This is a genomic window from Pseudomonas sp. R38(2017) (assembly GCF_002112395.1).
Classification (GTDB): domain Bacteria; phylum Pseudomonadota; class Gammaproteobacteria; order Pseudomonadales; family Pseudomonadaceae; genus Aquipseudomonas.
The window spans coordinates 628,009-685,047 of sequence record NZ_NEHN01000002.1 but is presented as its reverse complement, the minus strand read 5'-3'; the positions used below and the strand labels follow the sequence as shown (position 1 = coordinate 685,047).

Below are 57,039 nucleotides of genomic sequence, written 5' to 3'. Positions count from 1 at the left end.
CGGAGACGAACATCCTATAAATGATTCGAGGGGATTCAACCATGTTGCGTGCAGCAATCGCCGGTCTGGTACTGGCTTCGTTCACCTTGTCTGCTTCGGCCGAAACCATCCGCATCGCCATCGGAACCCAGGACACCACCATCAACTGCGCCGCCGGCGGGCTGTTGATTCGCGAGCTGGGCCTGCTCGACAAATACCTGCCTCACGACGGCGCCTACAAGGACGCCAAGTACGACGTACAGTGGAAGAACTTCACCAGCGGCGCACCACTTACCAACGAGATGGTCGCCGGCAAACTCGACTTCGGCGCCATGGCCGATTTCCCCGGTGCGTTCAACGGCGTGGCGTTCGAAACCGCCGGCAAACACAGCCTGTTCATCAGCGTGTTGTCGGGCAGCATCAAGGGCAGCGGCAACGGCATCGTGGTGCCGAGCGCGTCGGGCGTTCAGTCTTTGAGCGAACTCAAGAGCAAGACCATTTCCGTACCGTTCGCCTCCACCGCCCACGGCATGTTGCTGCGCGCTGTGGCGGAGCAGGGTTGGGATCCGCTCAAGGATGTGAACATCATCGCCCAGCCGCCGGAGGTCGCAGGTTCCGCGTTGCAGGCCGGCAAGATCGACGCCCACGCTGACTTTGTGCCGTTCGCCGAACTGTTCCCGAGCCGTGGTTTCGCCCGCAAGATCTACGACGGCGCCCAGGCCAATGCGCCGACCTTCCACGGTGCGCTGGTGGATCAGGCCTACGCGAAAAAGTACCCGGAAATCGTTGTCGCCTATTTGCGCGCAAGCATCGAAGCCAATCAGCTGCTGGCCGCCGAACCGGAGAAGTACAGCGAACTGATCGCCAAGGTCACCGGTGTCGATGCCGAGGTCAATTACCTGTTCCACGGCCCGCTCGGCGTGCAGACCCGTGACCTGAGCTGGAAACCGGAATATCGCCAGGCCGTGGGCACCGCCATCGACACGCTGAAGCTGCTGAAGAAGGCCGATCGCGGGCTCGATCTGAATACCTTTATCGACGATCAGTACATCCGCGCGGCGTTCAAGGCCTCGAATCTGGATTACACCGCGCAACTGGCCAATTACGCGCAGACGCCGTTGAAGTCTGTCGATGCGGTGACCGGAAAGGCCATTTCGGATTTCAGCCATGTCGCCGAAATCTGGGTGCGCGGTGAGGACAAGGTCCGGCGTTATTCCTCGGCTGAAGAGGCGTTCACGGCGTTGGCCGGCCTGAAGTCGGAAGGCAAGAACATCCGGGCGGTGTATGCCCAGGCGAGTGACAGCGGGATCAAGTTGCTGGCGGAGCAGGCGTGGTTTGCCAGTGATGGGAAGGGGCACCTCAGCGCGTTTTTGTTGAAGGGGCAGGCGCAGCAATTTGCGTCGGAACAGGGAGGCAAGGTGTTTGATTTCACCGATGCCACCGCGCAGGCCGTGGCCAGTCGCTAATCATGAAAATCTCAAAAAAACGCTGGATATCAAGAGCAGCCTCGCTGCTGCTCTGCCTGCTCTTCTGGCAACTAGCCGCCAGCCACCACTGGAACCTCGGCCTGGTCACCTTCGCCAACGTTCCGACCCCATTGGCCGTGATCGAAGCCGCATTGGGCCTGGGCGACTCCGGCAAGCTCATCCAGCACCTTAGCGCGAGCCTCGGCCGGGTCTTCGCCGGTTACCTCGCAGCGCTGATCATAGGCATCGCCCTGGGCCTGGCCATCGGCCGTTCAAAATGGGCTGAAGACCTGCTGCTGCCGCCACTGGAAGTGCTGCGTCCAATCCCGGCCGTGGCGTGGATTCCACTGGCCATTCTGATGTTCCCGTCGTCGGAATTGTCGATGGTGTTCATCACCTTCACCGGTGCGCTGTTCCCGATCCTGCTCAACACCGTGCACGGTGTCGAAGGCGTCGACCCGCGCCTGATTGCCTCGGCCAAAAGCCTCGGGGCCGGGCGCCGGGCGATCCTGCTGGAAGTGATCCTGCCGGGCGCCGCGCCCAGCATCATCACGGGCCTCGCCATCGGCATGGGCACGTCGTGGTTCTGTCTGGTGACCGCCGAAATGATCTCCGGCCAGTTCGGCATCGGTTACTACACCTGGGAGTCCTACACGATTCAGAACTACGCCGACATCGTGGTCGGCATGTTGCTGATCGGCGTGTTGGGCATGGGCAGCAGCCTGCTGATCAAACGCCTTGGCGGTCTGTTCACGCCCTGGCACCGACCACGAGGAAAAGCCTGATGAGCGTGATGCAAGCCCCGGAAGGGCGGATCGACATCCGCCAGTTATCCATCGTCCTCGGCGAGGGCCGGCACGCGTTCGAAGCGGTGCAGGGGCTGGATTGCCAGATCGAGCCGGGCCAGTTCGTGTGCATTCTCGGGCCGTCCGGTTGCGGCAAATCGACTTTGCTCGGCGCGCTGGCCGGGCATCTGCAACCTCACGGCGGGCAGTTGAAAGTCGACGGCGCCGAAGTGTCCGGCCCGTCACCGCAGCGCGGCATGGTGTTCCAGCATCACACCCTGTTCCCGTGGCGCACGGTGCGTGACAACGTCGCTTTCGGCCTGAAGATGCGTGGCATCGGTAAAAGCGAACGCCATCGTGCCGCCGATGACATCCTCAAACTGGTTGGCCTCGAAGGATTCGCCGAACGCTGGCCGGATCAGCTCTCCGGCGGCATGCAGCAACGGGTAGAAATCGCCCGGGTGCTGGTCAACCGGCCACGGCTGTTGCTGATGGACGAACCCTTCGGTGCGCTGGACGCGTTGACCCGCCTGAACATGCAGGAACTGTTGCTGGACATCTGGACGCGGATTCGCACCACCGTGGTGTTCGTCACCCATGACATCGACGAAGCGCTGTTCCTCGCCGACCGCTTGCTGGTGATGAGCGCACGGCCGGGGCGGATCATCGAAGACCTGCGCCTGGACTTCCCACGGCCACGCACCACCGAACTGGTGACCAGCCACGCGTTCTCGCGCCTCAAGCGCCACTGCCTCGATCTGCTGCGCCATGACAACGACCGACCGCTGCCGCGCCTGAACCCGCTCGGTTTGCCTCCTGAAAACGCCTTGCCGAGATTTGCCCTGTGACCTCATTTTTTGCTGTGACCGATAACGAAGACATTCTCGCCCTGCAACCGCGACTGACCGCTGATGACGCCGGAGTGCGCCGGATTGCCCTGATCGATCTGGCCGACCTTGAAGAGCCGGATGGCTTGCTCTGGCTGGTTGAGCGGTTGGCCGAAGACCCTGCCGAAGAGGTGCGTGCCGAAGCAGCGCGTCTATTGGAAGCCTGGGAAGACGAACCGGTGGTTGAAGCGCTGTGTCAGGCGCTGACGGATCCGTCGCCGGCGGTGCAGGCTGCTGCGGCGCAGAGCCTGAGCCTGCTCAAGACCGAAGCGGCGGGAAGGGTGATTTTGCCGTGGACCGCTCATGCCGAAACCAGCGTGCGAATTGCCGCGTTTCGGGCCTTGCGCGAATTGCGTTTCCCCGGCGCCGCGCCTGCCGCGATTCAGGCGTTGAACGATGCTGATGCGAGTGTGCGTCGCGAAGCCGTTGGTGTGCTCGGCTGGCTCAAACAGCTGGATGCCTTGCCGGCGCTGGCACGCTTGGCCAGTGCTGACCCAGACACCGAAGTACGCCGCGCCGCTACCGGCGCCTTGGGCCTGGCGAGTGGCGCAGATGTGCTGCCCGCCTTGAGTCAGGCCTTGCAGGACGACGCCTGGCAAGTGCGCGAAGAAGCCGCGACAACGCTCGGCAAGGTCGGCCACACCGACGCCGGGCCGGCTCTGATCGAAGCCTTAAGCGACGATTACTGGCAGGTTCGTCTGCGCGCAACCCGCAGCCTTGGCCGTTTGCGTTACGTGCCGGCACTCGACGCCCTGATCGACACCCTCGGTCATCGCATCAGCAACCTGCGCAAGGAAGCTGCGCTGGCGCTGGGCGAGTTGAATGATCGCGGCGCCGTGGCCGCGTTGCAGGCCGCGCAGGACGACGGCGACCCGGAAGTGCGCAAAGCGGTGCGAATTGCCTTGAGTCAGTTGCAATGAATCCGCTGGCGATCGGCAACTCCCAAAGTGAGCACCGGTTGCGGCTGAGCTGGCCGGATGGCCGCGAGCAGCTGCTTGACCATGCCGAACTGCGCCGCCAGTGCCCGTGCTCGCAATGCCGGGCGTTCCGCCTGCGGGGCTCGGCTCCGCTAGTGGATGATCGAGTGCGTGTAATCGAACTCAACCCGCAGGGTTACGGCCTGCAACTGGTGTTCAGCGACGGCCATCAACGCGGGATCTATCCATGGCAGTTCCTGGCGCAACTGACACCGTAGGTTCGCCGCATTCAACCGTGGCTCAGAAGGATTTGCTGATGCTGGCCACCACCGTCGCCGTGCACACATCCTTGAAGCCCCAGTTGCTCAGGCACTGGCTCTGCGACAGGTCGGTGTCGATGTAGCTCAGGCCCAGCACCATGCCGGCCAGGTTGTGGGTCAGTTTGACTTCCCACTCCCGGTAGGATTCTTCGCCATGTCCGGACGCCGAGTACAGATGCGGGTCCTTGAAGTCCATGTTGCCGTAGCGCAGCTTCAGCCCGGAATCCAACGGCAATTCGGTTTCATAGCCGATGTAGCTGTAGAGCGAACTCTGTTTGCTGTCGATGCCTGGCGCATCACTGGAGTAGTACGCCGCGAGTTTCACGCCGTAGGCGCTGAGAATCGAGTACACCTCGCTCTGGTTGAACTGGCTCTCCTTGGGATACGCGTATTTGATGTAGCCCAGATCCAGACTCACGGCTTCGGTCGCCTGCCACAGCCAGCCGGCGTAGTAATCAACTTCCTGACGGGTTTTCAGGCCACCGCCGAAATCAACGTTCGAACTCCACGCGCCGAGGTACAGGCCGCTGCTGTGGGCCAGGGTCAAACCGGCCTGCACCGCCGGATCGTTCTGGGTCTGGGAGATGCCGCGGGTGCGGTAGTCGCTGGCCAGAGTCAGGTCGACCAGCACCGCAAAATCATCGTTCAAGGGAATCGCGTGGCTGCTTAAAGGCAGCAGGCTCAAGGATGTGAGGGCGAGCAGGGGCATGGCTTTCATGTGAAGTCCCGATGTTGTGATTGTTATGGGCAGGAAGCGGGCAAGGCTGCGCCGAACCCCGGCGGCTGGCGCGGGGGCGGGCAGGGGATACAGCGATTGTTATTAGAGGGTAGGGGCGTAGACCTGACGGCCGGCGAACCAGGTTTGCAGGACCTGGGTGTCATGCAGGGCCTTGTCGTCGACGCTGAACACGTCGCGATCGAGCACGATGAAATCGGCCTGCTTGCCCGGGCTCAGCGAGCCGATTTGTTGCTCCAGGCCGATGGTGCGCGCGGCGTTGACGGTGTAGGCGTAGAACATGGTTTCGCGGTCCAGGCGTTCGTCGGCGTTGAGCACGCCCAACGGCCCGGTGCGGGTGATGGCCTGGGCCATGGCGTTCCACGGATTCGGCGAGGACACCGGCCAGTCGCTGGCGCCAGCAATCGTCGCGCCCTGCTTGAGCAGCGAATGTGCCGGGTATTGATAGCGGAAGGCGAGGGCGCTGACGTAAGGCTTGATCATGTCGGTGGTGTAGTCGTCGGCGCTGGCCCACAGCAGTTGCATCGAGGCAATCACGTTCAGCGGCTTGAAGCGGGCGAATTCCTTGGGATTGACCATTTGCAGGTGGGTGATCGAGTGCGTCACGCCGCTTTGTCGATCCTTGCGTGCCTGGGCGATGCCGTTCAGTGATTCACGCACGGCGCGGTCACCGATGGCGTGGATGTGCACCAGCCAACCGCGCTGGTCGATGGCGCTGACCAGTTCGCCGAAGTGCTGTGGATCGATCAGCAGTTCGCCCTGTTTGTGCGAGTTGCTGTAGGGATCGATCATCGCCGCGCTCTGGGCCGGGTATTCGATCACACCGTCAGCGAAGATCTTGATCCCCGGCAGGGTCAGGTTGGGGATGCCCTGAAACTGCCGGCGAACCTTGTCGAGGGTATCGAGATCGGCCGGCACGCTTTTCGGGTTGGCCACCAGCAGTGCGGCGACGTGGGCGGTCATGCCGCCGCGTTCCGACAGGGCCTTGTAGGCCGGCAACACGCCGACGGTTTTCTCGGTGGGCTTGAGGGCGAACACCGGTTCGCCAGGCGCGGCGTTGGCGGCGGGGTCCATCCACGCGGTGATGCCGAGGCTGTTGTTGAAACGCACCGCCGATTGCGCAGCCTTGAGCAGGTCGGCCGGGCTCGGCACCGGCATTTTCGAGGCGACGCGATCCCAACCGGCATCGACCACAAAGCCGTTCGGCTCACCGCTGGGCAGTTTGCCGATGGTGTCTTTTTCCGCTTCCGGCAGGTTTTTGAGCAGCGCGGCGTCGATGCCCGCACGCTTGAGCATCACGTTGTTGGCCCATGCGGTGTGATGATCGCTGCCGGTGAACACCACCGGCACGTCGGCCCATTCGCCGTGGTTGAAGATCTTGCCTAGGGCCTCAGCCTTGGCCCAGTACGCCGAACTCATTCCGGCCACGCTCAACACATCGCCATGCCGGGCCTTGCCGTCGTCACGCCAGTCGCGCAGGCGTTTTTCCAGTTCATCCAGACCGATCACATCGTCTTCCATGTTGGCCGAGACCATTTCCAGCCCGCCGAAAATCGCGTGGGAATGGCTGTCGATCAAGCCGGGCATCATGGCCTTGCCTTGAAGGTCGATCACTTGGGTGCCGGGTTCGATCATGGCTTTGATCTGTGCATCGGTGCCGACTTTCAACACCTTGCCGTTCTCCACGGCCAGCGCCTGAACCTGCGGTTGAGCGCGGTCGGCGGTGAAAATCTTGCCATTGAGCAGCACCAGATCGGTAGCGGCCATGGCTTCCATCGAGGCAAAACTCACAGCGGCGATCAGCACATTTTTTGCGAAATGCGGGATGAATCTTTTCATTGAACATTTCCTTGTTATTGCGTCTGATGGCCAGATTAGTGGCTGCCAACGCCCGACAGAACGCCTCCCTCACGAAAAACGTTTTTGCCTGAATGGAAAAAGCATGGACAAGCTGGGTGCACTGAAAATGTTTGTGGTCACCGCGCAGCTCGGCAGTTTCAGCCGCGCTGCCGAGCAACTGGGCAAGACCCCGTCGGCCCTGACCAAAGCGGTCAACCATCTGGAATCCGAGCTCGGCGCGCGGCTGTTCGAGCGCAGCACGCGGCGGATACTGCTGACTGAAATCGGCCGGCTCTATCTGGAAACCGCACGCCAGGTGCTGCAACGGCTGGACGAGGCCGGCGAGGAAATCGAGCAGTTGCAGCACGGCCTGCGCGGCAGCCTGAAAATCACTGCGCCGCTGGCTTACGGGCGGGCGTTTCTCGATCAGGTGTGCGACGGCTTTTTGCAGCAATACCCGCAGATCAGCCTGCAAGTGGATTTGTGCGATGAATTCGTCAATCTGCTGGAAAGCGGCTACGACCTGGCGCTGCGCGAAGGGCACGATGATTTGCCGGGGCTGATTGCCCGGGTGGTTGGCAGCAATCGTCTGGCACTTTGCGGAAGCCCCGAATACCTGGCGCGCAAGGGCTTGCCGGTGACGCCTCAAACCCTCGACCAGCATGAGTGGCTGCTGTACCGGCATCCGTTGCTCAGCCGCGAATTCTGGTGGGCCGAACGCGACGGCCAGCGCCTGAGCCTGGCGCAACCGGCGGCGCCGCTGTTGCGCAGTGACAATTACGATTTGCTGCTGGCCAGCGCTTTGGCCGGGCGCGGCTTGTTGCACACGCCGCTGTGGAGCGCCGCGCCGTACATCGCCGACGGGCGACTGGTGCGGGTCATGGCCGATTACGAGATCGACCCGGACAGCTTTGGCCCGCACATTCTGGCGGTGTACCCGAGCCATCGGCGGGCGACGGCCAAGGTTATGGCGTTTATCGACTACATCGCAGAGTTTCTGGCGGAGCGTGGTTTGAGCTGACTGGCGGTGCTTGTCAGGAAATTCCCGCAAGAGTACAAATGTACTCCATGACAAATCTGACTCCCCGCCGTACCGCCATCCTGACCTTTATCCGCGAACGTATCGCCGAACACGGTCAGCCCCCAAGCCTCGCTGAAATCAGCGAGGCTTTTGGTTTTGCCTCCCGCAGCGTGGCGCGCAAGCATGTGCTGGCGCTCACCGAAGCCGGGTTTATCGAGGTCAACCCGCATCAGGCCCGGGGCATTCGCCTGCTCGGGCAGCCGGCGCGGCCGGAACTGCTCGAAGTCCCGGTACTCGGCCGGGTAGCTGCCGGTGCGCCCATCGGCGCCGATGCCGACCTGCACAATCGGCTGATGCTCGACCCCGCACTGTTCTCCCGCACGCCCGACTACATGCTGCGGGTGCAGGGCGACTCGATGATCGAGGACGGCATTCTCGACGGCGATCTGGTCGGCGTACGCCGCAACTCCGAGGCGCTCAACGGCCAGATCGTGGTGGCGCGGCTCGACGGCGAGGTCACCATCAAACGCTTCGAGCGGGTCGGCGATGAGGTTCGCCTGTTGCCCCGCAACCCGGCGTACCAGCCGATTGTGGTGCGTGACGATCAGGACCTGGCCATCGAAGGGGTGTTCTGCGGTCTGGTGAGGCAAGGCTGATGGGTGCCGTCGTTGCGCTGGATACGCTGTTCAATGGCGGCCAGATCTGGAAGGGCCGGCCTGCGCCACCCACCACCAGCCCGCAACCCACCGGGCACGCGGCGCTGGATGCGGCCTTGCCCAGTGGCGGCTGGCCGGAAGCGGCGCTGAGTGAAATCCTCCTGGCCGGGCCCGGCGTTGGCGAACTGCAACTGGTGTGGCCGACGTTGGCGCGTCTGTCGGCGGCGGGCGAGCGCATCGTGCTGGTGGCGCCGCCATTCGTGCCGTACCCGCAGGCGTGGGCCAATGCCGGAGTCGATCTGCGCCAGTTGTCGGTGATCCAGGCCAGCGAACGTGATGCCTTGTGGGCGGCGGAACAATGCCTGCGTTCGGGCAGTTGTGGCGCGGTGCTGTGCTGGCCGCACAAGGCCGATGACCGCGCCTTGCGCCGTTTGCAGGTGGCGGCGGAAACCGGCCAGACCCTGGCGTTCGCGTGGCGGCCATTGAGCGAAGCGGTCAACCCGTCGCCGGCCGCGCTGCGCATTGCCATCGATGCCCGCCCGGCGCAATTGCGCGTGCTCAAGTGCCGGGGCGGTCTGGCGCGCAGCGCACCGATCGCCTTCGCCGTGGGGCATTGAGGTCGCCATGCGCTGGGTTTGCATTCTGTTCCCGCAATTGGCCCTCGATGCCGTGCTGCGTCAGCGCCCCGATCCCGAACAACCGTTGGCGCTGCTCAGCGGCCCGGCCCAGCGCCGGGTGCTGCAAGCGGTCAACCCGGCGGCGCGGGCACTGGGCTTGCGTCCCGGGCAATCGATGACCGCCGCGCAGGCCATGAGCAAAGGGTTCACCACCGTCGATTACGACGCGGCTGAGGTCGAGCACTGGCAGCAGTTTCTCGCCGCCTGGGCCTATCGTTTCAGCGCCCAGGTCAGCGTGCATTACCCGCGCACCGTGGTGTTCGAAATCGAATCGAGCCTCGGGCTGTTCGGTTCCTGGACGCAGTTCGAGGCGCGATTACGCACGGAACTGACGGAGCTGGGTTTTCGTCACCGCATCGTCGCCGCGCCCAACCCGGTAGCGGCGCGAATACTGGCCAACGCCTACGACGGATTGGTGGTGCCCGACGGTGAAGCCTTGCGCCATCACCTCGGGCAACTGCCGGTCGATCGTATTGGGCTTGAACCGAGCGTGGCCACGGCGCTGTCGCGCATGGGCCTGCGCAACCTTCATCAGGTGCAGAACCTGCCGCGTCAGGCCCTGGCCCGGCGTTTCGAGGCGCCGATGCTCAAGCATCTGGACACGCTGTTCGGCGCACGGCCGCTGGCGCTGGCGTTCTACCTGCCGCCGGACCGTTTCGATGTGCGCATCGAACTCAATTTCGACGTGCAATCCCATCAGGCGCTGCTGTTTCCATTGCGCCGCCTGACGTCCGATCTGTCGGCGTTCTTGTGCGGGCGCGACAGCGGCGTGCAGCGCTTCGATCTGCACCTGGAACACGCCGGGTTGCCGGACACATTGATCAAGGTCGGTCTGCTCAGCGCCGAACGCGACCCGGCGATGCTCTTCGAACTGGCCCGTGGCCGACTGGAGCAGGTGCAGGTCGAGGCCCCGGTGCGCGGTTTTCGTCTGCGCGCCGAGGATCTGCCGAGTTTCGTGCCGCAGTTTCAGGAACTGTTCGACGACCGTCCGCAGCAGACCTTGCCCTGGGAGCAACTGCGTGAACGCTTGCGCGCACGGCTGGGGGATGAGGCGGTCCAGGGCCTGCGCTTCCAGGCCGATCACCGACCTGAGTGCGCGTGGCAGAACGCCGATGACAAGCAGCCTTGTGCTGCATTACCCGGCGTGCAGCGTCCGGGCTGGTTGCTGAGTGAGCCGCAGTCAGTACCCGAAGGTTCGGCGCGCATCCTCATGGGCCCGGAACGGATCGAGTCCGGCTGGTGGGACGGTGACGACGTGCGCCGCGACTATTACCTGATCCAGAACCGCGCCGGCCAGCAAGGCTGGGCGTACCGGGCAGTGGGTGAGGGCGGTCCGTTGTGGCTGCAGGGCTGGTTCGCGTGAACCAGGGTTATGCCGAGCTGCACTGCCTGTCGAATTTCAGTTTTCAGCGCGGTGCGTCCAGTGCGCTGGAGCTGTTTCAGCGCGCGAAAAAACACGGCTATCAGGCGTTGGCGATCACCGATGAGTGCACCCTCGCCGGGATCGTCCGTGCCTGGCAGGCGGCAAAATCCGTGGAGCTGCCGCTGATCATCGGTAGCGAAATCCGTATCGAAAACGGCCCGAAACTGGTGCTGCTGGTAGAAAGCATCGAGGGTTATCAGGCGCTGTGCGGCTTGATCACTCAGGCCCGAAGGCGCACGCAGAAAGGCCAGTATCAAGTGCTGCGCGAGGACTTCAGCGAGCCATTGCCGGGATTGCTGGTGCTGTGGGTGCCGGATACGGTCGATGACGTGGAAGAGGGCCGCTGGCTGAAGCAGACCTTCGGTGAACGGCTGTGGCTGGCCGTGCAGTTGCATCGCGGGCAGAACGATCAGCAACGGCTGGCCGCACTGCTGAGTCTGGCGGATGAACTGCAAATTCCAGCCGTGGCCAGCGGCGATGTGCACATGCACGCCCGTGGCCGCCGGGCCTTGCAGGACACCATGACCGCGATCCGCCATCACGTTCCGGTGGCCGAAGCGGGGATGCGCCTGCACCCCAATGGCGAGCGGCACTTGCGCAGCCTTGATGTGTTGAGCGAGTTGTATCCGCAGGCCTTGCTGGACGAATCGGTGAAACTGGCCCGGCGCTGCACGTTCGATTTAAGCCAATTGCGTTATCAGTATCCGAAAGAGCTGGTGCCCGATGGACACTCGGGTCGTTCCTGGCTGCGACAGTTGACTAAACAGGGCATCGCCTGGCGCTGGGAAAACGGCGCGCCCTTCAAGGTGCTGAGGCAGATCAACAAGGAACTGAAGCTGATCGCCGAACTTGGCTACGAAAGCTACTTCCTCACCGTGCACGACGTGGTGCGCTTCGCCCGGCAGCAGAAAATCCTTTGCCAGGGCCGGGGTTCGGCGGCCAACTCGGCGGTTTGTTTTGCTCTGGGCATCACCGAGATCGACCCGGATCGCACCACGCTGCTGTTCGAGCGCTTCATGTCGAGGGAGCGCAACGAGCCGCCGGACATCGACGTGGATTTCGAGCACGAACGCCGAGAAGAAGTCCTGCAATACGTGTTTCGTCGTTATGGCCGCCGTCGTGCGGCGCTGACGGCGGTGGTCAGCACCTATCACGCTGCCGGTGCGGTACGCGATGTGGCCAAGGCCCTCGGTTTGCCGCCAGACCAGATCAACGCGCTGGCCGATTGCTGCGGCCACTGGAGCGATGAAACACCGCCCGTGGAACGCCTGCGCGAAAACGGCTTCGACCCGGACAGCCCGATCCTGCACCGGGTGCTGAGCCTGACCGGGCAACTGATCGGCTTCCCCCGGCACCTGTCGCAGCACCCCGGTGGTTTCGTGATTTCCGAGCAACCGCTGGACACCCTGGTGCCGGTGGAAAACGCCGCGATGGCAGACCGCACCATCATTCAGTGGGACAAGGATGACCTCGATGCGGTCGGGCTGCTCAAGGTGGATATCCTTGCCCTCGGCATGCTCAGTGCGATTCGCCGCTGTTTCGACCTGCTGCGCCGTCATCGCAACCAGAATCTGAGCCTGGCCACGATCCCGCCTGACGACCGCCCGACCTACGACATGATCAGCCGCGCCGACACCATCGGCGTGTTCCAGATTGAATCCCGGGCGCAGATGTCGATGCTGCCGCGTCTGCGCCCGCAAAACTTCTACGATCTGGTGATTGAAGTGGCCATCGTCCGGCCGGGGCCGATCCAGGGCGGGATGGTGCATCCATACCTGCGCCGGCGAAACAAGGAGGAAAAGGAAACCTATCCGTCACCGGAATTGGAAGTGGTGCTCAAACGCACCCTTGGCGTGCCGCTGTTTCAGGAACAGGTGATGCAGATCGCCATCGTCGCCGCCGATTACAGCCCCGGCGAGGCCGACCAGTTGCGCCGCTCCATGGCCGCGTGGAAACGCCACGGCGGGCTGGAACCGCACAAGGAACGGCTGGCCGCCGGCATGAAGAAAAACGGCTACAGCCCGGAATTCGCCGCGCAGATTTTCGAGCAGATCAAGGGTTTCGGCAGTTACGGTTTCCCCGAGTCCCACGCCGCCAGTTTTGCCTTGCTGACCTATGCCAGTTGCTGGCTCAAATGCCATGAACCGGCGGCGTTCGCCTGTGCGCTGATCAACAGCTGGCCGATGGGTTTCTACAGCCCGGATCAGATTCTCCAGGATGCACGCCGCCATCATTTGCAAATCCGCCCGGTAGACGTGCGCGCCAGTGACTGGGATTGCAGCCTGGAGCCGATCACCGGCGAGCAACCGGCCATTCGTATGGGGTTGCGGATGATCAAAGGCTTTCGCGAGGAAGATGCCCGGTGCATTGAAAAGGCTCGGGCGAGGGGCGCGTTTGCCGATGTCGCCGATCTGGGCGAACGCGCCGGCCTCGACAGCCGGGCCCAGGCGTTGCTGGCGGATTCTGGAGCGTTACGTGGGCTGGCCGGCCACCGCCATCGGGCGCGCTGGGAGGTGGCCGGGGTGCAGAAACAGCTCGGGTTGTTTGCCGGGTTGCCGAGTCAGGAGGAGCCGGATGTGCTGCTGCCGACGCCGAGTGTCAGCGAGGACCTGTTCACCGACTACGCCACCCTGGGCACCACACTGGGGCCGCATCCGCTGACGCTGTTGCGCGATGAGTTGCGTGCGCGGCGCTGTCGCAGCTCCCGGGAGTTGCTGGAGGTCGAACACGGCCGGCCGGTCAGCGTCGCAGGGCTGGTGACCGGACGCCAGCGCCCGGCCACTGCCAGCGGCGTGACCTTCGTGACCCTGGAAGACGAGTTCGGCAACGTCAACGTGGTGGTCTGGCGTGATCTGGCCGAGCGCCAGCGTCAGGTGCTGGTGGGCTCACAATTACTCAAGGTCGATGGTCGCTGGGAGCGCGAAGGCGAGGTGCGGCACTTGATTGCCGGACGCTTGAGCGATCTCAGCCCGTTGCTCAACGGGATTCGGGTGCAAAGCCGCGATTTCCACTGACAAAACTGCTGATTCGAAAGCCAATTCACTGGCGTCAAAAAAACCTGTCCTCACTGATGGCACTTTGGCATAATGCCGGCCCTTTCCCGATCCCCCACGATTTTTGCCGTGCCGGGACACATCATTTTTCAGAAGGAATGCACAGTGAGAATGATCTCCCGGATGTTGGTCTCGGGCGTTGCGATTGCCGTCCTCGGCACCCTGGCCGGCTCGCTTTCCGGCTGCGCCACCGAAAGCTCCCGCGCACTGCCGGTGGCCAAGGTGGAAAGCGCCACTCAGGCCTGGACCGGTGTCCGTATCCCGATGGCCGTGGGCAAATTCGACAACCGTTCGAGCTACATGCGCGGGATCTTCTCCGACGGCGTCGACCGTCTCGGCGGCCAGGCCAAGACCATCCTGATCACTCACCTGCAGCAGACCAACCGTTTTTCCGTGCTCGACCGCGACAACATGGGCGAGATCCAGCAGGAGGCGGCGATCAAGGGCCAGGCCCAGCGTCTGAAAGGCGCCGATTACGTGGTCACCGGTGACGTCACCGAGTTCGGCCGCAAAGAGACCGGCGATCATCAGCTGTTCGGTATTCTCGGCCGTGGCAAGACCCAGGTCGCCTACGCCAAGGTCAACCTGAACATCGTCAACATCAGCACTTCCGAAGTGGTGTATTCGACCCAGGGCGCCGGCGAATACGCCTTGTCCAACCGCGAAATCATCGGCTTTGGCGGCACTGCTGCCTACGACTCCACCCTCAACGGCAAAGTCCTCGATCTTGCCATGCGCGAGGCGATCAATCGCCTGGTCGATGCCATGAACGCCGGCGCCTGGAAACCGGGCAACTGATAGACGCCCATCGCAAGGAGCAACACACCATGAATCTGTCCCTGTCTCGGTCGCTGATGGCCCTGACCGCCAGCGCCTTGCTGGCCGGTTGCAGCAGCCCGCAAACCCTGTACCAGTGGGAAGGCTACCAGCCACAAGTCTACGAATACTTCAAAAGCGAAACGCCGAAAGAGGCCCAGGCCGAAGCGCTGGAAGCCGATCTGCAAAAAATCCGCGCCAGTGGCAAGCCCGTACCGCCGGGTTACCACGCACACCTCGGTCTGCTGTACCTGAGCATGGGCAAGGACGATCAGATGGTGCAGCAATTGCGCACCGAGAAGACTCTGTTCCCCGAGTCCGGCACCTACATGGACTTCTTGCTCAAGAACGCCAAGACCGGAGACGCCAAATGATCTCCCGTGCCTTGAAACTGCTGGCCGCCGGCCTGGCGCTGACCGTTCTGGGTGGCTGCGTCGCACCGAAAACCGTGGACTATTCGGCGTACAAGCAAGCGCGTCCGAAGTCCATTCTGGTGCTGCCGCCGCTGAACACCTCGCCGGACGTCAAGGCGTCCTACAGCCTGTTGTCGCAAGTGACGTTCCCGCTGGCCGAGGCCGGTTACTACGTGCTGCCGATTACCCTGGTCGACGAGACGTTCCGCCAGAACGGCCTGACCACGCCGGATGACATCCATCAGGCGCCGGTCAACAAACTGCACGAAATCTTCGGTGCCGACGCGGCGCTGTACATCACCGTCAGCGAGTACGGCACGCGCTACATGGTGATCAGCAGCGAAACCGCAGTGACCGCCAGCGCCAAACTGGTGGACCTGAAAACCGGCGCCACTTTGTGGACCGGTGCAGCCCGGGCGTCGAGCGAAGAGGGCGGCAACAACAGTGGCGGCGGCCTGATCGGCGCGCTGATCACTGCTGCGGTAAAACAGATCGTCAACAGCTCCACCGATGCCGGCTACCCGATTGCCGGTGTGGCCAGCAATCGACTGCTGTCGGCCGGACATCCGGCAGGCCTGCTGTATGGGCCACGGTCGCCGAAGTACGGCACTGACTGATTGACCTGTCACGGCAGCCCACCTCGGTGGGCTGCTTTTTATTTGGCAGGCCAGAACCGCTCGCCACCCCCCGGCGCCTCCGTCCACGCTTGCAACGAGCGGGTCGGCAAATCGAAGTAATCCCGGGTCCGCGCATAACCATGCCCACCCATGCGCCCAATCGCATCCAGCCCCAATTGATCGATGTACAGGGTTTTCGGGTCGATCAACTCGTCGCGCACATGCGCCATCAACACCTCGCCAAAGATGATTTCACGCGACTGGCCGATGTTCAGCGCCATCATCCGCCGACACTCCAGTGCCACCGGTGCCTCGCCGATTCGCGGACATTTGACCGAAGTGCCGGGGATCGCCGTCAGGCCGGCAGCCGTCAACTCATCGAAGCCCGGCGCGAACGGCACGGCGCAGACGTTCATGGCTTCCACCAGTGCATCGTTGACGATGTTGACGGTGAATTCCTGGTTCATCTGGATATTGCGGGTGGTGTCCTTGGGGCTCTGGTCGCCGTAGTTCTCGACACCGAGCGCGAGAATGGGCGGGTCCGCCGACAGTGCATTGAAGAAGCTGAACGGCGCCGCGTTGACCCGGCCTTCGCCGTCGATGGTGGTGACCAGGGCAATCGGGCGCGGCACCACGCTGCCGATCAGGATCTTGTATTTTTCCCGTGGGCTCAGTTGGCTGAAGTCGAAGCTGTGCATGGCAGTGTTCTCTAAGGAAGTGGATCGATGGCGCTCAACGGCGCCTCGGCGCTGTAGTCATCGGCGAATGGAATGGCTGGCCGGAACAGGGTTTTCCAGTCCGGTCGGCCAGGGGCGCGGTCGCTGTGGCTGCGCATCAGTTTTTCGTATTGGCGTTGGGCCTGGCGTTGCAGGGCCGGGTAGTCGACGCCGTTGACCTGACCGTCGTGCATCACGCAGCGACCGTCGATGTAACTGGCGATGCAGTCGTCGCCGCGCCCGGCCAGCAGCAGGTTTTTAAGTGGGTCGAACAGCGGGCCCAGATGCAGGCCGCGCAGGCTGAATATGGTGATGTCGGCTTTGGCGCCGGGTGCCAGGCGACCGAGGTCGTCACGACCCAGCGCCTTGGCACCGCCGAGGGTGGCGGCGTTGTACAGATCGAGGCTGCTGGTCAGCGCCGAGCCGCCCTCCTTCAATCGAGCGATGTTCAGACCGTGGCGCATGTTTGCCAGCAAGTCCGCCGGCCAGGTGTCGGTGCCGAGGGCGAAGTTGATGCCTTGGGCGCGATAGCGGCCGAATGAATTCAGCGCCTCGCCGTCGCGGGCAAACACCAGCGGGCAGTGCACCAGACTGGCGCCACCGTCGATGACCCGTTGCAGATCATCTTCCCCCGAGGTGTAGATGCCGTGGGGCAACAGGCTGTGCGGGGTGAGCAGGTCGAGTTGCTGCAACCAGCCCAGCGGCGAGGTGCCGCGCAACTGTTCGACCATCGCCACTTCGCCAAGCGCCTGACAGCAGTGCAGACGCATCGGTGCATTCAGCTCGCGGCTCAATGCAGACGTACGCTGAAGCAGCGCCGGGGTGCAGGTCTGGATGCGATCCGGCAGCAGCGCACCGCGAATCAGCCCCGCGTGTGCGCCATCGAAATCCTTGAAAAACCGTTCGGCCGCATCCAGTCCATCCAGACCGCGCGCCTCATCCCAGTGATGGGCGAGGGTGCCGTCGGCGCGCCAGTAACTCATGCCGCTCATGTAGCAAGGGCCGAGATACGTGCGCAGCCCCAGTTCGCCCGCCACATTGGCCACAGCGGCGAACTCGTCGTAGGTCTCCGCCCATTCGCGGTAATACATCGAGGTGATCGGCATCGCCGTGGTGATGCCGTTGCGGATCAACTGGGTAAAGGCGTAGCGGTACTTGAAGACCTCTTCTTCCCGGCTGAACGACTCACGCGGGCCGCTCGCCAGATACTCCGCCGACCACATGCGGCCCATGGCGCGTTCGTCGCCGTTGTCCAGGGTCAGCACGGTGGAATCGAGATCGCCGAGGGCGTCGAGGTCTATGAAGCCGGGACCGATCAGCGCGTTGCCATAGTCGATCCACTGATCCACCGGCCCCGGATAACCACGCCCGACAAACTCGATGTGCGAGCCGGAAAACACCACTTCGCCGTCACGCCACAGCACATGCTGCGTGCCGTCGAAACCGACCACGCAACTGGCCTTCAGGCCGATCCGTTTCACAGACGACTGCCCAGCAAACGACCGCCACTGGCAATCAGTTCACCGCCGCGATAGACCTGACGCATCGGCCGCGCGACCACGGCTTCGCCAAGGGTTTCGACCGGCATCAGCAGAAAGTCCGCCGGCCGGCCGATGTCGAAGCCGTAATCCTTGATCCCCAATGCGCGCGCACCGTTGACCGTTGCCGCGTCGAACGCCGCCGCCAGTTCATCGTCCTTGCCCAGGTCAAAACGGAACGCCAGCAACATCGCTCGTTCGAGCATGTCGCCATTGCCCATTGGCGACCACGCATCGCGGATGCCGTCGGAGCCGAGGCACACGTTGACGCCCGTCTCGCGCAGCGACAGAAACGGCGGCACCGCGCAGTCGGCCGGTGCCGAACTCATCAGCGAAATCCCCAGCGCGGCAAGGCGTTCGGCGACCGGCTTGACCTGGCTCCACGGCAACATGCCGAGGCAATAGGCATGGCTGATCATCACCCGGTTTTGCAGGTTGAAGCGCTCGGTGTAATCGGCGATCCGGGCGATCTGCCACAGGCCCAGTTCACCTTTGTCGTGCAGGTGAATATCGACGCCACGCTGAAAGTCGCGGGCCAGGTTGAACACGAAATCCAGTTGCGCAATCGGGTCGTTGTCGATGCCGCAGGGATCGAGTCCGCCGACGTTTTCCACGCCCAGGGCCATGGCTTCGCGCATCAGTTCGGCGGTGCCGGGGCGACTGATCAGGCCGGTTTGCGGGAACACCACCAGTTGCAGGTCGATCAGGTCGTTGTAGCGTTCGCGCAGCTGTTGCATGGCTTCGACGTGACGCAGGCCGAATTCCGGATCGATGTCGACGTGGCAACGCATCGTCAGTGAACCTCGGGCGATGCAGTTTTCCAACAGCGCACCGGCCCGTTCGGCGATCGGCGCTTTGACTTCGCGCAGGACGCGGCGCTCGTTGCTGATGTAATCCTTGAGCGTCGGGCCCGCGCTGTTCGGGCGCCAGGGCTGGCCGTACAGGGTCTTGTCGAGGTGGACGTGGCTTTCCACCAGCGGGGCGGTCAGGAGCTGGTTCTGGCCGTCGATGTCGGTGGCGGCCAGTGGAGCATTGGAGGCCGGGCGGCGTTGGGTGAACTTGCCGTTTTCGATCAGCAGGTCTTCGGCGGGGGCGCCGTAGGCGCGGATGTTTCTGAGCCAGCGGGGGTGGGACATTTCATACCTCTGTTTCCATGTTGTCTGGGCGGGCCTCATCGCTGGCAAGCCAGCGATGGCCGCGACGCGGTCTCAAGTCAGGCGATCAACCTTTGAGCTTCGACCAGATCCGATCCTGCAGCTCCCGCGCCTTGTTGCTGCATTCCTTTTCCGGCCGCAGCCGGGAGGCGTATTCCTCGGGCATGTTGATCGCGTCCATGACCTTCCATTTCGCATCCAGCAACTGATCACTCTGAATCCCGTTGGCATAGGCAATCGCGTTGGACACGGCCGCCGCGTTCTCGGGTTTCATCATCCAGTCGATAAAGATCTTCGCGTTACCCGGATGCGGGGCGCTTTTCGGTACGGCGAAGTTGTCCTGGAACATCGCCAGGCCTTCTTTCGGGTACACGTATTTGATCGTGCTCTTCTGCAAGGTGGCGCGGGCTGTCGAGCCGTTCCAGTTCTGCATCATGATCACTTCGCCCGAAGCCATACGGTCGACGGTGTTGTCGGAGCTGTACATCTTCAAAAACGGTTTCTGCTTTTGCAGCAGTTCGAGGATGCGCTTGGCGTCCTGCGGGTTTTCCGTGCATTCGTCGACGTTCAGGTAATGGCTGGCGGCATTGATCACGCTGCTGGAGGTGTCGAGGGCGGCGAGCTGGCCTTGCAGTTCCTTGCGCGGCTCGAAGAATTCTTTCCACGAGTCGTCGAGCTTGCCGCCCGGCACCCGGGCGCTGTCATAGGAGAAACCGGTGGTGCCCCACAGGTACGGCGCCGAATATTTGCGGCCCGGATCGAAGCTCGGATCGCGGAACGGCCCTTTGACGTACTGGAAGTTGTTCAGGGTCGGAGCGTCGATTTCCAGCAGCAGGTCCTGTTTGATCAGCGTCTGCATGATCGACTGCGACGGCACGATCACGTCATACGCCGCGCCGCCGGCCTGCAACTTGGCCAGCAGGGTTTCGTTGCTGTCATAGCCGTCCATGGTGACCTTGATCCCGGTCTCCTTTTCGAACTTGGCTAGCAGGTCTACCGGGTAGTAATCGGTCCAGTTGTAGAAGAACAATTCCTTGGGCTCGGCGGCATGGGCGCTGAACGCGGTGAAACAACTCAAGGCCAGACCGGATACTGCCAGACGCATGTTTTTCACTTTCATGAGAACGCTCCAGGTTTATTGTTGTTTGCCGCGTTGGCCGAGCCAGAAGGCCAGCACCACGAGAACGATGGAGATCACCAGCATCAGGGTTGAGATCGCGTTGATCTCGGGCGTCACGCCGGCCTTGATCGCCGAAAAGATGTACACCGGCAACGTGGTCGAACCAGGGCCGGCGACGAAGAAGGTCATGATGAAATCGTCGAGGCTGACCACGAACGCCAGCACCGAACCGGACAACACCGCCGGCCACAACAGCGGCAGCGTCACGCGGCGGAACACTTGCCATGGGTTGGCGTACAGGTCGTTGGCGGCCTCCAGCAGGCTCTTGTCCAGATCGTTCAGGCGTGCGCGAATTGGCAGGTAGGCGAACGGAATGCAGAAGCCGATGTGCGCGACAATCACCGTCATCAGGCCGAGCTTGATCCCCAGCGCCATGAACAGCAGCAGGGTGGCCACGGCGGTGACGATCTCCGGCAGGATCAGCGGCAGGTTGATCCCGCCTTCGACCATTTTCTGCCCGTAGAACGGCCGGTACGTCGCCAGCGCTGCGAGCAGCGCAATCGCCGTGGCGCACACGGTGGCGATGGTCGCGACGATGATCGAGTTCAGCGCGGCGGTCTGGATCGAAGGGTTGGCCAGGATCCGTCCGTACCAGGCGAACGAGAACTCGGTCCACACCGTCGCCGAGCGGTTGGCGTTGAAGCTGTAGACGATCAACACCAGGATCGGCACGTACAGATAGGCGAGGATCAGCAGGCTGATTTCCCGGGTCGCCGGGAGTTTTTTCAGGTGCAGAGAGATCATGCTTTCGCTCCCCGGTTCAGGGTTTTCACCGCGCTGCGGCTATAGAGGGCGTAGAGCACCAATGACAACAGCAGAATCCCCAGCAGCAGGAACGAAAGCGAACTGCCCAGCGGCCAGTTGCGCGCAGTGCCGAATTGCTGCTGGATCAGGTTGCCGATCATCAGGGTCTTGCCGCCGCCGAGAATCGCCGGAGTGATGAAAGCGCCGAGGCTCGGTACGAACACCAGCAACGCGCCGGCAATCACCCCGGGCATCGACAGCGGCAGGATGATCCGGCGCAGCGCGTGCCAGCGGTTGGCGCCCAGGTCATAGGCGGCTTCGACCAGACGCCAGTCGAGTTTTTCCAGGGTCGAGTAGATCGGCAGAATCATGAACGGCAGGAAGCTGTAGACCAGACCGACGCTGACCGCGAAGTCGTTGTAGAGCAGGGTGATGCCGCCGGCGCTCGGGAACAGCGCGTTGAGGCTCTGGGCGACCCAGCCCTGTTCGCGCAGGATGATCAGCCACGCGTAGTTGCGGATCAGCAGGTTGGTCCAGAACGGAATAGTGATGAGCAACACCATCAGGTTGCGCCGGCCCGGGGTCAGGCTCGACATCCACAATGCCACCGGAAACCCGAACACAAAGCACAGCACCGTGGTGCCACCGGCCTGGAATACCGAGCGCAACAGGGCCTGGGCGTAGACCCAGTTCAGCTCCAGTTCACCGTCGAAACCTTCCTGGAAAAACAGCTGCACGTAACTCTGCAGTTGCCATTGGGCCTGCCAGTCGACACCGCCGTAGGTGTTGCGTGGCAGCAAGCTGATGTAGCCCATGATCCCCAGCGGAATGGCGATCAGGGCGAGCAGGGTCAACACCACCGGGCTGAGCAACAGCGCCCGATTGAGAGAGGGGGAAGTGCTGCTGACGCTCATCTCAGGCCTCCATCAACAGGCAGGCCTGGGGTGGCAGGCGCACCGCCACGGGCTCGCCGACCGCACGACAAGCGCTCAGGCCTTCGTTGTTTTCCCGCAGCATGACTTTTATGTCGTTGTTCAAGCGGCACTGGTACAGCGTTGCAGTGCCGACATACAGCACGGCCTCGATCACCCCGCGCAGATGATGGGGTTGATCCGCCGCGACCAGTTGCGAACGCTCGGGACGAAACGCCAGTTGCACGCTGCTGCCATTGACGCCTTGTGGCGGGCAGGGGATTTCCACCGGCATGCCGTTGGGCACGAAGAGGTTCTGGTTGTGCTCGCCGCGCTTGAGCTGGCCGGGGAGGAAGTTGATGTCGCCGATGAACTGGGCGACGAAGCGGTGCTGCGGGCGCTCGTAGATGTCGGTCGGGGTGCCGATCTGCAGGATCTTGCCGGCGGACATCACCGCAATCCGGTCGGACAGGGTCAGGGCTTCTTCCTGATCGTGGGTGACAAAGATGAAGGTGATCCCGGCTTCCTGTTGCACACGCTTGAGTTCGACCTGCATTTCCTTGCGCAGCTTCAGGTCCAGCGCCGACAGCGGCTCGTCGAGCAACAGTACTTTCGGTTTCGGCGCCAGGGCCCGGGCCAGAGCCACGCGCTGCTGCTGGCCGCCGGACAGTTCCGCCGGTTTGCGCCCGGCCAGGTGCTCCATCTGCACCAGCGCGAGCATCTCGTCGACCCGTCCGGGGATCGTCTTGCGATCAAGACCCTGCATCTCGAGGCCGAAGGCGATATTCTGCGCGACACTCATGTGCGGAAACAGCGCGTAACTCTGGAATACCGTGTTGACCCGACGCTTGAACGGCGGCAGGTGATTGACCGTTTCACCCGCCAGACGGATCTCGCCGTCGCTGACGTGTTCGAATCCGGCGATGGTGCGCAGCAAGGTGGTTTTGCCGCAGCCCGAGGGGCCGAGCAGGGTGAAGAATTCATTGTCGGCGATGTTCACCGAGACATTGTCGAGGGCTGGCGCGAGGCCGGGATCGTCGGAGTACCGTTTGGAGACATTACGCACTTCAATTGCTATTGGTTGACCCATAATGGTGCAATCCTCTAATTATTGTATGCAATATATGAATGCAATTTAGAAATACCCGGATTAATCTGCTCGCGCAACCCCCCATTTCCCAGACTGAGTCTCTCGTCGGGCAGCGTTGCCAGCATTGAAGGAGCTTTTGAATGACCGAGAAGAAAACGGAAACCACGGTCGACCGCGTCTACCAAGGGGTTTACGAGGCGATCAGCAAGCGCTCGCTGCGTCCGGGAATGAAACTGGGCGAGGCGTCGCTGGCGGAATTGTTCAATGTCAGCCGCACGTCGGTTCGCGCCGCGCTCAAGCAACTGGAGGCCGACGGACTGGTCACCACCGAGCCCAATAAAGGTGCGTCGGTGTCGCTACCCAGCGATGAAGAGATCCGTTCGCTGTTCGAAACCCGGCGTCTGATCGAGATCGGCATCGTCACCGAGCTGTGCCGGCGCAAGGACTCCGCCGCGATGCAGGATCTGCGCGAGCATCTATTGCTGGAAGATGAAGCCCACGCAGCCGGCGACCACGAGCGGCTGATTCACCTGCTCGGCGAGTTCCACCTCAAACTGGCCCGCAGCCTGAACAACCCGGTGTTGCTCGACTGGTTCCAGAAGCTGATATCCCGCGCCTCGCTGTACGCCGCCGCGCTGGATGACGACAGCCACGAAGCTTGCCGCGACGACGAACACTTGCGCCTGATCGAATACATCGAGGCCGGCAACCAGAGCGCGGCGATCGAGCTGACCTGTATGCATCTGGATGGCATTCAGAAGGCGATTCTTGATGTCGCTGCCAAGCTGAAAACCGGTTATCACCCGCTCAAGCACTTGATCGAGGTGTGAATTCCGGTCGCCAGTGAAATCAGCTATACCTCTAATGAAACCATTGCCCCCCGCAAGGCTCGAAACAGACGGGCGTGACGTCACTGGACGTAGCGACATATCGGACAAACCATAAGGCGTTGGATCAAACGATGCAGTTCTTATCCGATAGCCACGGATGTGACGGCTGGCAAGGCGAGATGGCCGGACGCATCCGTGCGTTCGACTGGAGCGGTACGGATCTGGGCCCCCTCGAAACATGGCCGGCCAGCCTGTGCAGCACGGTGCAGTTGATGCTCGCCTCGCCGTTGCCGATGGTCATGCTCTGGGGCCATGCCGGTTACATGATCTACAACGACGCCTACTCGCGGTTCGCCGGCGGCCGGCACCCGTATCTGCTGGGTGTGCCGGTGGAACTGGGCTGGCCGGAAGTCGCCGACTTCAATCGGCATGTGGTCGACACATGCCTGGCTGGCGGTACGCTGTCCTATCGCAACAAAGAACTGGTCCTGCTACGCGCCGGCGTTCCCGAAGATGTCTGGATGGACCTTTATTACAGTCCGGTCGCTGACGATGCGGGAGTACCTTCCGGCGTGATGGCGATGGTGGTGGAAACCACCGAACTGGTGCTGTCAGAACGCCTGCGCCAGGCTGCCGAAGACGCCTATCGCGCCGACAATGAGCGAGTGCGTCTGGCGCTGAATGCCGGGGCATTGCTCGGTTCATTTGTCTGGGACGTGAGAAACAACGTGCTGTCGGCGGACGAGCGCTTTGCCCGGACCTTTTCCTTCCCGCCAGATCAGGACCTGACCAACCTGCCGCAGCACATTGCCGAAGCGCACATTCATCCCGATGACCGCGTCTGGGTGCAGGAGTGCGTCGAAAACTCGGTACGCACCGGCGAGCCCTACAACGCCGAATACCGAGTGATCCGCGCTGACGGCAGCCATTCATGGGTGCTGGCAAGCGGCTGTTGTGAGTTCGATGAACAGGGCCAGCCGTTCCGTTTCCCCGGGGTACTGATCGACATCCATGAACGCAAGACCGCTGAAGAATCCCTGCTTAAATTCACCCGAAACCTTGAGCAGCGCGTGGCTGATGAAGTGGAAGCACGCCTCAACGCCGAAGAGCAATTGCGCCAGTCGCAGAAGCTCGAAGCCATCGGCGGCCTCACCGGCGGCGTGGCTCACGACTTCAACAACCTGCTGCAGGTGATCGCTGGCAACCTGCACCTGCTGGCGCGGCACGAGCCCAACAACGCCAATGTGCAACGCCGGGTCAGCGCGTCGCTGGCGGCGGTGGAGCGCGGCGCCAAGCTGTCCTCGCAACTGCTGGCGTTCGCCCGGCGTCAGCCGCTGTCGCCGGCGGTGTGCGATCCACGGCAAATCTTCGAAGGTGTCGGCGAATTGCTGCAACGGGCACTGGGGGAAACCATTCAGATCGACGTGCAGTTGCCCGTAGAACCGTGGCACATCAACGTCGATCGTAATCAACTGGAAAACGCGATTCTCAATCTGGCGATCAACGCCCGGGATGCCATGAAGGGCGAGGGCACCATCGTCCTCGGCGCCACCAATACTTCACTGGATCGGGCGTTCTGCGCCGGCAAGGGCATCGTGCCGGGGGATTTCGTGCGGGTCTCGGTCAGCGACAGCGGCGTGGGCATTGCCCCGCACATGCTGGAACAGGTGTTCGAGCCGTTCTTCACCACCAAGGCCGACGGGCAGGGCACGGGCCTCGGATTAAGCATGGTGTTCGGTTTTGTCAAACAGAGCGGCGGGCATGTCGAGATCGACAGCCAGATCGGCGAGGGTACGCGGGTTCAGTTGTATTTCCCGCGCAGTTTGCGGCCGCTGATCGATGAGACGCCTGACGTGCGCCGTCAGCAGGCCGGTGGCAATGAAACGATTCTGGTGGTCGAGGACAACGAAGCCGTACGCACTTCGGCGGTGGAGCTGTTGCGCGAAGAAGGCTATCGGGTATTGATCGCCGGTAATGGCGATGCGGCCATGCAGATGCTGCTGGAAGGCGCCCGAGTCGACCTGATCTTCACCGACGTGGTCATGCCCGGGCTGATCAAAAGCTCCGATCTCGCCGCCTGGGCCAAGGTGCAAATGCCGCCGGTGGCCGTGCTGTTCACCTCCGGCCACACCCGCGACATCATCTCGCGCAATCACCAGCTCAGCCCCGACACTCATTTGCTCGGCAAGCCCTACGGGCCGGAAGCGTTGTTGCAGATGATCCGTGCGGTGCTGAGTGCCTGAGCAATTCTTCTTCAGACCAAGGTTGGCCAATGACTTCCAAGCGCAGCTCCAGTTCCGCCGCCGGCATGGTCCGGGTGCGCGGTGCCCGCGAACACAATCTGCAGAACGTCGACGTCGATATTCCCCGGGATGCGCTGGTGGTGTTCACTGGCGTGTCCGGGTCGGGCAAGTCGTCGCTGGCGTTCTCCACCTTGTATGCCGAAGCGCAGCGCCGCTATTTTGAATCGGTAGCGCCCTACGCGCGGCGGCTGATCGACCAGGTCGGCGTGCCGGACGTCGACTCCATCGACGGTCTGCCACCGGCGGTGGCGCTGCAACAGCAACGCGGCACGCCCAGTACACGCTCGTCGGTGGGCAGCGTGACCACGCTGTCGAGCCTGATCCGCATGCTGTATTCCCGCGCCGGGAGTTACCCGCCAGGCCAGCCGATGCTGTACGCCGAGGATTTTTCACCGAACACGCCGCAAGGTGCCTGCCCGGAATGCCACGGATTGGGTCGGGTCTATGAAGTGACCGAAGCCTTGATGGTGCCCGATCCGGAGCTGACCATCCGCCAGCGCGCCGTGGCGTCCTGGCCGCTGGCCTGGCAGGGGCAGAACCTGCGCGACATCCTGGTGACCATGGGCATTGATGTCGACATCCCCTGGCGCAAACTGCCGAAAAAACAGCGCGACTGGATTCTGTTCACCGAAGAGACGCCAACGGTTCCGGTATATGCCGGGCTGACGCCGGAAGAAACCCGTGTGGCTCTGGAACGCAAGATGGAGCCGAGCTATCAAGGCACCTTCACCGGCGCCCGACGCTACATCCTGCATACGTTTACCCATTCGCAAAGTGCGCTGATGAAGAAGCGCGTTTCGCAGTTCATGCTCGGCAGCCTGTGCCCGTTGTGCGATGGCAAACGCCTGAAACGCGAGGCGCTATCGGTAACGTTTGCCGGCCACGACATCGGCGAGTTGTCGCGGATGCCGCTGCTGCAAGTCGCCGAGGTCTTGAAACCGGTGGCGGACGCGAGCTGGCTGGAACACGCCGATGAAACCGGCGAAACCCTGACCCACGGCCAGACCCGCGAAGCCCGCCAGCAGCGTGTCGCCCATGGCGCCAGTGGCCACGCCAACGCGCCAGACGTGCGCCATACGCCCAACCTGTCGCTGGAAAAACGCCTGGCGGCACAGCGCATCGCCGAGGACCTGCTGGAGCGGGTCAGCACCCTGACCGATCTCGGTCTCGGTTATCTGGCGCTGGAACGCAGTACGCCGACTCTCTCGTCCGGGGAGTTGCAGCGCCTGCGCCTGGCCACGCAACTGGGCTCGCAACTGTTTGGTGTGATTTACGTGCTTGATGAACCCTCCGCCGGTCTGCATCCGGCCGACGGCGAGGCGTTGTTCGATGCCTTGCAGCGGCTCAAGGCCGACGGCAACAGTGTGTTTGTGGTCGAGCACGATCTGGACACCATGCGCCGCGCTGACTGGTTGATCGATGTCGGCCCGGCGGCGGGTGAGAAGGGCGGGCAGATTCTCTACAGCGGTCCGCCTGCCGGGCTTTCAGCCATCGAGCAGTCGCAGACCCGCGCCTATCTGTTCGCCGAACAGCAACGGCCGACCCGCACCGCGCGCAAACCGTCGGGCTGGCTGAAGCTCGATGGCGTCACGCGCAACAACCTCAACAACCTCAGCGCCGAATTTCCGTTGGGCTGTTTCACTTCGGTCACCGGGGTCTCCGGTTCCGGCAAGTCGAGCCTGGTCAGCCAGGCGCTGCTGGAACTGGTCGGCGTGCAGCTCGGGCGCAGCGCCAGTGACGCTGAACCGGAAGAACTCAATCTGGAAGACGATACGCCGACCGCCAGCACCGGCCAGGTCAGCGCCGGGCTGGAGTCGATCAAGCGTCTGGTGCAGGTCGATCAGAAGCCCATCGGCCGCACGCCACGCTCCAATCTGGCGACCTACACAGGGCTGTTCGACAACGTGCGCAAGCTGTTCGCCGCCACCCCTCAGGCGCAAGAGGCGGGCTACGACGCCGGGCAGTTTTCCTTCAACGTCGCCAAGGGCCGTTGCCCGACTTGCGAGGGCGAGGGGTTTGTCAGTGTCGAGTTGCTGTTCATGCCGAGCGTTTATGCGCCGTGCCCAACCTGCCATGGCGCACGTTACAACCCCGAGACGCTTGCGGTTCAGTGGCAGGGGTTGAGCATTGCTCAGGTGCTTCAATTGACCGTGGACGAGGCGGTGACGGTGTTTGCCGAGCAACCGGCGATCCGCCGCTCACTGGAAGTGCTGCGCGATATCGGACTCGATTACCTGCGCCTCGGTCAACCGGCGACCGAGTTGTCCGGAGGCGAGGCGCAGCGGATCAAACTGGCCACCGAGCTGCAGCGCAATGCCCGTGGTGCAACGTTGTATGTGCTGGACGAGCCCACTACCGGGCTGCACCCGCGAGACGTCGACCGTTTGCTGGAGCAACTGGACAATCTGGTGAGCGCAGGGCACACGGTGATTGTGGTCGAGCACGAAATGCGCGTGGTGGCGCAGAGCGACTGGGTGATCGATATCGGTCCGGGTGCTGGAGATCAGGGCGGCAAAATCGTCGTGGCCGGTACGCCGCAGAAAGTCGCCGCGAACAAGAAGAGCCGGACTGCGCCGTTTCTTGCCCGGGCGTTGAGCTGCTGATTGCAGCGCCTTGGCCGGCCTGATCGCGGGCAAGCCCGCTTCCAAAGGGGGAGGCGTTTTGTGCGGCGTATCAGGCGCCGTCGAGCGTACGGCGCACCTTGTCCAGCAATTCACTGATCTGGAACGGCTTGACCAGCATGTCCATGCCGGCACCGAGAAACACCTGACGGTTGATCGCGGTTTCCGCGTAACCGGTCATGAACAGGATCGGCAACCCTTCGCGCCAGCCGCGGGCAACGTCTGCCAGTTCGCGGCCGCTCATGCGTGGCAGGCCAACGTCGGTCAGCAGCAGGTTGATCGATGGCTCATTCTGCAGGCGTTCCAGCGCGGTTTCGACATCGCCGGCCTGGGTGCAGCGGTAACCGGCGTCTTCCAGCACTTCGGTGACGAACAGCCGCACCGACGGCATGTCCTCGACGATCAGCACATGCTCGCCGGAACCTTGCGGGTCGACGGCTGGCGGCACCAGATCGACGGCCGTCGGGTCGCTGGTGGCCGGCAGCATGATGGTCACTTCGGTGCCGCGCCGGGCGACGCTGCGGATGTGTGCATCGCCGCCGGACTGACGGGCGAAACCGTAAATCATCGACAACCCCAGACCGGTGCCCTGGCCCAATGGCTTGGTGGTGAAAAACGGGTCGAACACCTTGTCGATCAAGCTGTGCTCGATGCCGGTGCCGTCGTCGCGTACCGACAGCGCCACGTAGGAGCCATCGGTCAGGTTCGGGTCGCCGTGGGAGTACGCCGCATAGGTGCTGACCCAGATATTGCCGCCTTGCGGCAACGCATCCCGAGCATTGATGATCAGGTTGAGCACGGCGCTTTCCAGTTGAATCGGATCGACCAGGGCGATGGCCGGTTTGCTGGTCAGCTCAAGCTTGAGGGCGATGCGTTCGCCGATGGTGCGCACCAGCAACTCTTCGAGCGAGCGCACGTGATCGTTGATGTCCACCGGCCGGGTGTCCAGTGGCTGTTGCCGGGCAAAGGCCAGCAGGCGATGGGTGAGTGACGCGGCGCTCATCGCCGAATTCAGCGCGGCGTCGGCGTAGAACTGCACCTTGTCGAGACGGGCGTCGGCGACACGTTTCTGGATCAGTTCCAGGCTGGCGATGATCCCGGTCAGGAGGTTATTGAAGTCATGGGCGATGCCGCCGGTGAGCTTGCCCAGCGCGTCCATTTTCTGCACTTGCAGCAATTGAGCTTCGGCCCGTACCCGGTCGGCGACTTCCTTGGCCAGTTGCGTGGTGGTGTCGTCCAGCTGTGCCAGGTGCGAGCGTTCACGGTGACGGTGTTCGGTGACGTCTTCGACGAACACCAGGCTCAGTTCCGGCGTACGGTACGGGGAAATCTGCCACTGGGTTTCGCGGATTTCGCCCTGCACGCGCATGTTCAGCGTGCCTTTCCAGCGTTCTCCGTCCACCAGCCGCAGACGCAATTCCTTGAGGATGGCGCCCTGATCTTCGGCAAAGCACTCGTCGAGGATCTGCGCGTCGCGGTTGTCCTGGATCAGTTGGGCGAAGGCGTGGTTGCACTCGTGGACTTTCAGGGTTGCATCGATGACCGCAATCGGCGCCGAGACATTGACGAAGATTTCCCGGAAGCGTGCCTCGCTTTCGCGCAGGGCGTTCTCCGTGTCACGCACCCGCAGTAGGGTGCGCAGGGTCGCGAGCAAAACATCGGGATCGACCGGGTGAATCAGGTAGGCGTCAGCCCCGGCGTCGAGACCGGTGATGATGTCGCCGGTCTGGATCGACGCCGCCGACACATGGATCACCGGGAGCAGGGCAGTGCGAGAGTCGGCGCGCAGTTCACGGACGATGTCGAAACCGCTCATGTCCGGCAGGTTGACATCGAGAATCAACGCATCCAGTGCTTCGCTGGCGATCAGCGCCAGACCTTCGCCACCGGTGCCGGCCTCCAGCACTTCGTAGCCATGGCGCTCCAGTCGTCGGCGCAAGGCATAGCGGGTGGCGACGTTGTCGTCGACGATCAGCAGGCGGATGTCATGTTTCATCGACGTTCTCCAAAGCGATCGCCAGCGGGATGATCACGAAAAAGGTCGAGCCGATGCCCGGTGCGCTGTCCATGCCGACTTCGCCACCCAGCAGCGCCGCAAAGCGCTTGCACAGGGACAACCCGAGCCCGGTGCCGCGCAGGCGTTTTTGCAGCGGTGAATCGACCTGTGAAAAGTCTTCGAACAGGGCGCCGTGCAACTCCGGGGCAATGCCGATGCCGGTGTCGCTAACTGCGAAACGCACCTTGTCCTGACCTTCAAGCCGTGCCGAAACCCGGACTTCGCCACGAGTGGTGAATTTCAGCGAGTTGGAGATGAAGTTGCGCAGGATCTGCGCCAGCTTTTTGTCATCGGTGTACAGGCGCGGCAGGCCCACCGGCTCTTCGAAAATCAGGTCCACGGCTGTAGCGTCGACAATCGGCCGGAACATCCCGCGCAACGCCGCGAACAGGTCGAACATGTCGAACCATGCCGGGGAAATGGTGATGCGCCCGGCCTCGATCTTCGCCAGATCGAGCAGGTCATCGACCATGTCGCTGAGTTCGCGGGCGGCGCTGCTGACGAACGCAACCTGCTTGTGCTGTTCGGGACTGAGCGGGCCGTCGAGTTCATCGGCCAGCAGGCTGTTGATGCTCAGGATTGAACCCAGCGGCGTACGGAATTCGTGGCTCATGTACGACAGGAAGCGGCTTTTCAGGTCCGACGCCTGGCGCAATTGCTCGGCCTGGATGTCGAGTTCGGCGTACAGGGCCAGTACGCCCTGATTGGTTTCGTCGAGTTCTTCGCGCAGCGCGGCGGTTTCGCTCTGCAATTGGGCGATCAGCGCTGATTGCTCGGCACTGTTCAAGGTCGGGGACTCAGCCATGGGCGGCCTCCAGGGCAACGACCAGCACCGTTACATCGTCACGCCCGCGACTGAAGTCGCGGTGCAGGATGCTGGCTATCACGGCGGGATGGCGGTGCACCAGGCCGGGGTAGTCTTGTAGGTTCCAACGGGACTGCAAGCCGTCGCTGTACATGATCAATAGATGTCCATTCACGTGAGCATAGTCAAAGGGCTGGGCTTTTCGGTATTGGCCGCCGACGATCCCCGGGTGCGAGGCCAGTCCGCGGGACTTGTCGGCGGTCACCAGACTGGCGCTGATGTTGCCGACACCGGCAAAGGTCAGGCTGTCGCGCGCGCCATGGAACTGCGCAAATGCGACGGCACCACCACGGGTGCCGATCATTTCCCGGTGCAGGTCTTCCATCAACTGCACCGGGGCGGCGAACGGGGTCAGGGCAAAGGCTTTTTCTCCGGCCCGTCCAGCCCGTTCCGCATCTTCGCCGTGGCCTAGACCATCGACGATCAGTGCGCTGAAGTCTTGCCCGTTGAACGCCAGATGCCAGACATCACCGCACGCGGGATCGTTGTGCAGTGAATGCTGACTGACTCCGAAGCGCATGTCGGGCAGGCTGTCATAGCGCGAGTAGAGGCGTGCCAGCAACACGGCGCCCCGAGCGTCGGAGTAGGCATCGAAGACTTCAGCCTGTCGGGATATTGTGCCGAGGCCGATACCGTGGGTGCCTCCCGTGGAAAAACCGTCGGTCAGACAGTCCTGCAGATCGAAGCCATTGGCCCTGTCGACCGCCAGCATCTCGATGCCGGACCCGCCAGCTCGGGGCAGGGCACGCAGGTGCAGTTCGCCGCGCCCGGCGTGCTTGAGCACATTGCTGGCGAGTTCCGTGGCCACCAGCGCTACGCGTCCGGCGTCGTGCTCGTCGAAGCCGTGCTGCTCGGCAAGTTTCTGCGCGATGCGCCGGGCGTGACCGATCTGACTGTTCTCTTCGATCAACAACACCTGGGTCAGTGACCCGCTGATATTCATGTCCATCGTGTGATCGTTATGCGCGTGCCTTGGCCAGGCGCGGTGTCCAGCTCGAACTCGTCCACCAGCCGCTTGGCACCGGTCAGGCCCAAGCCCAGACCGCTGCCGGAAGTCCAGCCATCGGTCATTGCCAGTTTGATGTCGGCAATGCCCGGGCCTTCATCGCGGAAGGTCAGGCGCAGACCGACCTTGTGGTTGTCGTCGAGGATCTGCCAGTCCATGTCGCCACCCCCGCCATACACCATGGTGTTGCGCGCCAGCTCGCTGACGGCGGTCACCAGTTTGGTCAGGTCGATCAGGCGCATGCCACATTCGGTGGCCAGTTTGCGCGCCAGTTGCCGGGCGAGCACCACGTCTTGTTCGATGTTGATCGGTTGCGTACCGCTGCTGCGCACCGTCATTGCTGGCGTACCCGTTCCTGAAGCAGTTTCATGCCGCGCTCGACGTTCAACGCGGTGCTGACGCCGGGCAGGTTCAGACCAAGTTCGACAAGCGTGATCGCCACCGCCGGCTGCATGCCGACCAGCATGGTTTCGGCGTCCATGATTTTCGAAAGGCCAGAGATCGTGCCGATCATCCGGCCGATGAACGAATCGACCATGTCCAGTGCCGAGATATCGATCAACACCCCGCGCGCCGAAGTTTTGCTGATGCGCTCGGACAGATCGTCCTGCAGGGTGAGGGCGAGTTGGTCATGCATGTCGACCTGGATGGTCACCAGCAGGAAGTCGCCCATTTGGAGAATCGGGATACGTTCCATCGCTTAAACCGTCTTGGCGAGAGTGATGCCCAGGCGGGTCAGGGCCAGTTTCAACGCATCGGCCAGGTTGGCCTTGGTCACCACGCCTTGCAGGTCGAGGCCAAGGTGCACGATGGTCTGGGCAATCTGCGGACGCACGCCGCTGATGATGCAATCGGCGCCCATCAGGCGGATCGCGGTGACGGTCTTGAGCAGGTGCTGGGCGACGAGAGTATCGACGGTCGGCACGCCGGTAATGTCGATGATGGCTATTTCCGAGCCGGTGTCGACGATGCGTTGCAGTAGCGATTCCATCACGACCTGGGTGCGTTGCGAATCGAGGGTGCCGATCATCGGCAGCGCGAGGACGCCGTCCCAGAGTTTGACCACCGGTGTGGACAGCTCCAGCAGTTCTTCCTGCTGACGCTTGATCACCGCTTCACGGGACTTCTGGAAGGTGCGGATGGTGTGCATGCCGAAGGCATCGAGCAGTTCGGAGATTTCCCAGAGCTGTTCGGCGAGCAGGGCGGGTTGATCCTGGTAATGGTTTTGCAACAAGGCAAACAGCGGGCGTTTGAGCGAGAAAATGAAACTGGCGGTTTGTTGCGAGTCCTGACCAAGCAGGGCGCGGCTGTAGGAGAGCTTTTCGAGGAACTGGCGGGTAGCCTCCCAACCCGGTGCGGCAATGTTGGTACCGCTGTCGTTTTCCAGCCCCGTGACCACCAGTTGCAGGAATTCGCTGGTCTGTTGCTGCACGTCGTGGTCTTTGAGGTTGCGGGTGGCACCGCTGTCGACCAGCCCTCGAGTCCATTCATCCAGCAGTTGTGCCTGTTTGTTTTTCATCGCACCAAGTGTGCTGTTCTGCAGTGCTGCCATGTGCCTGTTGCTCCGTCGCGAATGAGGGGCCGGTTTGCAGGAAAACGACCGGCGCGAAATGAATGACATTTGCCGTATGAAATAGTTGTTCGTTCCTGCGCGGATATTTTTGACCTTCCGCAAGGAGCGTTCCGGTAACTCTAGTCGGCATGGGTGGCGGCGGAGGTTTTTTGGCGGGTTTCGGGGGGGCAGAAATGAAAGGGCGCATCCTCTGGATGCGGCCCTTTTGCGCGGTTGGCGTTTATTTGCTTGGGTGTTTGGCTTGCAGTTCCTTGGCGGCGGCCAGGTGTTTTTCCAGGCCGGGCAGCATTTTCTGGGCAAAACCCTTGAGTTCTGCGGCGCCCTTGACCTGGTCGTCGGTCACGGTGTTCGCCTGTTTCTCGAACAGTTTGATGGCTTCTTCGTGGGCCTTGACCTGATTGTTGGCGTAGGCGGCATCGAAGGACTCATCGCGCATGTCGAGGATCTTTTCCTTGGCTTGTTTGACCAGCGTCGTGGAGTCCGGGACCTTGATGTCGTGGGCCTGGGCGATTGTGGCCAATTCATCGTTGGCCTTGCCATGGTCGGTGATCATCATGTTGGCGAAGGCCTTGATGTCGGCCGATTGGCTTTTCTCGAGCGCCAGGCGACTGGTTTCGATTTCAGCGATGCCGCCGGCAGCCGCGTTATCGACGAAGTCATTGTCGGTGGCGGCAAAGGCCGGGCCCATGCCGGTGCTCAAAACCACGGCCAGAAAAAGATGACGCAGATTGAATCCGTCCATTGGTGTTTCTCCACACAGGTATTTTGGGGGGTACTCAATGGAGATGCGCCGGCGGGCGAAGGTTTTATTGCATTTGCGAAAGGGCGACGAACGGGCACCGCTGGTCTGACAGGTGGTCGACAGAACCGGTCAACCGAGGCCATTCTGATAACTGGCCAGCGCAATCGGTCGCGTTGGCTGCCGATCAACTGACGGAGGTGTTCCATGCCGGTGACTCATGATCTGTTACAGGACTTGAAACTTACAAAGGAAGAGATCCAGCAACGACGCACCGCGGATCCACATCTGGATGCACTGATCAACAAGTATTCTCAGGCGGACGCCGAAGTCGTCAAGGCCGAGACGGCGACCTCGGATGCGCCCAGCGATGACACGTTGAAGAAACTCAAAGAGAAACGTTTGCAGGTCAAAGACAAGATCGTCGAGCAGTTGCAGGCGCGAACCTGACCGTCAGTCGCGCCATTGATCTTCGATGGTGCACGACTGGAACGACAGCCACGACGGCACCTCGAATGTACAGAGTCTTCACTTAGCGACTCTTTGCGAGGTGCCTTATGAATCCCAAATTCCCCAGTGAGGAGCAGGGTGCATTCGACCCGGTTCCCACGCATCCCGAGCCCAACAGTCCGGCACATACCGTCCGCCATCCTGAGGAGGAACGCAAGATTGCGGATGTGCCGGAAGATGAGGACCCGGAAAAATTTGATCGATCCAACAACTGACCGTCCGCCATCGCTGGCTCGTCGGCCCGCCGCATCGCAGCGATGGCGCCCGCCGATTCAATACGAATTTCAGGCCTTCATTTCAAGGCTGCATCCAGCGGCATCCGCACCATGTGCGTGGCCTTCAGTGAACCGAAATACAACCAGTCGCCATACTCGCGCGCCGTGGTGATCGGCGAGTAATTGCCGGCGCTGGCATCCTGCAGATTGGCAATCACCTTGCCGTCCAGATCCAGTCCCAGCACAAACCCGCGTTTTTCCAGCGGTTTGGGCAGGACGGTCATCGCCCGCACGAGCATCTTGCGCACGAACGGATGCCCGGCGGTGCGATCCAGCAGCGGATTGCGCGGCGTGTACAGCGCCACCCAGAAACGATCCCGACCATTGAACGCGAGGTTGTCGGGCAGGCCGGGCAGGTTGTCGATGAACAGGTCATGGGTGCCGGCCTTCGGCCCGGTCAGCCAGTAGCGGCTGATGCGGTAGGCACCGGTTTCGTTGACCAGCACATAGGCGTCATCCGGGCCGAGGGTCACGCCGTTGGCGAACTCAAGCTTGTCGAGCAGGACGCTGGTCTTGCCGGTCTGGAAGTCATAGCGCAGCAGACGCCCGTCACCGCCGTGCTCGATGATCGCTTCGCCGTCATGGCCGTAACCCCAGCGACTGGAGGCATCGCTGAAGTAGGCGTAATGCCCGGACTTGTCGATGGCCACGTCATCTGTAAAACCGAACTTCAGGCCATTGGCTTCGGTGGTCAGCGCGGTCAGTCGGCCCTGAGCATCGAGGGACAGCAAACCCTTGACCCCGTCGGCGATCACCAGCAAGCCATTCGGATGCCGCGCCAGTCCCAACGGCCGGCCGCCGGTATCGGCCAGCACTTTGCGTTGCTGACCGTCGAGGCTGGTACGGATCAGGCGCCCATCGTGCAGCCCGGTAATCAATGCGCCGTCCTCCAGCAGCAGGGCTTCCGGGCCTTCAATGTCGCTGGGACCGACCTGTGCTGCGCTTTTCAGACGCTGATTTTCGGCATAGATGCCTTCGGTCAGCGGCGGTGCCGGTTGCGGTGTCCACGCCACCGGTTCGACCTTGGTCGGCATCAGCAGCAGAAAGGCCAGAATCACGACGATCAGCAGCAAAATCAAATGGCGCAATTTCACACGTGAGCTCCCGCGAGTGCCAGATGCCGGGTCGCCCTGTCGCGCAGGGCCAGCATCGAGGCCGCCGATTCACGTTCGATGCGGCGCTTGAGCAGCAACTGATTGGCGATGCGCATGCCCAGACTTTCGAAGCGGTAATCGAGAGTGCGCACGAAGGCCGTTCCTTCCCCTGCGGCCGAGCATTCGTAAGTCAAATGCAACGACAGCCCATGATCGCCCTGGGCCCGGGCACACCAGCGCCGACCCGGCAGGTATTCGGTGACTTCCCAGCTCAAATGCCCTTCGCGGCCACCGGCATGAATGTCTTCCTCGAAACGCGCACCGGCATGCAACGGGCCGGCAGGGCCGTCGATTTTCAGCGAAGACGGATGCCATTCCGGCCAGCGGCTGACGGTGGCGGCGTAGGCGAGCACGGCAATCGGCTCGCCGGCGATGTCGATCGGATGCTGCATGCGGGTCATGGACGTTCTCGAATCGGTCAGAGGGGCGGGTTCCGGTTCCCAGTAGAGGGTGCCGAACAGGTAATCCATCAACGGCAGGACAATGTTGAAATTGCGCTCCTGCATGCGCTCGCGCCGATGATGCAACTCGTGCAGGCGGCGCATCTGGCGGATCCACGGCAGGCGGCTCAGCGGGTTTTGCGCCGGCAAGTGCTCGCAGGCGTGAAACACTTCATAGGCCAGGTAACCCAGCACCATGCTGCCGCCGAACAGTCCGGCGACGTTGGCGTTGACCTGTGAGAACAGCCACCACAGGGGCAGGGTGATCACCAGTGTGTGCACCACGATCAGCCACGCCGGAAACAGGATCACCCGCCAGTCGCGGGCGCTGTCCCAAGTCATGTGGCCGGGGGTGAAGAAGCTGTGATGGTCGCCGGCATGGCGGGCGTAAAACATCTTGGCGAAGGCTTTCTTGTGATGCCCGAGGTGGCGGTGTACCACGTACACGCCGAAGTTGAAGAACAGCAGGGTCAGCGGCACGGCCAGCCATTCCAGTGGACGCACCTGATGCGCGCTGCTCCAGAACGCGCCGATCGCCAGCACGCCGAACAGCAGCACGAAGACGCCGTGCAGCCACGGGTTGTACAGAGGATGAATCGCCGCGCGATAGCGGCTGCGAAAAGCCTCGGTGGTCTGCCTCACTGCGGTCACCTGCGGAGATTGTTGTTATCCCGGCAGATTAGCCGATCCCGCCGTTTGTGCAGGGTCTACCTTGAGGTCACAACTGCCATGCTCCGGTGCATAGCGGTCGTCAGCTCAACGGGTTCCAGCGCTGCGACCAGTCATCATCGGCCTTGATCACTTCGCGCAGCAGATCGAACGCCTGTTGCAAGGTTGCCGAATCGCGGTCGCGGGAATAGACGAGATAGGTCGGATAACCGAATTCCGGGGCTTTGGTGACGACTTCCAGCGCGCCGCTTTCCAGATAGGTGCGAACGACGCGGGTGCGGAAGTAGCCGCTGCCGCCGTTTTCCAGAATGTATTGCAAGGCCAGCGGGCCGAGGTTGAAGCTCAGGGCTGCCTTGGCCTTTTCCGGCAGCGCGGCGTCGTGCTGCCGGCGGAAGTCGGTGCCCCAATCGATGTACACGTAAGGAGTGGGGCGGTTGGGCGTTCGGACCAGAATGAGTTTCTCTTCCAGCACTTGTTCGACCTGCAACCCCGGCCAGTATTCCGGTTGGTAGACGAGCGCGGCATCAAGTACGCCGAGTTCGAGCTGACGCAGCAGGTTCTCGCCGTCGCGGATGTCCATGCGCAGGGCATGGCTGGGGATTTTCTCGCGCAGTTCGGCGGCCCAACTGAGCATCAGGGGGTTGCACAGGCTGACCTCGCCACCGATGTGCAGCACGTTGTCGTAGCCTTCGGGCAGCGGCAGGTCGCGGCGGGCGGCTTCCCAGGTCTGCACCAGTTGATTGGCGTAGACCACGAAGGCCTCGCCATTGGCAGTCAGGCGCGCACCGGCGCGATTGCGCACGAACAGCGTGCTGCCCAACTGGCTTTCGAGCTTTTGCACCCGGGCGGTGATGGCGGTCTGGGTGACGAACAGCTTCTCGGCCGCCGCAGCGAGGCTGCCGTGGCGGACGATTTCCAGAAAGGTGCGGGCGAGGTCGATGTCCATGGGCGGGCCGGCGGTTGAGGTGCCGGCATTGTAGGCGCAGGCTCGCGATCGCGTCATCGTGCAATCGCGAGCTTGCATCGGGACTCAACCGGCCAACTCTGCCTCACGCATCCGCGCCCAATCCTCCACCAACCGCGCCGGCGTGCAGCACGTCTTGCGCTTGTAAACAAAATTCCGGCACTTCTCGGAGAACTGATTGCGGTTGTACAGCATGTCTTCCTGCATCTCTTGCAACTCGGTTTCGCGACATTGGCGGATCAGCTCATGATCAACCTGCAGCTTGCGTTTACGCACCGGCGCATACGTCGGATCGGTCAGCACCGAATTGGCTCGTTGCAGCAGCCACAAACCAAACTCGTCCGGGCAGCGCGGGCCGATTTCCTGAACCATGCCCAGTTGCAATGCCTGAGTGGCGCTGACCGGCAGGCAGGCCTGAGTCAGTTGTTCGGCCATGGCGGGGCCGACGGCGCGGGGCAGGCTGTAGGTCCAGTATTCCGAGCCGTACAGGCCCATGCTTTTGTAATGCGGGTTGAGCACGATATCGGCGCGGGCGAACACGATGTCAGCCGCCAGGGCGAGCATCACACCGCCGGCGCCGGCATTACCGGTAACGCCGCTGACCACCAGTTGCCGCGCACTGAGCAATTCTGCGCAGACATCATCGATGGCCTGGATATTGGCCCAGGCTTCGGCGCCCGGATCTTCGGCGGCTTGAATCACGTTCAGGTGCACACCGTTGGAGAAACTGCCGCGTCCACCCTTGATCAACAGCACTTGAGTGTCGCGGGATTTGGCCCAGCGCAGGGCTTCGACCATGCGTTGGCACTGCTCGGTGCTCATGGCGCCGTTGTAGAACTCCAGCGTCAGCTCACCGACCTGCCCGGACTCACGATAGCGGATCGGCTGATATGCCTCATCGCTGAACGGCGCGTTGGCGATCGACCAGTCCAGCACCGGCACGTTCGCCAGTTGTCCGGCCAGCACATGCCGCGCCGGACGCTTGAAGGTTTCTTCACCCGGTTGCGGTTTGCGTCGCAGCGAGCCGATCCACAGGCTGTGATCACCGGTGGCCACCAGCACCGCATCGTCGTGTACCGCGAGGATCTCGCCGGGGATGCCGGTGCGCTGATCGAGGTGCGCGTCGTAGACGTAATACTGACCGCCGGCGAGACTGGCGAGCACGCCAGGCTGGCCGTCCGCCGCGTCTATGCAGCGTTTGATGAATCGCGAGCAGTCGTGCCAGCTGAAGGTGCGATCGTCCTGTTTCATGTTCGGTTGCAGGCAGCCGCGAACCTTGGGATCGGTGTAGTCCAGGGGCACCGGGACGAAGCCGTCGATGAATTTCTCCACCACTTCGCGGATGCAACGGATCGCCGCGTCGCTGACCCGGCCGTTGTACAGCTCGGATTTGCGCAGGCCCGTCGGCAGGTTGAATTCGCAGGTGGCCCAGACCGGGCCGGCATCCATTTCTTCCACCGCTTGCAGGGCGGTCACGCCCCAGGACGGCAGTTCACGCATGATCGCCCAGTCCAGCGCGCTGGCGCCGCGATCACCGACGATGCCGGGGTGAATGATCACCACAGGACGTTGCGGATTGCTCCACAGCGCATGGGGAACACGATCCTTGAGGAACGGGCAGATCACCAGGTCGGCGCCGCTGTTTTCGATCTGTTCGCAGACGGCGGTTTCGTCGGTGAACAATACGACGCTGGGCGAATGACCCGCTTGACGCAGGTCCAGCCAGGCACGTTGAGTCAGACCGTTGAACGCCGACGACAAAAGAATGATGTTGAGTGATCGCATGATTGCTCTTCCTTGAAGGGTCAGCCGCAGGCTCTCGGTGAGCCGTCCGTGGCTATCGATGGAGGCGCAAGGTTAGAGACTGGCGTGGCCGGCGCCACTGATCGAGATCAACGTTGTGTCAGCCAATGTTGCCGTGGCGACAAAGCGTCTTATGCTCAATGGTTTGCATCTCCTGTTTTTTTATTACTTCAAATGTCCGCGACGCTATTGCACAGTCGCAGCCCTGATCAACGCCGGACGATCCCGGCGTATCCATGGATTTTCGCAGCGGGTGGAGCCCGTTTTCAGGGAGTAAGGCATGGGGAGTCACAACCCGCATTACCAGGTCATCGGGCAAATGTTCCAAAAGGACTACCGATGGTTATGCTCCGCAGTCAGCCGTACCCTCGGCTGCCCGCACAGCGCACAGGACATTGCTTCGGAAACCTTTCTGCGGGTGCTGGCATTGCCTGACCCGCTGGCGATTCGCGAACCCCGCGCGCTGTTGACTACGATAGCGCGGCGGTTGGTCTATGAAGGCTGGCGCCGACAGGATCTCGAGCGCGCCTATCTGCAAAGCCTGGCCCTGGCGCCAGAGCCGGTGCATCCGTCACCCGAAGAACGGGCGTTGGTGATCGAAACGTTGCTGGCGGTGGATCGCTTGCTCAGCGGTCTGTCGGCCAAGGCCAAGGCTGCGTTTCTCTATCACCAGCTCGATGGCCTGACCTATAGCGAAATCGGCGAACGCCTTGGCGTCTCCACCAGTCGCGTGCAGCAGTACATGGTCGAAGCCTTCAAACGTTGCTATCAGGCGATGCAGGTATGAGACCGGACGAAACGCTGATCGACGAAGCAGCTCAATGGATGGCGCTGTTGCAATCGGGGGATGTCAGCCTACAGGAGCGCGCAGCTTTCGACGCCTGGCGTGCGGCGGATCCACGGCATCAGCAGATCATCGAGCAGATGGGCGGCGGGCTGAGTCTGTTGCATCATTCGAATCTGCGCGGCTTGCCCCGTGAGAGTGTGCTGCACAGCCTGAATGCGCCTTCCAGCAGTCGCCGCCGATTCATCAGCGGCAGCCTGAGCGTGCTCGGCCTCGCGGTGCTGGCCGGGTTGCTCGGGCGACGTTTTGGCTGGTTGCCCGAGGCCGGCGAGTTGTCGACCGGAACAGGCGAGCGACGTGAATTCGCCTTGGAGGATGGCAGCACCCTGACGCTGAACGCCCGCAGCCGCGTGGTGCCGCGATTCGACAGTGCAGAGCGTCTGCTGGCCTTGCGCAGCGGTGAACTGCTGATCGATGTGGCGAGAAATCCGGCCCGGCCGTTTGTGGTCGAAACCGAACACGGGCGGATGCGCGCCCTCGGTACGAAATTCCTGGTGCAGCGTGGTGAAGATTCGACGCGGCTGGTGATGCTGCACTCGCAAGTCGAAGTGGTCACTGCCAGCGGCGCGCGGCAAGTGGTGGGGGCGGGCGAAAGTCTGCTGTTCAACGAACGGGAAATCCTCGCTCTGGAACGCAGCAAAGGACAGGAAAGCGCCTGGGTACAAGGGCGACTCGAAGTGCGCGACCGCCCCTTGAGCGAAGTCATCGACAGCCTGCGCAGTTACCGTCGCGGGATTCTGTACCTGAGCCCCGACGTCGCCGGTCTGCGCCTCAGCGGCCTCTATCCGCTGGACGACAGTGACCGAACATTGCAGTTGCTCGAACGCTCGCTGCCGATTCGCGTGACCTGGCACAACTCCTACTGGGTGAGCATCGAAGCACGGTTATAAAACCATAACTTCCTGGTCTATCCGCGACCCTATAAAAAGCGCCGGCCCGCTGCTCATTCCCTGCAGACGCCTTCAACAGGGAAGCCCCTCGATGTTCTCATTCAAACAACAATCAACCCGCCTGACGCTGGCCGCCGCGCTGGCGATGGGCATCGTTCCTTCGGCCGTTCTGGCGCAAGACACGGCGGCTCAGGTCTTCACCTTCGACATTGCTGCGGGTCCACTCGATGAGGTGCTGTTGGACATTTCGCGGCAGACCGGCGTACCGATTTCCTTCAGCCAGAATCTGGTCCAGGGCAAGCGCAGCAATGCGGTGCGCGGTGCGTTGGGTGGCCGGCAGGCGGTGGAGAAGGCGTTGCTCGGCAGCGGTCTGCAAGTCGATCAGGGCACTCAAGGGTTGAGCATTCGCCAGGCCGATGCGCCAGGCGCCGCACCGGTCAAGGCCGCCGTCGTGGTGCCCGCCAACAGTGCCGATTACCGCATGGAAAAGGTCACGGTCACCGGCTCGCGCATCGCCCGCGCCCAGTCCGATGGGGCGACACCGGTCAACGTCATCACCCACGAAGAAATGGAAGCGCGGGGCTACAAGAACGTCTATGACGCGCTCGCCACGCAAACCCAGAACACCGGCATGACCCAGGGCGAAGACTACGGCAACACCTGGCAGCCGGCCGCCAGCGCCCTCAACCTGCGCGGACTTGGCCCCAACCACACGCTGGTGCTGATCAATGGCCGGCGGGTCGCCGATTACCCGACGCCGTACGACGGCAAGGTCAACTTCACCAACCTTGCGAACATTCCGTCGGCGATCATCGACCGCATCGAAATCCTCAGCAGCGGCGCCTCGGCGATCTACGGTTCGGATGCGATTGCCGGGGTGGTGAACATCATCCTCAAGGACAAAATGAATGGCGTCGACGTCAACCTCAAGGGCGGCACCAGCGAGCGCGGCGGCGGTGACAACCAACGCTTGCAGATCAGCGGCGGCGGCAGTTGGGGCGACTTCGATGGTTTGTTCGGACTTGAGCTGACCAATCGTGATCCGATCTGGGCTGATGACCGAGGTTTCATGCAGAGCGGGCCGCTGGCAGATGTCGGTTACCGTCGCGACCTGAGCAACAACCGTTATCTGGGACCGGGCTGCGGCGCCTACCAAGGCACGTTCGACAACAAGTTGTTCAACAGCGGCGGGCGCTGCCGCACCGACCAGATGTACAACGATTACTGGACGATCCAGACGCAAAAGGAAAACTACGACGGCTACACCCGCGGCACCTGGCATTTCAGCGACAGCGGTCAGGTGTTCGCCGATCTGATGTATGGCCTCGATCACATCCAGAACAACACCCGTGGCCCGTCCTTCACGTCGCCGGACTTCATCAACCAGAACAGCGGCAATCTGGAACGTTGGTATCGGCGTTTCGGCGAAGAGGAAATCGGCGGGCGCACCAGCAACAACAGCAAGTGGCGCGATACGTCATGGACAGGAACCCTCGGGCTGTCGGACAAGATCGCCGACACTGGCTGGCGGTATGACTTGGCGGCCAACCGCTCGGAATACAAAAGCGTGCGCACCACACGCTATACGCCGCTGTCGTCGATCCAGGACTTTTACCTCGGCCCGCAGCTCGGTACACGCGGCGGCTACCCGGTATTTTCCCCAGACGCCTCGCGTCTCGACCGGCCGTTGACGCCACAGGAATGGGAGCAGTTTCGCGGCAACCTGACGCAGAGCAGCAAGTCGGTGTCCACCAGCTACAACGCCTCGGTCAATGGCGATCTGTTTGACCTGCCGGCCGGCCCGGTTGGATTTGCTGGCGTACTGGAAGCAGGCAAACAGCAATACCGCATCGATCCGGACGACAGCCTCAACGATGGCAGTTTTTATGGCGTGACCCCGGCGCAAAGCTCCGGCGGTTCGCGCAAGCGATACGCGGCGGGTGGCGAGTTCAGCATTCCAGTCACTGACACGGTGCTGGCGACAGCGGCGGGGCGCTGGGACCAATACAAGTTCAGTGGCCGCACCGAGCAGCAGAAAACCTACAACCTTGGCCTGGAATGGCGGCCGATCACCAGCCTGTTGTTGCGCGGCAGCTACGGCACCAGTTTCCGAGCGCCCGACCTGAACTACATCTACCAGTCCGACAGCAACGGCTACTACCCGGCGCAGATTGATTACTACGGTTGCAGCCAGGGCGTGGAAGGCGCCTGTGATCGCGGGCGTGTCGATTACACCCAGAGCGGCACGGCGGATCTGGCATCCGAACGCGGAAAGTCCTGGACCTACGGCTTTGTCTGGTCGCCGTCGCGCAACTTCGACTTCTCCACCGACTTCTGGCGCGTGGAAATCGATGACCTGCTGACCACCGTCGACGAAAACCGCCTGTTGCAGGAAGAGAACGAATGCCGCAACGGCACTCAGGACATCAACTCGGCCAACTGTCAGTCCACTCTGGCACGCGTCGATCGTAATCCCGGCAATGCCGCCATCGATCCCAATCAGTTGCAGCGAGTACGGGTCAATGCGATCAACGCCGCCAGCGAGCGGGTCAGCGGTCTGGACTTCAAGAGCAACATTCGCTGGGGCGCCGGGCAGTACGGTGCGTTCAGTTCGGCGCTGGGCTACACCCTGGTGCTATCGCATTTCTACAAGGAATCGGACGAAGCTCCGACCCAGGACTTGCGCACTTCGCGCAGCAACTACGACTGGCGCAGCAAGGTCAATGCCAGCCTGACCTGGGATTACCAGAAGGCCACGGCGACCCTGATGGGCATCCGTTATGGCTCCGTCACCAACGGCGCGGGCGACGGGCGTCTGTCACCGTGGACAGTGTTCAATGCCAGTGCGCGCTATCGCTTGAACGACCGGGCGAGTGTCGGACTGACCGTCAACAACCTGCTCAATCAGGTCAAACATGACGACTCGGCCGGCTGGCCGTATTACCCCACCGGCAACTACGACCCGTATGGGCGGCAGTGGTGGCTGGATGTGAGTTATCACTTCGGGGGATGAGACTTTTCCTCGGGAACGTCCTACGGAAACAAGCTGGTTTTGCGTGAAAACGGGGATATTTCCGACGACTTTTTCAGGTTGGTCGTCGGAAGCGTGATCTATAGCATCGGCTGTGACATTGAAGTCGTACACGGCCTGGACGTTCAGGCCTCTGATAATGGATGGATCATGCGTACTGCACACCTCGAATACGAAACGCCTGCTTATTCCACCTGCCATCAATGGCGCGTTGATCGTGCCAGATGTCCCATGGAGGACGTCGTGTTGCCCAGTGCAAAAGTACCCCGGTTGACGGGCTTGAAGAAGGTTGTGGGCAAGCCTGTCGAATTGCTCGTGCATGGCCGGAACATTGGTGATGACGCCATGCTGATCGTTCACCTCACGGATGAAGGCTTTGAGTTGAACGACGTCGTCGACATGCTTTCAACGTCTGAGCTTTATCAGCAAGGTGACGTGGTCAAACTCATCACTGGTATGTCGGTCAGAACGGTACGGCGGCTGCTGAAGGAAGGAAAACCGGTACGGCTTGACCCGCAGCAGAGTGTCATCGCCTACCAATATGCATTGGTGCTGGAGTTGGGCATTCGGGCCTTCGGAGGGCAATCACGGGCGGAGGACTGGATGCAGAAACCCTCTACCTATTTTAACGGTCGCGTGCCGCTGGAATTGACCCTGCATCCATTGGGTTTTCAGATGGTGGAGCAGTATCTGGGGCAACTGATCTATGGGGTTTACCCATGAACCCCTTGCCGTGGGACAAACATTGGTATGCATGGCGGCTTGATCGCGAGGTTTACGGAGGTACGTGGGACAGCGGGATCGGATCGAGGCTGAAAGGCGGTCGATGGAATATACCCGGACGACGCGTCGTCTACGCGTCAGTCGATCCGTCGTCGGCCATTCTGGAGGTGGCAGCCAACCGCAGTTTCGATGCTCTGGACCGCGAGCCTTATGTTTTGACGTGTTTCGAAGTCATCAACAATGCGAAGGTAAAAATCGTGCAGCCTGAAGAGGTGCCGAACCCTTACTGGCTCAGCCCTGCACGGCCGTCACCCAATCAGCGATTGTTTGCCGACGCTTTACTGGCTGAACATCCGTTTGTACTGATTCCCTCGGTGGCAACCCGGCATTCGTGGAACTTGCTGGTGAGCTGCGATCTGGCGGAGGGGCAGTTCAGGATGGTTTCTCAGGAACGATTTGGACTGGATACCCGGTTACTGAAGGAAATGGTTTTGAGCTGATGAGCTGGCTTGTCTATTTGCATAACCTCATCACCCAACGGTCTAAACCGCGCCCTATAAATCCCTTCATGCCATCGCACATCCCTGCATAAACCAAAACGCAGGGATGGCTTTTCATGATTCATTTTTCACCCGTTAAATCCCCTTTGAGCCTGGCCTTGCTGCTGGCAATCAACACGTTGCCGACCATCGCTGCCGAAAGCAGTGCCACAGAACCGACGACCCAATTGCAACGGGTCGAAGTCACCGGCACCGCGATCCGCCGGGTCGATGCCGAAACGGCGGTACCGGTCACGATCCTTCGGGTGGAGGAACTGCAGAAGCAAGGTGTGACGACGACTGAAGAACTGGTCAACCGGATCTCTGCCAACCAGTCGTCCGTAGGTTCCGGGCGTTCGGTGGGGTCGAGCAGTGGCGGGGCGTCTTATGCCGACTTGCGAGGCATTGGCCCGAACAAGACGCTGGTGCTGCTCAACGGGCGCCGCTTGAGCAACAACGCGACCAACGCCATCAATGGCTCCGGTGTGGACCTCAACACCATCCCGTTCGCCGCCATCGACCGGGTCGAAGTGCTGCGCGATGGGGCTTCAGCGTTGTATGGCACCGATGCCATCGGTGGGGTGATCAACTTCATCACCAAGACCAGCCTCACCGAAGGTCAGATCAGCACGAGTTACGACACGCCGACTCATTCCGGCGGCGGTGAAAGCCGTAACTTCAGCGGCAGTTGGGGCTTCGGTGATTTGCAGGACGATCGCTTCAACGTCTTCGGCGTTGTGAGTTACGACAAGCAGCAACGCCTGGCCGCCGAAGATCGTGCCTATACCTACAACTATCAGCCGGGGCGAGGGCTCGATTACACCTCCGGCACGGCGTCGCCCGCCAACTGGAGCCAGGGCAGCAACGCTACCAATCCATTGGCCGGTTCCGGTTGCAATGCACCGGGTCTGCTGTCACGTAACGGTATCTGCCGCCAGAGTCTGTGGAATTACCTCGATCTGGTCCCGGAAACCGAAAAGACCTCGGCCTTCGCCAAAGCCACCGGCAAGCTGTCGGACGATCACAACGTCAGCCTCGAATACTTCTGGGCGCGCAATGAAAACCGCACACAGATCGGACCCGGCACCCTGATGGGTAATCAGGTCAATCCTGGTACGGCATTTTATCCGGGCAATGGCATCACCCCCGGGCCGAGCGGTTTTGCCCTTGATTCAACGCAACCGGTGGACGTGAACTGGCGCGAAACTGCGGTCGGTGCCCGCCGTCACGAAGACGACAACACCGGTCAGCGCCTGCTGTTGAGTTTCGACGGCACGCTGGTTGGGTGGGATTACAACCTTGGCGCTTCGTACAACCAGAACAAAGTGGTCAACACGATCCGCAGTGGCTACGTGAACGACCGCGCCGTAAGCCAAGGGATCGCCAATGGCGTGATTAACCCGTTCGGGCCGCAGACGGCTGCCGGTTCGGCATTGCTGGCGGCCAACGCGGTGGACGGCGATTACGCAACTGCCGTGGGTCGGGTGAAGGCGATTGACGGCCGTGTCAGCCGCGAGATCGGCGACTGGTTCGGCGCCGGTCCATCGGCATTGGCGCTGGGCGGCGAATACCGCAAGGAAGACTTCCATCAGGACTTCGCTGCGTTTGCCGGTGATGTGCAGAGTCTCGGCGTGGACCCCAACGGCAGCGTGTCAGGGGATCGCAGCGTCTCGGCGCAATATGCCGAGGTCAATGTCCCGGTACTCGATAGCCTGGAATTGTCCGCCGCCGTGCGACACGACAAGTACAGCGATTTCGGAAGCACGACCAACCCGAAATACTCGTTCCGTTTCCAGCCGTTCAAGGAACTGGTGGTACGCGGCGCGTACAGCGAAGGTTTCCGCGCACCGTCGCTGTATGAACTCTATAACCCGAATTTCACCACCTTCACCAACGCCAACTACAACGACCCGCGCCTGTGTGCCGGTGGCAATCCGAGCAACGGCGGCATTGCCAACCGCGACTGTGCCCAGCAGTTCAACCGGACCACGGGCGGCAACACGGACCTGAGCCCGGAAACCGCGCGCAACGTCACCGTCGGTTTTGTTTATCAGCCGTTCGATCGCCTGACCACCGGGCTGGATTTCTGGTGGATCAGCATCGCCAACCAGATCGCCGAATTCCCCGAATCGGCGGTTTTCGAGAACCCGGAACTGTATCCGGAACGTTTGATCCGCAAGCCTGACGGCTCCATCGATCACGTCGTTACCGGCTTGGCCAACCTTGGCAAGATCAAGACCAACGGCGTCGACGTGAGCTTCGACTATCGCCTGCCGAGCACTTCCTTCGGTGATTTCGGCATCGGCCTGCAAGGGACCTATGTCAGCCGTTATGAGTATCAGCAGCAGCTCAAGGGCGATTTCATCGACAAGCTTGGAGATTTTCGCGGGGGGGACTTCGCGTCGGCCGGCGCAGTGGCCCGCTGGCGCCACAGCCTGACTGGCAGTTGGAACTACGGCCCGTTTGGCGCGAGTCTGACCAACCGCTACACCAGCGGTTATCACGACTCGGACCGCGAGAGCCACGATTACGTTGGCTCCTACAACGTCTGGGACATGGCCGGCACCTACACCTGGCGCAAGACCCTGGCGGTGACGCTGGGGGTGAAAAACCTGTTCGATCGCGAGCCGCCATTCAGTAACCAGACCTACACGTTTCAGAGCGGCTACGACCCGAAATACGGCGACCCGTTCGGGCGAACGCTGTACACGCGGCTCAACTACAAGTTCTGAGAACGACCAGACATGGCCGGTTTTAGTAACCCATCGTTCTAAAACCGGCCCTATAAAAAATGCCGGCCTGTTGCACAAAACAATCAGGCAGGCACGCGGTTAAAGGATCTGCCCATGTTTTCCAGACTCACTTTACTGGGCGTATGTCTTCTGCTGAGCCCGGCGATATTTGCTCAGCCTCAGCATGCCCTCACGGTCTACGGCGAAGCCCCGAAGTACGCCCCGGACTTTCAGCACCTGGCCTACGCCAATCCCGATGCGCCCAAGGGCGGCAGCTTGCGGCGTTCTTCGCTGGAAAGCGGTCCGTTCGATCACCTGATTCCCTACATCGACAAAGGCACCGGGGTCGCGGAAATCGACGGTTGGCTTTATGCGCCGCTGGCTTATCGCAGCAAGGATGAACCCTACAGCGTCTACGGTCTGGTGGCGCAGCGGATGGAGCTGGATGCGGATCGACGCTGGGTACGTTTCTATCTCAATCCAGAGGCGCGTTTTGAAGACAGTACGCCAATCACCGCCGAGGACGTGCGCTACACCTTCGAACTGTTTACCACTCAGGGCAGCCTGAAGTACCGACAGCAGTTTCGCGATGTCGCCGAGGTGCAGGTCGAATCGCCAACCCAGGTGCGCTTCGTCTTCAAGAATAACGAAACCCGCACCTTGCCGCTGGATCTGGCGGTGCTGCCCGTGCTGCCCGAGCACTGGTGGCGCACGCGGGACTTTGCCGAAGGCGCCGGTTTCGAGATTCCGCCCGGCAGCGGCCCTTATAGGGTCAGTGCGGTGGATGCCGGTCGCAGTGTGAAATTCCAGCGGGTTCAGGACTGGTGGGGCAAGGATCTGCCGGTCAGCCGCGGGCTCTATAACTTCGATCAGTTGAGTGTGGAGTTCTTCGCCGACACCGACGTGTCGCGACAAGTACTCAAGGCTGGCGGCTTCGATTACAACCGCGAATTCTCCGCCACCAGTTACACTATCGGTTATGCCGGCGCAGCGCTGGAGCAGGGCAAGTTGTTGCGTGAACACCTCGCACCCGGCGCGGCTCAAGGGACTCAGGGTTTCGTCTTCAACCTGCAGAAACCGATGTTTCAGGATCGCCGTGTGCGGCAGGCGATTGCCATGCTCTGGGATTTCGAATGGAGCAACCGGCAGATGATGCGCAGCATGTACCTGCGCCAGCGCAGTTTTTTTTCCCATAGCGCGCTGTCGGCCACGCAATTGCCGGACGCCGAAGAGTTGAAGATCCTCGAACCCTGGCGCGGCAAGATCCCCGATGAAGTGTTCAGCCAGGTATTCGAAGCGCCGCGTACCGACGGTAGCGGCAACATTCGCGCGCAACAGTTGCAGGCGTTGAAACTGCTGGAGGCCGCCGGCTGGAAACCCCATGGCGATCAACTGGTCAACGCTGCCGGCGAGCCGCTGCAATTCACTTTTCTCAACGGCCAGAAAGGCTTCGAGCGTTTGCTGTTGCCGTTCAAACGCAACCTTGCGCAGATCGGCATCGGTTTCGATATCCGTCAGGTCGACACCGCGCAATACACCAACCGCGTGCGCAGTCGCGACTACGACATGATCGTCGTCGGTTACCCGGTGAGTCAGGCGCCGGGCCGTGAAATGTTCAATTACTTCGGTTCCGACGGTGCCGATGATCCGGGCTCCAACAACTATATGGTGCTGCGCGATCCGGCGGTGGATGCGTTGCTCGAAGGCGTGGTGCAGGCCGACAGCCGTGAAAGTCTCTTGCGCCATGCCCGTGCGCTGGATCGGGTGCTGCAGTGGGGCTACTACTGGATTCCCAACTATTACCCGCCGGGCATTTCCACTGTGTGGTGGAACCGTTTCGGCCGGCCGGCAATTGCACCGCTGTATGACGCCGGCCTCGACACCTGGTGGGAAATCAGTTCCACGGCGTTGACCGCCACTCAGGCGCAAAAACAGCAAAAGGAGTTCGCCCATGTGGGGTTATAGCTTGCGGCGCCTGCTGCTGATCGTGCCGACCCTGTTGGCGATTCTGCTGGTGAACTTCGTGATCGTACAGGCTGCGCCCGGAGGTCCCGTGGAGCAGGCCATCGCCCGTCTGCAGGGAATCGGTGTCGGCGGGGCGGTAGGCGCAAGCCATGTCGAAACCATCGGCGGCGAGTCCCGCGCGAGCCGTGGCCTGGACCCGAAACTGGTGGCCGATATCGAGCGCCAGTACGGTTTCGACAAGCCCGCCAGCGAGCGCCTGTGGCTGATGCTCAAAAGCTACGCGCAACTGGACTTCGGCAAGAGTTTCTTCCGAGGTGCGACGGTCACTGAACTGATCTGGCGGAAACTCCCGGTGACCTTGTCGCTGGGGCTGTGGGCGACGTTGATCACCTATCTGGTGTCGATCCCGCTGGGCATTCGCAAGGCTGTGCACAACGGATCGGCGTTCGATGTCTGGAGCAGCGCGGCGATCATCATCGGTTATGCGATGCCCGGTTTTCTGTTCGCCCTGCTGTTGATCGTGGTGTTTGCCGGCGGCACCGCGCTGGACTGGTTTCCGGTGCGAGGTCTGGTTTCGGACAACTTCGCCGAGCTGACGCTGTGGGGCAAGGTGGCGGATTACTTCTGGCATCTGGTATTGCCGGTCAGTGCGCTGGTGATCGGCGGGTTCGCGACCCTGACGATCCTGACCAAGAACAGTTTTCTCAACGAAATCTCGCGGCTGTATGTGGTCACGGCCCGAGCCAAGGGGCTGAGCGAGCGGCAGGTGTTGTACGGCCATGTGTTTCGCAATGCGATGCTGCTGGTGGTCGCCGGGTTGCCCCAGGCACTGGTGACGGTGTTTTTCGGCGGCTCGCTGCTGATCGAGGTGATCTTCTCCCTCGACGGCCTCGGACGCCTGAGCTACGAAGCGGCGGTGTCGCGGGATTACCCGGTGGTGTTCGGTTCGCTGTTCATCTTCACCCTGTTCGGGCTCTTGATAAAACTGCTGGGCGACCTGTGCTACACGCTGGTCGATCCGCGTATCGACTTTACGGCGAGGGCTGCCTGATGCTGACACTTTCTCCCATCGGGCAGCGCCGTTGGGCGCGCTTCAAGGCTCATCGTCGCGGCTGGTGGTCATTGTGGCTGTTTCTCGCACTCTTCGGATTGAGCCTTGGAGGTGAACTGGTCGCCAACGACAAACCGCTGCTGGTGACGTTTCAAGGTGAATGGTATTTCCCGGCCTTCAAGCGTTACACCGAGCAGGATTTCGGCGGCGAGCTGTCATTTCAACCGGACTATCGCAGCGCCCAGGTGCGCGAGCTGATCAAGGGGCAGGGCGGGCGAATGTGGTTTGCGCCTATCCCGTTCGGTTTCGACACGGTCAATTACGACCTCACGGAACCGGCACCGAGCCCGCCCTCTGGCGAGAACTGGCTGGGTACCGATGATCAGGCGCGGGATGTACTGGCGCGGGTGATTTTCGGCACGCGGGTGTCGCTGCTGTTTGCCTTGGCACTGACCGCCACCAGTGCGCTTATCGGCATCGCCGCCGGCGCGTTGCAAGGCTATTACGGCGGTTGGGTCGATCTGCTCGGGCAGCGTTTGCTGGAGGTCTGGTCGGGGCTGCCGGTGCTGTATCTGCTGATCATTCTGTCCGGGTTCGTCGAGCCGAATTTCTGGTGGCTGCTGGGGATCATGGCGCTGTTTTCCTGGCTGAGCCTGGTGGACGTGGTGCGTGCCGAGTTCCTGCGCAGTCGAGGTCTGGAGTATGTGAAAGCCGCGCGGGCGCTGGGTGTCGGCAATGCGCAGGTGATCGTGCGGCACATTCTGCCCAACGCCATGAGTGCGACGCTGACGTACCTGCCGTTCATTCTTACCGGGGCGATTGCGACCTTGTCGGCACTGGACTTTCTCGGCTTCGGCATGCCGGCGGGCAGCGCTTCGCTGGGTGAGTTGATCGGTCAGGGCAAGACCAATCTGCAAGCGCCATGGCTGGGCCTGACGGCGTTCTTTGCGCTTGCGCTGATTCTTTCATTGCTCGTGTTCATCGGCGAAGCCTGCCGTGATGCCTTCGACCCGAGGACTTGATATGCGTGAACATCTGATCGAAATACGCGACCTGCGCGTGGCGTTCAAAGGCCAGGAAGTGGTCCACGGCATCGACCTCGACATCCGCCCGGGTGAGTGCCTGGCGCTGGTGGGCGAGTCCGGTTCCGGCAAGTCGGTGACGGCCCACAGCATCCTGCAATTGCTTGATCCGAACATTACGCAGATTGATGGCAGCATCCGCTATGAGGGTGAAGAGTTGCTTGGCGTGCATGAGCGCTATCTGCGGCAATTGCGCGGCAACCGGATCGCGATGATCTTTCAGGAACCGATGAGTTCGCTGAACCCGCTGCACAGCATCGAGCGGCAACTGGGCGAAAGCCTTGCATTGCACAAGGGGCTTGCGGGCGCGGCGGCGCGCAGACGGATTCTGGAGCTTTTGGACCTTGTGGGCATTCAACGCCCCCACGAACGCTTGAAGGCTTACCCCCATCAGCTCTCAGGCGGGCAACGGCAACGGGTGATGATCGCCATGGCGCTGGCCTGCGAGCCGCAGCTGCTGATCGCCGACGAGCCGACCACTGCCCTCGACGTTACCGTGCAACGCAAGATCCTGCTGTTACTCAAGTATCTGCAACAACGACTGGGCATGGCGCTGCTGATCATCAGTCATGACTTGAATCTGGTGCGCACCATCGCCCAGCGGGTGGCAGTGATGCGCGCCGGCGAGATCGTCGAACAAGCAACTTGCGAGCAGTTATTCCGGGCGCCGCAGCATCCCTACAGCATCGAACTGCTCAACGCCGAACCCGGCGGCGAGGCGCTGCAAAGGGGCGGTGCGGAGGATCTGCTGCAAGTGCGCGATCTCAATGTGCGCTTCCGGCTCGGTGGTGGCTGGCTGCGCCGCAAGTCTTGGCTGCACGCGGTCAATGGCATTGATCTGAGCCTGCAACGTGGCCGGACCCTGGGAATCGTCGGTGAATCCGGTTCGGGAAAATCCACCCTCGGGCAGGCGATCCTGCGCCTGATCGATGCCGAGGGCAGTATCCGCTTCGAGGGTGAAGCGCTGGAACATTTGAGCGGCAAACAACTGCGGCCGCTGCGCAAGCGCCTGCAAGTGGTGTTTCAGGACCCGTTCGGCAGCCTCAGTCCGCGCTTGTGCGTGGAGCAGATCATCGCCGAAGGTTTGCAGGTTCACAGTGACTTGAACGCGCAGGAGCGCGAGCAGGCCGTGATCGATGTGTTACGGGACGTAGGACTCGACCCGGCGACACGTCATCGCTATCCCCACGAGTTTTCCGGGGGGCAGCGGCAACGCATAGCCATCGCTCGGGCGCTGGTGCTCAAGCCGGATTTGATTCTGCTGGACGAACCCACTTCGGCACTGGATCGCACGGTGCAGAAACAGATCGTTGCGCTGTTGCGTCGGTTACAGCAGGAACACGGGCTGACGTATTTGTTCATAAGCCATGACCTGGCAGTAGTGCGGGCGCTGGCCCACGACCTGATCGTGATGAAGGATGGCGAGGTGGTGGAGCGAGGGGAGACGGACGAGTTGTTCGGCTCGGCGAAACATCCATATACGCGGGAGTTGCTGGCGGCATCGTTTGCCGGTTCGAACGCCTGAAACGACAAATCCCGCCACAGGGGCGGGATTTGTTTGCAGACTGGCTGCAGTCTTACGCCGGGAACAGCTCGGACAGTTTCATCGACAGCATCATGTCGCCTTCAACGCGCAGCTTGCCGCCCATGAAGGCTTGCATGCCGTCGGTTTCGCCGCTGACGATGCCTTTCAGGGTTTCGCTGTCCAGCACGAGCGTGCAGTTGGCGTCGGCGTTTTCGCCTTCCTGGATGTCGCAAGTGCCGTCTTTGACGATCAGGGCGTAGTGCTTGTCTTCGTCAGTGATGTTGAAACCGAAGATCAGATCCAGACCGGCAGCAGCGGCTGGGTTGAACTTGGCTTGCATTGCTTTTACGGCATCAGCTACGGAGGTCATGGTTCGATCCTTTTTGGTTGATTGCAGCAGGGTCACAGTAATCCGGACTCAGCGAAAAGTGATGAGTTCCGGGGCCTTCAGCAGTTGCAGGTGTGCATGACTGTTGAAGGAAGCCAGAGCCACCTCGCGACCGCGGTACTTCAGCTGGTTGAGCGAGGTGTTGACGATTTGCCAGTTCAGCTCAAAGGCCTGGCGTGCAGGCATTTGCGTAATCAGGTGGAGCAGGGCGGTGATGGTGCCGCCCGAGGTGAAGACCGCGATTTTCTGGGTGTTATCGGCTTGATCGAGTATGCGGTTCAGGCCGGCCTGGACCCGCTCGACAAAACCAAGCCAGCTTTCCAGCCCCGGTGTGTCGTAGGTGCCGGCCAGCCAGCGCTCGATGATCAGGGCGAAGATGCGCTGAAACTCACCACGGTTCTGAGCGGCATTGCGCAGGATTTCCAGTGCTTCGGGTTCTTCGGGCAGCATGGCCGGGAGCAGGGCGCGAATCACTGCGTCGGCGTCGAACTCGTTGAAGGCCGAATCGATTTCCACGGCGGGGACCGGCAGACCGAAAGCGGCGAACTGTTCCAGCGCGCTGTTGGCCGTGTGCTGCTGACGGCGCAGGTCACCGGACAGACAACGGTCGAAGCTGACGCCGAGTTCGGCGAGGTGGCGGCCGAGGATCTCTGCCTGGCGTACACCGGTCGGCGACAGGACGTCATAGTCGTCTGCACCGAAGGAGGCCTGGCCATGTCGAATCAAGTAGATGCTGCCCACGTCCGCGTCATCCCGGTACGTTGAAGGTTGTGGCGAGGTTATGGGGATGGCGTAGAGCTGTCAATGAAAAAACATACGCTTGTTTGAAATGCCCGTTACAGGGCTGTTTCCAGAGGTTTCACGGCTGGCCGCCGGGCGAGTGCATGAGTATGCTGGAGCCAATCCCCGCGCGCGTTTTTCAACGGCGCATCGTTTGAAGGAGTCACTGTGGAGTTTTTGACTGAATACGCCAGTTTCCTGGCCAAGACCGTCACACTGGTCATCGCCATTCTGGTGGTGCTGGCCAGTTTCGCTGCGTTGCGCAGCAAGGGCCGGCGTAAAGCCGCAGGCCAGTTGCAGGTCAGCAAGCTCAACGATTTCTATAAAGGTTTGCGTGAACGCCTGGAGCAGACCCTGCTCGACAAGGAGCAGCTCAAGGCCCTGCGCAAGGGCGAGGCCAAATCCGAGAAGAAACAGAAGAAGCACCCCGAAAGCAAACCCCGGGTGTTCGTGCTGGATTTCGATGGCGACATCAAGGCCTCCGCTACCGAGAGCCTGCGCCATGAAATCACTGCCTTGCTGACCCTGGCCACACCGAAGGACGAAGTCGTCCTGCGTCTTGAAAGCGGTGGCGGTATGGTGCACAGCTATGGTCTGGCGTCGTCGCAACTGGCGCGTATCCGTGAAGCCGGCGTGCCGTTGACCGTATGCATCGACAAGGTGGCGGCCAGCGGCGGCTACATGATGGCGTGCATCGGCGAGAAGATCATCAGTGCGCCATTCGCGATTCTTGGTTCCATCGG

51 protein-coding genes (1 of these 51 only partly in view) are annotated in these 57,039 nt (G+C 61.8%); 29 read left to right on the top strand and 22 right to left on the bottom strand.

The features are described from left to right. Positions 1–41 precede the first annotated feature (41 nt). The 5 genes from CAF87_RS06685 to CAF87_RS06665 are packed head-to-tail and all read left to right on the top strand — an operon-like array spanning position 42 to position 4,312. The gene (locus tag CAF87_RS06685; protein WP_085730706.1) at positions 42–1,445 is read left to right on the top strand and encodes an ABC transporter substrate-binding protein; all 1,404 of its coding nucleotides are present in this window, start codon (positions 42–44) and stop codon (positions 1,443–1,445) included. 2 nt (positions 1,446–1,447) lie between these two features. Beyond that, complete coding sequence (locus CAF87_RS06680; protein WP_085730707.1) at positions 1,448–2,230, top strand: ABC transporter permease; 783 nt, start codon at positions 1,448–1,450, stop codon at positions 2,228–2,230. Beyond that, positions 2,230–3,078, top strand: coding sequence for an ABC transporter ATP-binding protein (locus CAF87_RS06675; protein WP_085730708.1), 849 nt, complete (start codon positions 2,230–2,232; stop codon positions 3,076–3,078). Before CAF87_RS06680 ends, CAF87_RS06675 begins: the two co-directional genes overlap by 1 nt. Next, complete coding sequence (locus CAF87_RS06670; RefSeq protein WP_085730709.1) at positions 3,075–4,037, top strand: HEAT repeat domain-containing protein; 963 nt, start codon at positions 3,075–3,077, stop codon at positions 4,035–4,037. Before CAF87_RS06675 ends, CAF87_RS06670 begins: the two co-directional genes overlap by 4 nt. Further along, complete coding sequence (locus CAF87_RS06665) at positions 4,034–4,312, top strand: DUF971 domain-containing protein (protein ID WP_085730710.1); 279 nt, start codon at positions 4,034–4,036, stop codon at positions 4,310–4,312. The genes CAF87_RS06670 and CAF87_RS06665 overlap by 4 nt, the downstream gene beginning before the upstream one ends. Positions 4,313–4,334: 22 nt before the next feature. On the opposite strand, the gene CAF87_RS06660 is transcribed toward CAF87_RS06665, so the two are convergent. After that, entirely contained in the window at positions 4,335–5,072 is a 738-nt protein-coding gene (locus CAF87_RS06660; RefSeq protein ID WP_085730711.1) for a TorF family putative porin, read from the bottom strand. A gap of 102 nt (positions 5,073–5,174) precedes the next feature. Further along, on the bottom strand, positions 5,175–6,929 hold the full coding sequence (locus CAF87_RS06655) for an amidohydrolase (RefSeq protein WP_085730712.1): 1,755 nt from the start codon (positions 6,927–6,929) through the stop codon (positions 5,175–5,177). 103 nt (positions 6,930–7,032) lie between these two features. Here CAF87_RS06655 and CAF87_RS06650 point away from each other — a divergent pair, with 103 nt between their 5' ends. The 8 genes from CAF87_RS06650 to CAF87_RS06615 all read left to right on the top strand — a co-directional run bounded on the left by CAF87_RS06650 (position 7,033) and on the right by CAF87_RS06615 (position 15,605). Then, the gene (locus CAF87_RS06650) at positions 7,033–7,950 is read left to right on the top strand and encodes a LysR family transcriptional regulator (protein ID WP_085730713.1); all 918 of its coding nucleotides are present in this window, start codon (positions 7,033–7,035) and stop codon (positions 7,948–7,950) included. A 38-nt stretch (positions 7,951–7,988) separates the two neighbouring features. After that, positions 7,989–8,606 (top strand): transcriptional repressor LexA, encoded by a 618-nt coding sequence (gene lexA, locus CAF87_RS06645; protein WP_085730714.1) that lies wholly within the window; start codon positions 7,989–7,991, stop codon positions 8,604–8,606. Then, a complete protein-coding gene (gene imuA / locus CAF87_RS06640) occupies positions 8,606–9,223 on the top strand; it encodes a translesion DNA synthesis-associated protein ImuA (protein ID WP_085730715.1) in 618 nt (205 codons plus the stop codon). Before lexA ends, imuA begins: the two co-directional genes overlap by 1 nt. Positions 9,224–9,230: 7 nt before the next feature. Further along, on the top strand, positions 9,231–10,646 hold the full coding sequence (locus tag CAF87_RS06635) for a DNA polymerase Y family protein (protein ID WP_085730716.1): 1,416 nt from the start codon (positions 9,231–9,233) through the stop codon (positions 10,644–10,646). Then, positions 10,622–13,720 carry an error-prone DNA polymerase gene (locus CAF87_RS06630; RefSeq protein WP_218189718.1) on the top strand — a complete coding sequence of 1,033 codons (3,099 nt, stop codon included), beginning with the start codon at positions 10,622–10,624 and terminating at the stop codon, positions 13,718–13,720. The genes CAF87_RS06635 and CAF87_RS06630 overlap by 25 nt, the downstream gene beginning before the upstream one ends. Positions 13,721–13,870: 150 nt before the next feature. Continuing rightward, on the top strand, positions 13,871–14,557 hold the full coding sequence (locus CAF87_RS06625; protein ID WP_170929572.1) for a CsgG/HfaB family protein: 687 nt from the start codon (positions 13,871–13,873) through the stop codon (positions 14,555–14,557). A gap of 29 nt (positions 14,558–14,586) precedes the next feature. Next, the gene (locus tag CAF87_RS06620; RefSeq protein ID WP_085710128.1) at positions 14,587–14,949 is read left to right on the top strand and encodes a DUF4810 domain-containing protein; all 363 of its coding nucleotides are present in this window, start codon (positions 14,587–14,589) and stop codon (positions 14,947–14,949) included. Beyond that, positions 14,946–15,605, top strand: a complete 660-nt coding sequence (locus CAF87_RS06615) for a DUF799 domain-containing protein (protein ID WP_085710127.1) — start codon at positions 14,946–14,948, stop codon at positions 15,603–15,605. Before CAF87_RS06620 ends, CAF87_RS06615 begins: the two co-directional genes overlap by 4 nt. A 38-nt stretch (positions 15,606–15,643) precedes the next feature. On the opposite strand, the gene CAF87_RS06610 is transcribed toward CAF87_RS06615, so the two are convergent. The 7 genes from CAF87_RS06610 to CAF87_RS06580 form a co-directional block, all read right to left on the bottom strand. Then, positions 15,644–16,303: a flavin reductase family protein gene (locus CAF87_RS06610; protein ID WP_085730718.1), complete on the bottom strand. Its 660-nt coding sequence runs from the start codon at positions 16,301–16,303 to the stop codon at positions 15,644–15,646. 11 nt (positions 16,304–16,314) lie between these two features. Beyond that, positions 16,315–17,802: an amidohydrolase family protein gene (locus CAF87_RS06605; RefSeq protein ID WP_085730719.1), complete on the bottom strand. Its 1,488-nt coding sequence runs from the start codon at positions 17,800–17,802 to the stop codon at positions 16,315–16,317. Further along, complete coding sequence (locus CAF87_RS06600) at positions 17,799–18,995, bottom strand: amidohydrolase family protein (RefSeq protein ID WP_085730720.1); 1,197 nt, start codon at positions 18,993–18,995, stop codon at positions 17,799–17,801. The genes CAF87_RS06605 and CAF87_RS06600 overlap by 4 nt, the downstream gene beginning before the upstream one ends. Positions 18,996–19,080: 85 nt before the next feature. After that, positions 19,081–20,133, bottom strand: a complete 1,053-nt coding sequence (locus CAF87_RS06595) for an extracellular solute-binding protein (protein WP_085730721.1) — start codon at positions 20,131–20,133, stop codon at positions 19,081–19,083. 15 nt (positions 20,134–20,148) lie between these two features. Beyond that, complete coding sequence (locus CAF87_RS06590) at positions 20,149–20,937, bottom strand: ABC transporter permease (RefSeq protein WP_085695903.1); 789 nt, start codon at positions 20,935–20,937, stop codon at positions 20,149–20,151. Further along, a complete protein-coding gene (locus CAF87_RS06585; RefSeq protein WP_085730722.1) occupies positions 20,934–21,851 on the bottom strand; it encodes an ABC transporter permease in 918 nt (305 codons plus the stop codon). The genes CAF87_RS06590 and CAF87_RS06585 overlap by 4 nt, the downstream gene beginning before the upstream one ends. A gap of 1 nt (position 21,852) precedes the next feature. After that, a complete protein-coding gene (locus tag CAF87_RS06580) occupies positions 21,853–22,938 on the bottom strand; it encodes an ABC transporter ATP-binding protein (RefSeq protein WP_085730723.1) in 1,086 nt (361 codons plus the stop codon). A 140-nt stretch (positions 22,939–23,078) separates the two neighbouring features. Between CAF87_RS06580 and CAF87_RS06575 the strand changes: the two genes are divergently transcribed. From CAF87_RS06575 to CAF87_RS06565, 3 genes are all read left to right on the top strand, one after another. After that, entirely contained in the window at positions 23,079–23,768 is a 690-nt protein-coding gene (locus CAF87_RS06575) for a GntR family transcriptional regulator (RefSeq protein WP_085710119.1), read from the top strand. 131 nt (positions 23,769–23,899) lie between these two features. After that, complete coding sequence (locus CAF87_RS06570) at positions 23,900–26,011, top strand: PAS domain-containing hybrid sensor histidine kinase/response regulator (RefSeq protein ID WP_085730724.1); 2,112 nt, start codon at positions 23,900–23,902, stop codon at positions 26,009–26,011. A gap of 29 nt (positions 26,012–26,040) precedes the next feature. Further along, the gene (locus CAF87_RS06565; RefSeq protein WP_085730725.1) at positions 26,041–28,674 is read left to right on the top strand and encodes an excinuclease ABC subunit UvrA; all 2,634 of its coding nucleotides are present in this window, start codon (positions 26,041–26,043) and stop codon (positions 28,672–28,674) included. Positions 28,675–28,744: 70 nt separating this feature from the next. Here the strand turns inward: CAF87_RS06565 and CAF87_RS06560 are convergent, their stop codons facing one another. The 7 genes from CAF87_RS06560 to CAF87_RS06530 form a co-directional block, all read right to left on the bottom strand. Next, positions 28,745–30,688: a response regulator gene (locus tag CAF87_RS06560; RefSeq protein ID WP_085730726.1), complete on the bottom strand. Its 1,944-nt coding sequence runs from the start codon at positions 30,686–30,688 to the stop codon at positions 28,745–28,747. Then, complete coding sequence (locus CAF87_RS06555; protein ID WP_085730727.1) at positions 30,678–31,553, bottom strand: sensor histidine kinase KdpD; 876 nt, start codon at positions 31,551–31,553, stop codon at positions 30,678–30,680. Before CAF87_RS06555 ends, CAF87_RS06560 begins: the two co-directional genes overlap by 11 nt. Further along, on the bottom strand, positions 31,546–32,556 hold the full coding sequence (locus CAF87_RS06550; protein WP_085731250.1) for an ATP-binding protein: 1,011 nt from the start codon (positions 32,554–32,556) through the stop codon (positions 31,546–31,548). Before CAF87_RS06550 ends, CAF87_RS06555 begins: the two co-directional genes overlap by 8 nt. Continuing rightward, complete coding sequence (locus CAF87_RS06545; RefSeq protein WP_085730728.1) at positions 32,553–32,957, bottom strand: anti-sigma regulatory factor; 405 nt, start codon at positions 32,955–32,957, stop codon at positions 32,553–32,555. Before CAF87_RS06545 ends, CAF87_RS06550 begins: the two co-directional genes overlap by 4 nt. Continuing rightward, the gene (locus tag CAF87_RS06540; protein ID WP_007959463.1) at positions 32,954–33,316 is read right to left on the bottom strand and encodes an STAS domain-containing protein; all 363 of its coding nucleotides are present in this window, start codon (positions 33,314–33,316) and stop codon (positions 32,954–32,956) included. The genes CAF87_RS06545 and CAF87_RS06540 overlap by 4 nt, the downstream gene beginning before the upstream one ends. A 3-nt stretch (positions 33,317–33,319) precedes the next feature. Then, positions 33,320–34,171 carry an STAS domain-containing protein gene (locus CAF87_RS06535; protein WP_085730729.1) on the bottom strand — a complete coding sequence of 284 codons (852 nt, stop codon included), beginning with the start codon at positions 34,169–34,171 and terminating at the stop codon, positions 33,320–33,322. Positions 34,172–34,412: 241 nt separating this feature from the next. Beyond that, positions 34,413–34,934, bottom strand: coding sequence for a DUF4142 domain-containing protein (locus CAF87_RS06530; protein ID WP_085730730.1), 522 nt, complete (start codon positions 34,932–34,934; stop codon positions 34,413–34,415). Positions 34,935–35,138: 204 nt separating this feature from the next. On the opposite strand from CAF87_RS06530, the gene CAF87_RS06525 reads away from it, so the two are divergent. Both CAF87_RS06525 and CAF87_RS29235 read left to right on the top strand, forming a co-directional pair. Further along, positions 35,139–35,381: a YdcH family protein gene (locus tag CAF87_RS06525; protein ID WP_007959466.1), complete on the top strand. Its 243-nt coding sequence runs from the start codon at positions 35,139–35,141 to the stop codon at positions 35,379–35,381. Positions 35,382–35,488: 107 nt separating this feature from the next. Further along, positions 35,489–35,656: a hypothetical protein gene (locus CAF87_RS29235; protein ID WP_170929561.1), complete on the top strand. Its 168-nt coding sequence runs from the start codon at positions 35,489–35,491 to the stop codon at positions 35,654–35,656. Between the two features lie 77 nt (positions 35,657–35,733). Here CAF87_RS29235 and CAF87_RS06520 read toward each other — a convergent pair whose 3' ends face one another. The 4 genes from CAF87_RS06520 to CAF87_RS06505 all read right to left on the bottom strand — a co-directional run bounded on the left by CAF87_RS06520 (position 35,734) and on the right by CAF87_RS06505 (position 40,728). Beyond that, positions 35,734–36,750, bottom strand: a complete 1,017-nt coding sequence (locus tag CAF87_RS06520; RefSeq protein WP_371850978.1) for an SMP-30/gluconolactonase/LRE family protein — start codon at positions 36,748–36,750, stop codon at positions 35,734–35,736. A 56-nt stretch (positions 36,751–36,806) separates the two neighbouring features. Further along, on the bottom strand, positions 36,807–37,952 hold the full coding sequence (locus CAF87_RS06515) for an SRPBCC family protein (RefSeq protein ID WP_085730732.1): 1,146 nt from the start codon (positions 37,950–37,952) through the stop codon (positions 36,807–36,809). A gap of 109 nt (positions 37,953–38,061) precedes the next feature. Beyond that, positions 38,062–38,925 (bottom strand): LysR family transcriptional regulator, encoded by an 864-nt coding sequence (locus tag CAF87_RS06510; RefSeq protein WP_085731251.1) that lies wholly within the window; start codon positions 38,923–38,925, stop codon positions 38,062–38,064. A gap of 84 nt (positions 38,926–39,009) precedes the next feature. Then, complete coding sequence (locus tag CAF87_RS06505; RefSeq protein ID WP_085730733.1) at positions 39,010–40,728, bottom strand: hydrogenase maturation protein; 1,719 nt, start codon at positions 40,726–40,728, stop codon at positions 39,010–39,012. 298 nt (positions 40,729–41,026) lie between these two features. Between CAF87_RS06505 and CAF87_RS06500 the strand changes: the two genes are divergently transcribed. The 10 genes from CAF87_RS06500 (at position 41,027) to CAF87_RS06455 (ending at position 55,128) form a co-directional block, all read left to right on the top strand. After that, positions 41,027–41,533 carry a sigma-70 family RNA polymerase sigma factor gene (locus tag CAF87_RS06500; protein WP_085730734.1) on the top strand — a complete coding sequence of 169 codons (507 nt, stop codon included), beginning with the start codon at positions 41,027–41,029 and terminating at the stop codon, positions 41,531–41,533. Beyond that, positions 41,530–42,480: a FecR domain-containing protein gene (locus CAF87_RS06495; RefSeq protein ID WP_085730735.1), complete on the top strand. Its 951-nt coding sequence runs from the start codon at positions 41,530–41,532 to the stop codon at positions 42,478–42,480. Before CAF87_RS06500 ends, CAF87_RS06495 begins: the two co-directional genes overlap by 4 nt. Positions 42,481–42,571: 91 nt before the next feature. Beyond that, on the top strand, positions 42,572–45,493 hold the full coding sequence (locus CAF87_RS06490; protein WP_085730736.1) for a TonB-dependent receptor: 2,922 nt from the start codon (positions 42,572–42,574) through the stop codon (positions 45,491–45,493). 249 nt (positions 45,494–45,742) lie between these two features. After that, the gene (locus CAF87_RS06485; protein ID WP_085731252.1) at positions 45,743–46,234 is read left to right on the top strand and encodes an antitoxin Xre/MbcA/ParS toxin-binding domain-containing protein; all 492 of its coding nucleotides are present in this window, start codon (positions 45,743–45,745) and stop codon (positions 46,232–46,234) included. Then, positions 46,231–46,734 carry an RES family NAD+ phosphorylase gene (locus CAF87_RS06480; protein WP_085730737.1) on the top strand — a complete coding sequence of 168 codons (504 nt, stop codon included), beginning with the start codon at positions 46,231–46,233 and terminating at the stop codon, positions 46,732–46,734. The genes CAF87_RS06485 and CAF87_RS06480 overlap by 4 nt, the downstream gene beginning before the upstream one ends. A gap of 116 nt (positions 46,735–46,850) precedes the next feature. Continuing rightward, a complete protein-coding gene (locus CAF87_RS06475; RefSeq protein ID WP_085730738.1) occupies positions 46,851–49,505 on the top strand; it encodes a TonB-dependent receptor in 2,655 nt (884 codons plus the stop codon). A gap of 114 nt (positions 49,506–49,619) precedes the next feature. Then, the gene (locus CAF87_RS06470) at positions 49,620–51,470 is read left to right on the top strand and encodes an extracellular solute-binding protein (protein ID WP_085730739.1); all 1,851 of its coding nucleotides are present in this window, start codon (positions 49,620–49,622) and stop codon (positions 51,468–51,470) included. Continuing rightward, a complete protein-coding gene (locus CAF87_RS06465) occupies positions 51,457–52,521 on the top strand; it encodes a microcin C ABC transporter permease YejB (protein ID WP_085730740.1) in 1,065 nt (354 codons plus the stop codon). Before CAF87_RS06470 ends, CAF87_RS06465 begins: the two co-directional genes overlap by 14 nt. Continuing rightward, positions 52,521–53,543, top strand: coding sequence for an ABC transporter permease (locus tag CAF87_RS06460; protein ID WP_085730741.1), 1,023 nt, complete (start codon positions 52,521–52,523; stop codon positions 53,541–53,543). Before CAF87_RS06465 ends, CAF87_RS06460 begins: the two co-directional genes overlap by 1 nt. Position 53,544: 1 nt before the next feature. After that, complete coding sequence (locus tag CAF87_RS06455) at positions 53,545–55,128, top strand: ABC transporter ATP-binding protein (RefSeq protein WP_085730742.1); 1,584 nt, start codon at positions 53,545–53,547, stop codon at positions 55,126–55,128. 52 nt (positions 55,129–55,180) lie between these two features. On the opposite strand, the gene CAF87_RS06450 is transcribed toward CAF87_RS06455, so the two are convergent. Next, positions 55,181–55,498, bottom strand: coding sequence for an SCP2 sterol-binding domain-containing protein (locus CAF87_RS06450; protein ID WP_085730743.1), 318 nt, complete (start codon positions 55,496–55,498; stop codon positions 55,181–55,183). A 48-nt stretch (positions 55,499–55,546) separates the two neighbouring features. Further along, the gene (locus CAF87_RS06445) at positions 55,547–56,257 is read right to left on the bottom strand and encodes a histidine phosphatase family protein (protein ID WP_085730744.1); all 711 of its coding nucleotides are present in this window, start codon (positions 56,255–56,257) and stop codon (positions 55,547–55,549) included. A 207-nt stretch (positions 56,258–56,464) separates the two neighbouring features. On the opposite strand from CAF87_RS06445, the gene sohB reads away from it, so the two are divergent. Next, positions 56,465–57,039: the 5' portion of a protease SohB gene (gene sohB, locus CAF87_RS06440; RefSeq protein WP_085730745.1), read on the top strand. It continues 448 nt past the right edge of the window; 575 of the gene's 1,023 nt are visible here — the first part of the coding sequence; the start codon lies at positions 56,465–56,467; its stop codon lies beyond the right edge, outside the window.

Excerpts from the sequence above, each read along its gene's own strand:
- CAF87_RS06530 (WP_085730730.1), bottom strand. The coding sequence starts at position 34,934 with ATGGACGGATTCAATCTGCGTCATCTTTTTCTGGCCGTGGTTTTGAGC.
- CAF87_RS06600 (WP_085730720.1), bottom strand. The coding sequence starts at position 18,995 with ATGTCCCACCCCCGCTGGCTCAGAAACATCCGCGCCTACGGCGCCCCC.
- CAF87_RS06555 (WP_085730727.1), bottom strand. The coding sequence starts at position 31,553 with ATGGCTGAGTCCCCGACCTTGAACAGTGCCGAGCAATCAGCGCTGATC.
- CAF87_RS06625 (WP_170929572.1), top strand. The coding sequence starts at position 13,871 with ATGATCTCCCGGATGTTGGTCTCGGGCGTTGCGATTGCCGTCCTCGGC.
- CAF87_RS06465 (WP_085730740.1), top strand. The coding sequence starts at position 51,457 with ATGTGGGGTTATAGCTTGCGGCGCCTGCTGCTGATCGTGCCGACCCTG.
- CAF87_RS06535 (WP_085730729.1), bottom strand. The coding sequence starts at position 34,171 with ATGGCAGCACTGCAGAACAGCACACTTGGTGCGATGAAAAACAAACAG.
- CAF87_RS06685 (WP_085730706.1), top strand. The coding sequence starts at position 42 with ATGTTGCGTGCAGCAATCGCCGGTCTGGTACTGGCTTCGTTCACCTTG.
- CAF87_RS06635 (WP_085730716.1), top strand. The coding sequence starts at position 9,231 with ATGCGCTGGGTTTGCATTCTGTTCCCGCAATTGGCCCTCGATGCCGTG.
- CAF87_RS06590 (WP_085695903.1), bottom strand. The coding sequence starts at position 20,937 with ATGATCTCTCTGCACCTGAAAAAACTCCCGGCGACCCGGGAAATCAGC.
- CAF87_RS06675 (WP_085730708.1), top strand. The coding sequence starts at position 2,230 with ATGAGCGTGATGCAAGCCCCGGAAGGGCGGATCGACATCCGCCAGTTA.
- CAF87_RS06545 (WP_085730728.1), bottom strand. The coding sequence starts at position 32,957 with ATGACGGTGCGCAGCAGCGGTACGCAACCGATCAACATCGAACAAGAC.
- CAF87_RS06580 (WP_085730723.1), bottom strand. The coding sequence starts at position 22,938 with ATGGGTCAACCAATAGCAATTGAAGTGCGTAATGTCTCCAAACGGTAC.
- CAF87_RS06475 (WP_085730738.1), top strand. The coding sequence starts at position 46,851 with ATGATTCATTTTTCACCCGTTAAATCCCCTTTGAGCCTGGCCTTGCTG.
- lexA (WP_085730714.1), top strand. The coding sequence starts at position 7,989 with ATGTACTCCATGACAAATCTGACTCCCCGCCGTACCGCCATCCTGACC.
- CAF87_RS06470 (WP_085730739.1), top strand. The coding sequence starts at position 49,620 with ATGTTTTCCAGACTCACTTTACTGGGCGTATGTCTTCTGCTGAGCCCG.
- CAF87_RS06505 (WP_085730733.1), bottom strand. The coding sequence starts at position 40,728 with ATGCGATCACTCAACATCATTCTTTTGTCGTCGGCGTTCAACGGTCTG.
- CAF87_RS06560 (WP_085730726.1), bottom strand. The coding sequence starts at position 30,688 with ATGAAACATGACATCCGCCTGCTGATCGTCGACGACAACGTCGCCACC.
- CAF87_RS29235 (WP_170929561.1), top strand. The coding sequence starts at position 35,489 with ATGAATCCCAAATTCCCCAGTGAGGAGCAGGGTGCATTCGACCCGGTT.
- CAF87_RS06655 (WP_085730712.1), bottom strand. The coding sequence starts at position 6,929 with ATGAAAAGATTCATCCCGCATTTCGCAAAAAATGTGCTGATCGCCGCT.
- CAF87_RS06565 (WP_085730725.1), top strand. The coding sequence starts at position 26,041 with ATGACTTCCAAGCGCAGCTCCAGTTCCGCCGCCGGCATGGTCCGGGTG.
- CAF87_RS06540 (WP_007959463.1), bottom strand. The coding sequence starts at position 33,316 with ATGGAACGTATCCCGATTCTCCAAATGGGCGACTTCCTGCTGGTGACC.
- CAF87_RS06620 (WP_085710128.1), top strand. The coding sequence starts at position 14,587 with ATGAATCTGTCCCTGTCTCGGTCGCTGATGGCCCTGACCGCCAGCGCC.
- CAF87_RS06510 (WP_085731251.1), bottom strand. The coding sequence starts at position 38,925 with ATGGACATCGACCTCGCCCGCACCTTTCTGGAAATCGTCCGCCACGGC.
- CAF87_RS06575 (WP_085710119.1), top strand. The coding sequence starts at position 23,079 with ATGACCGAGAAGAAAACGGAAACCACGGTCGACCGCGTCTACCAAGGG.
- CAF87_RS06490 (WP_085730736.1), top strand. The coding sequence starts at position 42,572 with ATGTTCTCATTCAAACAACAATCAACCCGCCTGACGCTGGCCGCCGCG.
- CAF87_RS06455 (WP_085730742.1), top strand. The coding sequence starts at position 53,545 with ATGCGTGAACATCTGATCGAAATACGCGACCTGCGCGTGGCGTTCAAA.
- CAF87_RS06500 (WP_085730734.1), top strand. The coding sequence starts at position 41,027 with ATGGGGAGTCACAACCCGCATTACCAGGTCATCGGGCAAATGTTCCAA.
- CAF87_RS06615 (WP_085710127.1), top strand. The coding sequence starts at position 14,946 with ATGATCTCCCGTGCCTTGAAACTGCTGGCCGCCGGCCTGGCGCTGACC.
- CAF87_RS06460 (WP_085730741.1), top strand. The coding sequence starts at position 52,521 with ATGCTGACACTTTCTCCCATCGGGCAGCGCCGTTGGGCGCGCTTCAAG.
- CAF87_RS06570 (WP_085730724.1), top strand. The coding sequence starts at position 23,900 with ATGCAGTTCTTATCCGATAGCCACGGATGTGACGGCTGGCAAGGCGAG.
- CAF87_RS06520 (WP_371850978.1), bottom strand. The coding sequence starts at position 36,750 with ATGCCGACCAAGGTCGAACCGGTGGCGTGGACACCGCAACCGGCACCG.
- CAF87_RS06660 (WP_085730711.1), bottom strand. The coding sequence starts at position 5,072 with ATGAAAGCCATGCCCCTGCTCGCCCTCACATCCTTGAGCCTGCTGCCT.
- CAF87_RS06525 (WP_007959466.1), top strand. The coding sequence starts at position 35,139 with ATGCCGGTGACTCATGATCTGTTACAGGACTTGAAACTTACAAAGGAA.
- CAF87_RS06485 (WP_085731252.1), top strand. The coding sequence starts at position 45,743 with ATGGAGGACGTCGTGTTGCCCAGTGCAAAAGTACCCCGGTTGACGGGC.
- CAF87_RS06480 (WP_085730737.1), top strand. The coding sequence starts at position 46,231 with ATGAACCCCTTGCCGTGGGACAAACATTGGTATGCATGGCGGCTTGAT.
- CAF87_RS06650 (WP_085730713.1), top strand. The coding sequence starts at position 7,033 with ATGGACAAGCTGGGTGCACTGAAAATGTTTGTGGTCACCGCGCAGCTC.
- CAF87_RS06495 (WP_085730735.1), top strand. The coding sequence starts at position 41,530 with ATGAGACCGGACGAAACGCTGATCGACGAAGCAGCTCAATGGATGGCG.
- CAF87_RS06610 (WP_085730718.1), bottom strand. The coding sequence starts at position 16,303 with ATGCACAGCTTCGACTTCAGCCAACTGAGCCCACGGGAAAAATACAAG.
- CAF87_RS06450 (WP_085730743.1), bottom strand. The coding sequence starts at position 55,498 with ATGACCTCCGTAGCTGATGCCGTAAAAGCAATGCAAGCCAAGTTCAAC.
- CAF87_RS06680 (WP_085730707.1), top strand. The coding sequence starts at position 1,448 with ATGAAAATCTCAAAAAAACGCTGGATATCAAGAGCAGCCTCGCTGCTG.
- CAF87_RS06550 (WP_085731250.1), bottom strand. The coding sequence starts at position 32,556 with ATGAATATCAGCGGGTCACTGACCCAGGTGTTGTTGATCGAAGAGAAC.
- imuA (WP_085730715.1), top strand. The coding sequence starts at position 8,606 with ATGGGTGCCGTCGTTGCGCTGGATACGCTGTTCAATGGCGGCCAGATC.
- CAF87_RS06665 (WP_085730710.1), top strand. The coding sequence starts at position 4,034 with ATGAATCCGCTGGCGATCGGCAACTCCCAAAGTGAGCACCGGTTGCGG.
- CAF87_RS06585 (WP_085730722.1), bottom strand. The coding sequence starts at position 21,851 with ATGAGCGTCAGCAGCACTTCCCCCTCTCTCAATCGGGCGCTGTTGCTC.
- CAF87_RS06595 (WP_085730721.1), bottom strand. The coding sequence starts at position 20,133 with ATGAAAGTGAAAAACATGCGTCTGGCAGTATCCGGTCTGGCCTTGAGT.